At 70.9% G+C, this 57671-nt stretch carries 53 protein-coding genes and 1 tRNA gene (1 of these 54 cut by a window edge); 28 read left to right on the top strand and 26 right to left on the bottom strand.

Features of this window, described 5'->3' with window-relative positions; all coding sequences use genetic code 11:
- Together DQ384_RS31810 and DQ384_RS31805 are read left to right on the top strand one after the other, a co-directional pair.
- A protein-coding gene (locus DQ384_RS31810; RefSeq protein ID WP_114032574.1) for a PHP domain-containing protein crosses the window boundary here: on the top strand, positions 1–950 show its 3' portion. Its footprint begins 73 nt before the window's first position; the window shows 950 of its 1023 coding nt (coding positions 74–1023); its start codon lies off the left edge, out of view; it ends in the stop codon at positions 948–950.
- 76 nt (positions 951–1026) lie between these two features.
- The gene (locus DQ384_RS31805; protein WP_114032573.1) at positions 1027–1755 is read left to right on the top strand and encodes a helix-turn-helix transcriptional regulator; all 729 of its coding nucleotides are present in this window, start codon (positions 1027–1029) and stop codon (positions 1753–1755) included.
- Between the two features lie 80 nt (positions 1756–1835).
- Here DQ384_RS31805 and DQ384_RS31800 read toward each other — a convergent pair whose 3' ends face one another.
- The gene (locus DQ384_RS31800) at positions 1836–3551 is read right to left on the bottom strand and encodes a S1 family peptidase (RefSeq protein ID WP_245966918.1); all 1716 of its coding nucleotides are present in this window, start codon (positions 3549–3551) and stop codon (positions 1836–1838) included.
- Positions 3552–3675: 124 nt separating this feature from the next.
- Positions 3676–6432 (bottom strand): pyruvate dehydrogenase (acetyl-transferring), homodimeric type, encoded by a 2757-nt coding sequence (gene aceE, locus DQ384_RS31795; RefSeq protein WP_114032571.1) that lies wholly within the window; start codon positions 6430–6432, stop codon positions 3676–3678.
- Positions 6433–6803: 371 nt separating this feature from the next.
- Here aceE and DQ384_RS31790 point away from each other — a divergent pair, with 371 nt between their 5' ends.
- The 4 genes from DQ384_RS31790 to DQ384_RS31775 are packed head-to-tail and all read left to right on the top strand — an operon-like array spanning position 6804 to position 10357.
- Entirely contained in the window at positions 6804–7328 is a 525-nt protein-coding gene (locus tag DQ384_RS31790; protein WP_114032570.1) for a hypothetical protein, read from the top strand.
- 4 nt (positions 7329–7332) lie between these two features.
- A complete protein-coding gene (locus tag DQ384_RS31785; protein WP_181871538.1) occupies positions 7333–8370 on the top strand; it encodes a peptidoglycan-binding protein in 1038 nt (345 codons plus the stop codon).
- Positions 8367–9125 (top strand): ABC transporter ATP-binding protein, encoded by a 759-nt coding sequence (locus DQ384_RS31780; RefSeq protein ID WP_114032568.1) that lies wholly within the window; start codon positions 8367–8369, stop codon positions 9123–9125. Before DQ384_RS31785 ends, DQ384_RS31780 begins: the two co-directional genes overlap by 4 nt.
- Positions 9122–10357, top strand: a complete 1236-nt coding sequence (locus tag DQ384_RS31775) for an ABC transporter permease (RefSeq protein WP_114032567.1) — start codon at positions 9122–9124, stop codon at positions 10355–10357. Before DQ384_RS31780 ends, DQ384_RS31775 begins: the two co-directional genes overlap by 4 nt.
- Positions 10358–10404: 47 nt before the next feature.
- On the opposite strand, the gene DQ384_RS31770 is transcribed toward DQ384_RS31775, so the two are convergent.
- Positions 10405–11070: a response regulator gene (locus tag DQ384_RS31770; protein ID WP_114032566.1), complete on the bottom strand. Its 666-nt coding sequence runs from the start codon at positions 11068–11070 to the stop codon at positions 10405–10407.
- Positions 11067–12692: a HAMP domain-containing sensor histidine kinase gene (locus DQ384_RS31765; RefSeq protein ID WP_114032565.1), complete on the bottom strand. Its 1626-nt coding sequence runs from the start codon at positions 12690–12692 to the stop codon at positions 11067–11069. The genes DQ384_RS31770 and DQ384_RS31765 overlap by 4 nt, the downstream gene beginning before the upstream one ends.
- 121 nt (positions 12693–12813) lie before the next feature.
- Between DQ384_RS31765 and DQ384_RS31760 the strand changes: the two genes are divergently transcribed.
- From DQ384_RS31760 to DQ384_RS31725, 7 genes are all read left to right on the top strand, one after another.
- Entirely contained in the window at positions 12814–13008 is a 195-nt protein-coding gene (locus DQ384_RS31760; protein WP_114032564.1) for a DUF1918 domain-containing protein, read from the top strand.
- 10 nt (positions 13009–13018) lie between these two features.
- Positions 13019–13426 (top strand): secondary thiamine-phosphate synthase enzyme YjbQ, encoded by a 408-nt coding sequence (locus DQ384_RS31755; RefSeq protein WP_114032563.1) that lies wholly within the window; start codon positions 13019–13021, stop codon positions 13424–13426.
- Positions 13427–13562: 136 nt separating this feature from the next.
- A complete protein-coding gene (locus DQ384_RS31750) occupies positions 13563–13991 on the top strand; it encodes a DUF3052 domain-containing protein (RefSeq protein ID WP_114032562.1) in 429 nt (142 codons plus the stop codon).
- 98 nt (positions 13992–14089) lie between these two features.
- A complete protein-coding gene (locus DQ384_RS31745; protein WP_114032561.1) occupies positions 14090–14551 on the top strand; it encodes a peroxiredoxin in 462 nt (153 codons plus the stop codon).
- Between the two features lie 93 nt (positions 14552–14644).
- A complete protein-coding gene (locus tag DQ384_RS31740) occupies positions 14645–14929 on the top strand; it encodes a hypothetical protein (RefSeq protein ID WP_245966917.1) in 285 nt (94 codons plus the stop codon).
- Positions 14930–15331: 402 nt separating this feature from the next.
- Positions 15332–16660 (top strand): ROK family protein, encoded by a 1329-nt coding sequence (locus tag DQ384_RS43320; protein WP_245966916.1) that lies wholly within the window; start codon positions 15332–15334, stop codon positions 16658–16660.
- A 37-nt stretch (positions 16661–16697) separates the two neighbouring features.
- Positions 16698–16772 (top strand) — tRNA-Val (locus tag DQ384_RS31725).
- 93 nt (positions 16773–16865) lie between these two features.
- On the opposite strand, the gene DQ384_RS31720 is transcribed toward DQ384_RS31725, so the two are convergent.
- The 9 genes from DQ384_RS31720 to DQ384_RS31680 form a co-directional block, all read right to left on the bottom strand.
- Complete coding sequence (locus DQ384_RS31720) at positions 16866–17246, bottom strand: tyrosine-type recombinase/integrase (RefSeq protein ID WP_181871537.1); 381 nt, start codon at positions 17244–17246, stop codon at positions 16866–16868.
- Between the two features lie 556 nt (positions 17247–17802).
- Positions 17803–18315 carry a DUF6461 domain-containing protein gene (locus tag DQ384_RS31715; protein WP_114032559.1) on the bottom strand — a complete coding sequence of 171 codons (513 nt, stop codon included), beginning with the start codon at positions 18313–18315 and terminating at the stop codon, positions 17803–17805.
- Positions 18316–19073: 758 nt separating this feature from the next.
- Positions 19074–21140, bottom strand: a complete 2067-nt coding sequence (locus DQ384_RS31710) for a bifunctional aldolase/short-chain dehydrogenase (protein ID WP_114032558.1) — start codon at positions 21138–21140, stop codon at positions 19074–19076.
- Positions 21137–24706 (bottom strand): family 78 glycoside hydrolase catalytic domain, encoded by a 3570-nt coding sequence (locus DQ384_RS31705; protein ID WP_114032557.1) that lies wholly within the window; start codon positions 24704–24706, stop codon positions 21137–21139. The genes DQ384_RS31710 and DQ384_RS31705 overlap by 4 nt, the downstream gene beginning before the upstream one ends.
- A complete protein-coding gene (rhaI, locus tag DQ384_RS31700) occupies positions 24703–25848 on the bottom strand; it encodes an L-rhamnose isomerase (protein ID WP_114032556.1) in 1146 nt (381 codons plus the stop codon). The genes DQ384_RS31705 and rhaI overlap by 4 nt, the downstream gene beginning before the upstream one ends.
- A 105-nt stretch (positions 25849–25953) precedes the next feature.
- A complete protein-coding gene (gene rhaS, locus DQ384_RS31695) occupies positions 25954–27015 on the bottom strand; it encodes a rhamnose ABC transporter substrate-binding protein (protein WP_114032555.1) in 1062 nt (353 codons plus the stop codon).
- On the bottom strand, positions 27012–27956 hold the full coding sequence (locus DQ384_RS31690; RefSeq protein WP_114032554.1) for an ABC transporter permease: 945 nt from the start codon (positions 27954–27956) through the stop codon (positions 27012–27014). Before DQ384_RS31690 ends, rhaS begins: the two co-directional genes overlap by 4 nt.
- Positions 27946–28980 carry an ABC transporter permease gene (locus DQ384_RS31685; protein WP_114032553.1) on the bottom strand — a complete coding sequence of 345 codons (1035 nt, stop codon included), beginning with the start codon at positions 28978–28980 and terminating at the stop codon, positions 27946–27948. Before DQ384_RS31685 ends, DQ384_RS31690 begins: the two co-directional genes overlap by 11 nt.
- Complete coding sequence (locus DQ384_RS31680; RefSeq protein WP_245966915.1) at positions 28977–30467, bottom strand: sugar ABC transporter ATP-binding protein; 1491 nt, start codon at positions 30465–30467, stop codon at positions 28977–28979. The genes DQ384_RS31685 and DQ384_RS31680 overlap by 4 nt, the downstream gene beginning before the upstream one ends.
- Positions 30468–30585: 118 nt before the next feature.
- On the opposite strand from DQ384_RS31680, the gene DQ384_RS31675 reads away from it, so the two are divergent.
- Together DQ384_RS31675 and DQ384_RS31670 are read left to right on the top strand one after the other, a co-directional pair.
- Complete coding sequence (locus tag DQ384_RS31675) at positions 30586–31584, top strand: LacI family DNA-binding transcriptional regulator (protein ID WP_114032551.1); 999 nt, start codon at positions 30586–30588, stop codon at positions 31582–31584.
- On the top strand, positions 31581–32936 hold the full coding sequence (locus DQ384_RS31670) for a rhamnulokinase (RefSeq protein ID WP_114032550.1): 1356 nt from the start codon (positions 31581–31583) through the stop codon (positions 32934–32936). Before DQ384_RS31675 ends, DQ384_RS31670 begins: the two co-directional genes overlap by 4 nt.
- Positions 32937–33034: 98 nt before the next feature.
- Here the strand turns inward: DQ384_RS31670 and DQ384_RS31665 are convergent, their stop codons facing one another.
- Together DQ384_RS31665 and DQ384_RS31660 are read right to left on the bottom strand one after the other, a co-directional pair.
- Positions 33035–33715, bottom strand: a complete 681-nt coding sequence (locus DQ384_RS31665) for a response regulator (RefSeq protein WP_114032549.1) — start codon at positions 33713–33715, stop codon at positions 33035–33037.
- A gap of 13 nt (positions 33716–33728) precedes the next feature.
- The gene (locus DQ384_RS31660; protein ID WP_181871536.1) at positions 33729–34946 is read right to left on the bottom strand and encodes a sensor histidine kinase; all 1218 of its coding nucleotides are present in this window, start codon (positions 34944–34946) and stop codon (positions 33729–33731) included.
- A gap of 175 nt (positions 34947–35121) precedes the next feature.
- Between DQ384_RS31660 and DQ384_RS43815 the strand changes: the two genes are divergently transcribed.
- Both DQ384_RS43815 and DQ384_RS31650 read left to right on the top strand, forming a co-directional pair.
- Complete coding sequence (locus tag DQ384_RS43815; RefSeq protein WP_147268966.1) at positions 35122–36360, top strand: hypothetical protein; 1239 nt, start codon at positions 35122–35124, stop codon at positions 36358–36360.
- Positions 36353–36913 (top strand): dihydrofolate reductase family protein, encoded by a 561-nt coding sequence (locus tag DQ384_RS31650; protein ID WP_114032546.1) that lies wholly within the window; start codon positions 36353–36355, stop codon positions 36911–36913. Before DQ384_RS43815 ends, DQ384_RS31650 begins: the two co-directional genes overlap by 8 nt.
- A gap of 328 nt (positions 36914–37241) precedes the next feature.
- Here DQ384_RS31650 and DQ384_RS31645 read toward each other — a convergent pair whose 3' ends face one another.
- The 5 genes from DQ384_RS31645 to DQ384_RS44010 form a co-directional block, all read right to left on the bottom strand.
- Complete coding sequence (locus tag DQ384_RS31645) at positions 37242–37715, bottom strand: DUF6069 family protein (RefSeq protein ID WP_114032545.1); 474 nt, start codon at positions 37713–37715, stop codon at positions 37242–37244.
- A 346-nt stretch (positions 37716–38061) separates the two neighbouring features.
- Positions 38062–38634 (bottom strand): dihydrofolate reductase family protein, encoded by a 573-nt coding sequence (locus DQ384_RS31640; protein WP_114032544.1) that lies wholly within the window; start codon positions 38632–38634, stop codon positions 38062–38064.
- Between the two features lie 614 nt (positions 38635–39248).
- Positions 39249–39455, bottom strand: coding sequence for a hypothetical protein (locus DQ384_RS31635; protein WP_114032543.1), 207 nt, complete (start codon positions 39453–39455; stop codon positions 39249–39251).
- Complete coding sequence (locus DQ384_RS31630; protein ID WP_245966912.1) at positions 39455–40150, bottom strand: FAD-binding oxidoreductase; 696 nt, start codon at positions 40148–40150, stop codon at positions 39455–39457. Before DQ384_RS31630 ends, DQ384_RS31635 begins: the two co-directional genes overlap by 1 nt.
- A 209-nt stretch (positions 40151–40359) precedes the next feature.
- Positions 40360–40542 carry a DUF6766 family protein gene (locus DQ384_RS44010; protein WP_425451541.1) on the bottom strand — a complete coding sequence of 61 codons (183 nt, stop codon included), beginning with the start codon at positions 40540–40542 and terminating at the stop codon, positions 40360–40362.
- Between the two features lie 787 nt (positions 40543–41329).
- Here DQ384_RS44010 and DQ384_RS31610 point away from each other — a divergent pair.
- On the top strand, positions 41330–41959 hold the full coding sequence (locus DQ384_RS31610; protein ID WP_114032539.1) for a histidine phosphatase family protein: 630 nt from the start codon (positions 41330–41332) through the stop codon (positions 41957–41959).
- 376 nt (positions 41960–42335) lie between these two features.
- Positions 42336–43007, top strand: a complete 672-nt coding sequence (locus tag DQ384_RS31605) for a DUF2306 domain-containing protein (protein WP_181871535.1) — start codon at positions 42336–42338, stop codon at positions 43005–43007.
- Here the strand turns inward: DQ384_RS31605 and DQ384_RS31600 are convergent.
- Entirely contained in the window at positions 42997–43653 is a 657-nt protein-coding gene (locus DQ384_RS31600) for a response regulator (RefSeq protein WP_114032537.1), read from the bottom strand. The genes DQ384_RS31605 and DQ384_RS31600 overlap by 11 nt on opposite strands.
- Complete coding sequence (locus DQ384_RS31595) at positions 43650–44789, bottom strand: sensor histidine kinase (RefSeq protein WP_181871534.1); 1140 nt, start codon at positions 44787–44789, stop codon at positions 43650–43652. Before DQ384_RS31595 ends, DQ384_RS31600 begins: the two co-directional genes overlap by 4 nt.
- Before the next feature lie 219 nt (positions 44790–45008).
- On the opposite strand from DQ384_RS31595, the gene DQ384_RS31590 reads away from it, so the two are divergent.
- Positions 45009–45815 carry an inositol monophosphatase family protein gene (locus DQ384_RS31590; RefSeq protein WP_114032535.1) on the top strand — a complete coding sequence of 269 codons (807 nt, stop codon included), beginning with the start codon at positions 45009–45011 and terminating at the stop codon, positions 45813–45815.
- A gap of 395 nt (positions 45816–46210) precedes the next feature.
- Positions 46211–46513, top strand: coding sequence for a hypothetical protein (locus DQ384_RS31585; RefSeq protein ID WP_147268965.1), 303 nt, complete (start codon positions 46211–46213; stop codon positions 46511–46513).
- 70 nt (positions 46514–46583) lie between these two features.
- Here DQ384_RS31585 and DQ384_RS31580 read toward each other — a convergent pair whose 3' ends face one another.
- From DQ384_RS31580 to DQ384_RS31570, 3 genes are all read right to left on the bottom strand, one after another.
- The gene (locus tag DQ384_RS31580) at positions 46584–46973 is read right to left on the bottom strand and encodes a TraR/DksA family transcriptional regulator (protein WP_114032533.1); all 390 of its coding nucleotides are present in this window, start codon (positions 46971–46973) and stop codon (positions 46584–46586) included.
- Between the two features lie 115 nt (positions 46974–47088).
- Positions 47089–47298, bottom strand: a complete 210-nt coding sequence (locus tag DQ384_RS31575) for a threonine dehydratase (protein ID WP_245966911.1) — start codon at positions 47296–47298, stop codon at positions 47089–47091.
- 201 nt (positions 47299–47499) lie between these two features.
- A complete protein-coding gene (locus DQ384_RS31570; RefSeq protein ID WP_114032531.1) occupies positions 47500–48567 on the bottom strand; it encodes an NAD(P)/FAD-dependent oxidoreductase in 1068 nt (355 codons plus the stop codon).
- Positions 48568–48651: 84 nt separating this feature from the next.
- On the opposite strand from DQ384_RS31570, the gene DQ384_RS31565 reads away from it, so the two are divergent.
- The 7 genes from DQ384_RS31565 (at position 48652) to DQ384_RS31535 (ending at position 55376) form a co-directional block, all read left to right on the top strand.
- Complete coding sequence (locus tag DQ384_RS31565; protein ID WP_114032530.1) at positions 48652–49563, top strand: phosphotransferase family protein; 912 nt, start codon at positions 48652–48654, stop codon at positions 49561–49563.
- A gap of 183 nt (positions 49564–49746) precedes the next feature.
- On the top strand, positions 49747–50130 hold the full coding sequence (locus DQ384_RS31560; protein WP_114032529.1) for a VOC family protein: 384 nt from the start codon (positions 49747–49749) through the stop codon (positions 50128–50130).
- Between the two features lie 74 nt (positions 50131–50204).
- Positions 50205–50774, top strand: a complete 570-nt coding sequence (locus DQ384_RS31555; RefSeq protein ID WP_114032528.1) for a MaoC family dehydratase — start codon at positions 50205–50207, stop codon at positions 50772–50774.
- Positions 50761–52020: an acetyl-CoA hydrolase/transferase family protein gene (locus tag DQ384_RS31550; protein ID WP_114032527.1), complete on the top strand. Its 1260-nt coding sequence runs from the start codon at positions 50761–50763 to the stop codon at positions 52018–52020. The genes DQ384_RS31555 and DQ384_RS31550 overlap by 14 nt, the downstream gene beginning before the upstream one ends.
- A 584-nt stretch (positions 52021–52604) precedes the next feature.
- The gene (locus DQ384_RS31545) at positions 52605–53270 is read left to right on the top strand and encodes a GOLPH3/VPS74 family protein (RefSeq protein WP_147268964.1); all 666 of its coding nucleotides are present in this window, start codon (positions 52605–52607) and stop codon (positions 53268–53270) included.
- Between the two features lie 40 nt (positions 53271–53310).
- A complete protein-coding gene (locus DQ384_RS31540) occupies positions 53311–54783 on the top strand; it encodes an APC family permease (protein WP_220183246.1) in 1473 nt (490 codons plus the stop codon).
- Entirely contained in the window at positions 54780–55376 is a 597-nt protein-coding gene (locus tag DQ384_RS31535) for a GNAT family N-acetyltransferase (protein WP_114032525.1), read from the top strand. Before DQ384_RS31540 ends, DQ384_RS31535 begins: the two co-directional genes overlap by 4 nt.
- Positions 55377–55401: 25 nt before the next feature.
- Here DQ384_RS31535 and DQ384_RS31530 read toward each other — a convergent pair whose 3' ends face one another.
- Complete coding sequence (locus DQ384_RS31530; protein ID WP_114032587.1) at positions 55402–57534, bottom strand: family 10 glycosylhydrolase; 2133 nt, start codon at positions 57532–57534, stop codon at positions 55402–55404.
- Positions 57535–57671: the final 137 nt, after the last annotated feature.

Raw genomic sequence — 57671 nt, 5'->3', positions numbered from 1 at the left:
GCGCCTTCCGCGGCGCGGCGTCCACCATCGCCGACCTGCCCCGCGACGAGCTCGTGCGGCTCGCCCGCTCGGGCGGTCTCTCCGACCTCAAGGGCATCGGCAAGGTCACCTCCCTGGCCATCACCGAGGCCCTGGACGGCGAGACCCCCACCTACCTGCGCCGCCTGGAGGACACCGCGGGCCTCGACCTGGACGAGGCCACCGCCGCCCTGCGCGCCGCGCTCAGGGGCGACCTGCACAGCCACTCCGACTGGTCCGACGGCGGGTCGCCGATCAGGGAGATGGCGCTGGCCGCCCGCGACCTCGGCCACGAGTACCTGGCCCTGACCGACCACTCGCCGCGCCTCACCGTGGCGAACGGCCTTTCGCCCGACCGGCTGCGCGAGCAGCTCGACGTCGTGGCCGCGCTGAACGACGAGCTGGCGCCGTTTCGCGTTCTGACCGGCATCGAGGTGGACATCCTGCCGGACGGCTCGCTCGACCAGGAGCCGGAGCTGCTGGAACGGCTCGACGTGGTCGTCGCCAGCGTCCACTCCCAGCTCCGCATGAACGGCGACGACATGACCCGCCGCATGGTCACGGCCATCGCCAACCCGCACGTCGACGTCCTCGGCCACTGCACCGGGCGCATCGTGCGCGGCGGCGGCAGGCGTGGGGGCCTCAGGCCCGAGTCCGACTTCGACGCCGAGATCGTCTTCGAGGCGTGCCGTCGGTTCGGCGTCGCCGTGGAGATCAACTCCCGGCCCGACCGGCTCGACCCGCCCAAGCGCCTGCTGCGGCCGGCGTACGAGATGGGGTGCCTGTTCTCCATCGACTCCGACGCCCATGCCCCCGGCCAGCTCGAATGGCAGCACTACGGCTGCGAGCGCGCCGTGCGGTGCGGCGTCGAGGCGGACCGCGTGGTCGACACCTGGCCCCTGCCCGACCTCCTCGCCTGGACCACCGGCTAGGCCGGGGGTTCGCGGGCCGGATAGAACCGCGTTCGCGGGCCGCTCGAATGTCGGTGGCCGGACGTAAGTTCGGGATGTGAACCGTACCGATCGGCTCTACGCGCTCGTCGAAGAGCTGCGCGCGATCTCCCCCCGGTGCCGGTCCGCACGAGAGCTGGGCGACCGCCTCCGGGTCAGCGCCCGCACCATCGAGCGCGACATCGCGACCCTCCAGCGGGCGGGGGTGCCCATCCACGCCGAGCCGGGCAAGCGCGGCGGATACGCCCTCGGCAAGACGGCGTCGCCTCCCCCCATCGGCTTCAGCCCCGGCGAGGCCGTCGCCGTCGCGGTGGCGCTCAGCCGGCTGAGCGACCGTCCGTTCGCCGCCGACGCGCGCGGCGCGTTACGCAAGCTCGTCGCCGCCCTGCCGGCCCCGGGCGACGAGCACGCTTCTCTCCCGCATCCGCCCGGCGGCGAGCACGCCACCCGCGCACACCTTCCCGGCGGCGACGCCGAGGCGAGGCCGGCGGCCGGCCGCGTGATCGACGAGGCGCTCCAGCGCCGCCGGGTGCTCCACATCACCTACGAGGACCGCTCCGGCGCGCTCACCGAACGCGACGTCGAGCCGGGCGTCTTCATCGGCGGGCGCGGCGGGTTCTGGTACCTCGTCGCGTGGTGCCGCCTGCGGGAGGACGTGCGGGTCTTCCGCCTCGACCGCATCCGCACGGCGGCGCTGACCGGCGAGCCCGCGACGACCCGGCGGCAGCTCGACGAGTACGACCCGGACATCCCCGACCTGATCGCCCGCGACCCCGACCTCGACTGAACCCCTCCCCGCGGACGCCACTCCCGGGGGCCGGTGGTGAGGCCGGCCACACGTTCACGCGGCCGGCCTTCCACGGTGGCTCACTGGCCCGACGGCCGGCCCTGGAGCTGCCGGCGCAGCTCGGCGACCTCGCGCTCCAGGTCGGCGACGTGCCTGCCGCCCCCGCCGCCCTCGCGCACGCCGTACCCGTCGTGCCGATCGGGGACGATCGGGGCGTGCGGCCGCGCGTACGGCTGTCCGGGGTGCGGTCCCGCCCCGGGCACCGGGCCCGCTCCCGCTTCGGGATGCGGCGCCGGCGGCAGGCCGTACGGACGGGCGGGCGGCTGCCACTGTGGCGCGGCCCCGTACCGCGGCCCGGGGAGGGCGGGCACGGACGCCGTCCGGCGCCGCCTGCGGCCCAGCGCGACGACCAGCACCACGACGATGCCGAGTCCCACGACCGCCCCGCCGCCGGCCAGCACCCACGGCAGCGTCGAGGAGGGGGTCTCGTCCTTGCCCGACGAGATGGCCTGCTGCGTGTCGCTGATGTACTTGGTGATGTAGGGGTGGTTCGGGAAGAGCGCCTGCACCTCGCGGAACTTGGGCAGCGCCTGCGAGTAGTAGTGCTTGAAGTAGTCCTCCAGCGCCTCGTCGTACCGCGTGGAGGTCAGCGCCTGCGCCGGCTTGACGTTCTTCTCGTTCAGCTTCTCCTTGATGACGCTGACGGGCAGCACGAACGTCTGGCTCTCGGTGTTCTCGCCGCCGTCGGTGACCGACCCGGCGATCAGCATGCCGATGACCTTGCCCTGGCGGCTGAACACCGGCCCGCCGGAGTTGCCGTGGTAGGCCGGGGCCTGCGTCTGGATGTACGGCACGCCGGTCTGCGTGGTGCGCCTGGCGTTGTACGGGCCCTCGGTGAGCGCGGGGTCGAGCTTGGACTCCAGGCTGAAGAACGGGGTGTTGGTCACCAGGCCAGGGAAGCCGCTGATGTAAAGCGTGTCGCCGGTCTGCACGTCGCCGTCGTCGCCGAGGGGCACCGTGGGCAGGTTCTGCTGGCCGTTGACCTTGAGCAGGGCGAAGTCCTTGCCCGGGTAGCTCTCGCCGACCGACACGAGCTCGGCGGGGACGGGCTTGGCCGTCTTGTCCACGCCGCCGCCCGGCAGGCTCTGCAGCACCGCGAGGCTCTTCTCCAGACCCTGGATCTTGAGGTGGGTGCTGTTGAAGGTGACGAAGATCTGCGTCGCCAGCTTCACGATCTCCTCGTCGGTCTGGTAGTCGCCCAGCTCCTGGAGGACCACCGCGGCGTCCTCCTTGTTGAACTTGCTCAGCGCCTGCTGGGCGAACAGCTCGCCGAGCTCCTGCTCGCCGGTCTCGACGCAGTGCGCGCCGGTCACCATGTAGCCGTCGGGAGTGACCCACCAGCCGGTGCACAGCCCGCCGACCTCGGCGTCCACCGACCGGTTCGGCCCGGCCGCGCGCAGGTAGGCGTTGGGGTCGGCGGCCATCTTCTGGAAGACGTACTTGGCGATGCTGCGCTCGTCCTGGGCGATCTTGCCGGAGATCGCGGCGGAGGCGGCCTGCCGGGCCAGCGCCCGCAACGCCGACTGCTTGACCTCGGGCGTGGGGACGACCACCTCTCCGCTGTAGGTGAGGCTCGTCAGCTGCACCGCGGGGTGGGCCTTGGCGGCGAGCCGGGTGCCCACGGGGACGTCGTTCTCGCCGTCGGCCAGGACGGGCCCCGCGACGGCGACGGTGCTCAGCGCGATCGACGCCGCGGCGGCGACCAGCGTAAGACTTTTCCTGATGTATCCGTTCACATTGGCCATCGTGGGACGGCCGGCTTGTTCATGGCTTGTGACTGACTTGGCAGGCCCCGTCCAAGGGCCCGAGGACGGCGACGGGCCCCGCGCACGCTCGCGCGGGGCCCGTGACGACCGGGGATCAGACTCCCATGGACTGCGTCTCGTTGCTCTCCGGGGTCGGCTGCGCGACGACCTCGGTGACGCCGTTCTTCAGGTGGTAGCGCGAGATGGCCTCGCGCAGGACCTCCGGCTTGACCTCGCCGCGCTTGGCCAGCTCGGTCAGCACCGCCAGGGTGATCGACGCGGCGTCCACGTGGAAGTGGCGGCGCAGCGCCGAGCGGGTGTCCGACAGGCCGAAGCCGTCGGTGCCCAGGGAGGCCCAGTCGCCGGGCACCCACCGGGCGATCTGGTCGGGGACGGCCCGCATGTAGTCGCTGACGCCCACGAACGGCCCCGGCACGTCCTTCAGCAGGCGGCTCACGTACGGCACGCGCTGCTCGGAGTCGGGGTTGAGCAGGTTGTGCTCCTCGCAGTCGAGGGCCTCGCGGCGCAGCTCCGACCACGAGGGCGCCGACCACACCGTCGCCGCCACACCCCACTCTTCGGCCAGCAGCCGCTGCGCCTCCAGTGCCCAGCGACCGGCGACGCCGGAGGCGAGGATGTTCGCGCGCGGACCCTCGACCTCCGGGGCCTCGGCGAAGCGGTACAGGCCCTTGAGGACACCCTCGACGTCCAGGCCCTCGGGCTCGGCCGGCTGCGGGTAGGGCTCGTTGTAGACGGTGAGGTAGTAGAAGACGTCCTCGGGGTTCTCGCCGTACATGCGGCGCAGGCCGTCCTGCACGATGTGCGCGATCTCGAACGCCCAGGCCGGGTCGTACACGACCGCGGCGGGGTTGGTCGAGGCGATCAGCGGCGTGTGGCCGTCCTCGTGCTGGAGGCCCTCGCCGTTGAGCGTGGTGCGCCCGGCCGTCGCGCCCAGCAGGAACCCGCGTCCCATCTGGTCGCCCATGGCCCACATCTGGTCGGCGGTGCGCTGGAACCCGAACATCGAGTAGAAGATGTAGATCGGGATCATGTGCTCGCCGTGCGTGGCGTAGGCCGTGCCGACGGCGATCGCCGAGCCCATCGAGCCGGCCTCGCTGATGCCCTCGTGGAGGATCTGGCCCTCGGTCGACTCCTTGTACGACAGCAGCAGGTTGCGGTCGACGGCCTCGTACGTCTGGCCGTGCGGGGAGTAGATCTTGGCGGTGGGGAACATCGCGTCGAGGCCGAACGTGCGCGCCTCGTCGGGAATGATCGGGACGAACCTCGCGCCGATCTCCTTGTCCCGCATGAGGTCCTTCAGAAGGCGGACGAACGCCATCGTCGTCGCGACGTTCTGCTTGCCCGAGCCCTTCTTCAGGTCCGCGTAGACCTTGTCGCCGGGCAGCTTGAGCGCCTTGGCGCGCGTGACGCGTTTCGGCAGGTAACCGCCGAGCGCCGCGCGACGCTCCCGCATGTAGGCGATCTCCTCGTCGTTCTCGCCCGGGTGGAAGTACGGGGGCAGCTCGCCCTCGAGGTCCTTGTCGGGGATCGGGAGGTAGAGCCGGTCGCGGAACTCCTTGAGCTCGGCCTTGGTCATCTTCTTCATCTGGTGCGTGGCGTTGCGCGCCTCGAAGTCCTTGCCGAGCGTCCATCCCTTGATGGTCTGGGCGAGGATGACCGTGGGCTGGCCGACGTGCTCGCGGGCCGCCTTGAACGCCGCGTACACCTTGCGGTAGTCGTGGCCGCCGCGCGACAGCTTGCGGATGTCGTCGTCGCTGAGGTGCTCGACCATCTTGCGCAGGCGGGGATCGTCCCCGAAGAAGTTCTCGCGGATGTACTCGCCCGACTCGACGGAGTAGGTCTGGAACTGCCCGTCGGGGGTGGTGTTCATCTTGTTGACGAGCACGCCGTCGACGTCGGCGGCCAGCAACGGGTCCCAGTCACGGCCCCAGACGACCTTGATGACGTTCCATCCGGCCCCCCGGAAGAACGACTCCAGCTCCTGGATGATCTTGCCGTTCCCGCGTACCGGGCCGTCCAGCCGCTGCAGGTTGCAGTTGATCACGAACGTGAGGTTGTCGAGCTCCTCACGGGCGGCCAGGCCGATCGCGCCGAGCGACTCGGGCTCGTCCATCTCGCCGTCGCCGAGGAAGCACCAGACGTGGCTGCGGCTGGTGTCCTTCATCTTGCGGCTGAGCAGGTAGCGGTTGAACCGCGCCTGGTAGATCGCGCCGATCGCGCCGAGGCCCATGGAGACCGTGGGGAACTCCCAGAAGTCGGGCATCAGGCGCGGGTGCGGATAGGACGGCAGGCCCTTGAAGCCCTGGGACAGCTCCTGGCGGAAAGCGTCGAGCTGCGCCTCGTTCAGGCGGCCCTCCAGGAACGCCCGCGCGTAGATGCCCGGCGCGGCGTGGCCCTGGATGAAGACCTGGTCGCCGGACTCGCCGTGGTCCTTGCCGCGGAAGAAGTGGTTGAAGCCCACCTCGTACAACGAGGCCGCCGAGGCGTAGGTCGCGATGTGGCCGCCGACGTTGGTGCGGGCGTTGGCCCTGGTCACCATGACGGCGGCGTTCCACCGGATATAGGCGCGGATGCGACGCTCGACGTACTCGTCGCCCGGGAACCAGGGCTCGCGCTCCGGCGGAATGGTGTTGATGTAGTCGGTGCTCCGCAGTCCGGGCACCCCCACCTGATGCTCGCGCGCGCGCTCGAGCAGGCGCAGCATCAGATAGCGGGCTCGGCTACGACCCTCCGTCTTCACGACGGTGTCAAGCGACTCGAGCCACTCCTGAGTCTCGCTGGGGTCGACATCAGGCAGCTGGCTGGGTAGGCCGTCGCTGATGATCGAGAAACGCTGGCGTCCGGAAGCCACTGGGTCTCGCCTTCCGATTATGGACTGGTAAGCCTCTTCTACGTTGTCTAGGTCGTCTTCCATCCTGGCCGCTTGCTCCGGAAAGTGCATCTCTACCGCCCGGTAACCAAGATGTCCCTGCTGGCAGGGGCCGAATCGCGGCCTAGACCACCGATGGTAGGACGATTCTCTCCGTTGGCGGCAAATCATACAAAACCGGAGAGATACTCCGTTCTTACCAGGGGGTTCATCAGGGTACCCGCACCCCTCTGCCTCCCCCTCAAGAGGGACATTCAACCCCGCCTCGGCGCGATGCGCGGACGGCTCGGCGCCGGAAGCCTTGACATCACGGCTCCCGCGGGGCCCGTCCACCCACGAGGCTAGGAAAATCGATGATGCGCCGACTCACGGCTTCGTTATGCCTGGTCGCGGTGCTCGCCGGGTGCGCATCCACGCCGCCCGGCACCGCGACGCCCACACCGACCCCCACCGGCACCGCGCAGACGCTGGAGGTGTTCAAAGAGCTTGCCCGCTGCGTGCGATCGCACGGAATGCCGAACATCCCCGACCCGGTCGTCGAGCCGCGCACGGGCAAGGTCGGCTTCCCCGACGGCGTCGGCAAGCCCGGCCAGAGCGTGATGAAAGCCTGTCAGTCGATCGTGGACCGCCTTCCGCCTTCGGCCAAGGGCCGGACGGTCAGCGCGGCCGACCTCGCCAAACTCCGTCAGCTCTCGCGCTGCATGCGCGAGCACGGCCTGCGCGACTGGCCCGATCCGACCGCGGACGGGGAGATCCCGCTGCCCAAGCGGCTCATCGACCTGGGGAAGAGGGGCATCAGAACCCAGCTCGAGGCGTGCAGGCAGTACTTCCCCAAGGACGGCATCTCCGTCAAGGCCCCGGCGGGCACCAATGGGTAAGGTCGTGACCGCCACCTTCGCCGGAGTCGTCGTGCTCGCCGCCGCGGGAGGCGGCTGGGCCCTGTTCCACGACGAGCGCCCGCCCGCCGCCGCCCCGCCCGTCCCCACCGGCACGGCCCCGGTCACCCGCGCCGACATCGCCGAGCGGCAGCAGGTGAACGGCACGATCTCCTACGACGGGGCCTACACCGTCAACGGCGCCGGGGGGACCCTCACCCGGCTCCCCGCCATCGGGGCGACGATCACCCGGGGCCGTGCGCTGTACGAGGCCGACGGGCGCGGGGTCCCCCTGTTCTACGGCCCGCGCCCCGCCTGGCGCGCGTTCGCCCTGGGCATGACCCCCGGCCGGGACGTGGAACAGCTCGAACGCAACCTGCGGGCGCTCGGCTACAAGGGCCTCACCGTGGACCGCCACTACGGCCTCTCCACTTACTACGCCGTGCGGCGATGGCAGCACGACGCGGGCCTGCCCGTCACCGGCACCGTGTCCCTCGGGCAGGTCGTCTTCCTGCCGCGGCCGCTCCGCGTGACCGGCCACGACGCGCACGTGGGGGACTCGGCGGGCGGCCGGGTGCTGCACGGCACCAGCGCGGTGCCCATCGTCTCGGTGGCGCTCGACCCCGTCATGGCGCCGTCCGTGCGGCGCGGGGACGAGGTCATCGTGACCCTGCCCGACGGTGACACGCGCGACGGCTCCGTGGCGCGGGTGAGCACGGTGGCGCAGACGGCCGCCGGGCAGCAGGACGGAGGGCCGCCGCAGTCGACCATCCCGGTCACGATCCGGCTCGGCGGCAAGCCCGTCAGGACGCTGGACCAGGCGCTCGTGCAGGTGGAGATCGTCGCCCGGCGGCACGCCGGCGTCATCACCGTGCCGATCACGGCACTGCTCGCCCAGCCGGGCGGAAGGTTCGCGGTCGTGACCGTCGAGGGGAACCGGCACGAGAAGGTCCCGGTCGAGACGGATCTGTTCGACGAGACGGCCGGGCTGGTCGAGGTGACCGGCGTCACGGAGGGCGCCCAGGTCGAGGTGCCGAAGGAATGACCGTCCCCATCACCACCCCCACCGGGGGGACGAAGGGCGCCGCGCGGGCCTCCGCGGGCGGCGCCGTGCTGGAGCTGGACGACGTCCGGAAGGTCTACCCCGGGGAGCCTCCGGTCGAATCGGTCCGCGGCGTCTCGCTCACCGTGGAGGCGGGGGAGATGGTCGCCCTGCTCGGCCCCTCCGGCTCGGGGAAGTCCACCCTGCTCCACCTCATGGCAGCGCTCGACCGCCCGACCTCCGGCTCCGTACGCCTGGCCGGGCACGCCGTCGAGAGGTACGGGGACAGGCGGCTGGCCGGGCTGCGCGCCCACCACGTCGGCGTGGTCTTCCAGCGGTTCTTCCTGCTGGACAGCCTCACGGCGATCGAGAACGTCGCCACAGGGCTCCTCTACCGGGGCGTGCCCGCCGCCGAGCGCCGCCGCCTCGCCGTGGCCGCGCTCGGCAGGGTCGGCCTCGCGCACCGGACCGGGCACCGTTCGGCCAAGCTCTCCGGCGGCGAGCGCCAGCGGGTGGCCGTCGCCCGTGCGCTGGTCGGACGGCCGTCGATCGTCTTCGCCGACGAGCCCACCGGCAACCTCGACTCCGCCACAGGGGCCGAGCTCGTCGCACTGCTCCACGAACTCAACGAAGAGGGGACCACCTTGGTGATCGTCACCCACGATCCCGGCGTCGCCGCCGTCTGCCCGCGCAGGATAGAGATCCGCGACGGCCGCGTCGTCGCCGACTCCGGCACGCCCGAGGCGGCCCCCCGATGAGGACGAAGCCCGGCCGACAGGGCGGCGAGCCGGCCGGGGGTACGCCGCTCAGCAGGCTGCGGGCGGCGGACCTGCTCCCCGTCGGAACCCTGGGCCTGCGGGCCCGGCGGACGCGCGCCGTGCTGTCGGCCCTCGGCATCGCGATCGGCATCGCCGCCATCGTGGCCGTCCTCGGGGTGACCCGGTCCAGCCAAGCCGCGCTGCTCCAGCAGATCGACCTGCTCGGCACCAACCTGCTGACCGTCGCCAACGGCAGGGACCTCGGCGGCGCCGAGGCCACCCTGCCCGCCGACGCCACCCGGATGATCCGCCGCGTCGAGGGCGTGATGAGCGTCGCGCCGACCACCCAGCTGGTCGCCCGCAACGTGTACCGCACCGACCGCGTGCCCGTCGGCCAGACCGGGGGGCTGGCCGTGCGCGCGTGCGACGCGTCGCTGCCGGCCTCCCTCGACGGCAAGGTGCGTCAGGGACGCTTCCTCGACGCCGCCACCGCGGCCTACCCGGTGGTCGTCCTCGGCTACCAGGCGGCGCAGACGCTCGGCATCACCAGGATCGACGCGCAGACCAGGCTCTGGATCGGCGACCACTGGTTCACCGTGTCCGGCATCCTCGACCCCCTGCCGCTGGCGCCGGAGATCGACCGGTCGGCGCTGGTGGGCTTCCCGGTCGCCGCGGAGCTGCTCGGCTACGACGGCCACCCCAGCCGGCTGTACGTACGGGCCCGGCAGGACCGGGTGGAGGCCGTGTCGGGCGTCCTCGGCCCCACCACGAACCCGGCCCGGCCGGAGACGGTGGACGTGGTCCGCCCGTCGGACGCCCTCACCGCGCGGGTGGCGGTGGCGGAGTCGTCCGCCACCCTGTTCCTCGGCCTCGGCGCCGTCGCGCTGCTCGTGGGCGGGATCGGCATCGGCAACATCATGGTCATCTCGGTGCTGGAACGCCGGGGCGAGATCGGGCTGCGCCGCGCGCTCGGAGCCGCCCGCGCGCACGTCGCGGGGCAGTTCCTCACCGAATCTCTCGTGCTGGCCGCGTTCGGCGGGGGCGGGGGAGTGGGCATCGGCTGCGCGGTCACGCTCGCGCTGGCGCGCGCCCGTGGCTGGACGGTGCTGATCCCGGTGGAGGCACTGTGGGGCGGTTTCGCGGTCGCGCTGCTCGTGGGCGGGCTGGCCGGGCTGTATCCGGCCCTGCGCGCCGCCCGGCTGCCCCCGACCGACGCCCTGCGCACCGTGTGACCGGCGCGGAACCGCCCACCGGACGGCCCGGCGGTTCCGCGCTGTGTCTACTCCTGCGAGCCGTCGGCCTCCAGCAGGGCCTCGTCCAGAGGGACCAGGCCCTGCTGGAGGCCGACGATGGCGGCCTGCGTGCGATCCGCGACGCCCAGCTTGGCCAGAATGCTCGACACGTGCGTCTTCACCGTCTCCTTCCCCAGGGACAGCGACCGCGCGATCTCACCGTTGGAACGGCCCTTCGCCAGCGCGGTCAGCACCTCGCGCTCGCGTGGTGTCAGGGCGTCCAGCCGGCTCCGGCGCTCGCCGCGCCGTACCTGGCGCACCAGCAGCGCCGCGATCCCCGGCTCCAGGACGCTCCCGCCCCGCGCCGCCGCGCGCACCGCCTCCACCACCCGGTCGACGGCCGTGGTCTTGGGCAGATAGGACAGCGCGCCGAGGCGCACGGCGGCCACCACGCGCTCGTCCTCCTGGAAGGAGGTCAGCACGATGACCGCCGGCCGGTCGGGGCCGAGCCGCCGCAGCACCTCCAGGCCGTCCATCCCGGGCATCACCATGTCCAGCAGCATCACCGAGGGCCGCAGGGCCCGCACGGCTGCGAGCGCCCGACCGCCGTCCGGGCACTCCCCGACGACCTCGATGCCTTCTTCCTGGTCGAGGACGAAGCGCAGCCCCTGCCGCACCACCTCGTGGTCGTCGACGATGAGGACCTTGATCACGGCGTCTCCACGGCGTCACGGACCCCCTTCCGGGACGGGCGGCCGGTGTCCGGGGCCGCTGGGAGCGACGCGGTCACGACCGTGCCTTCGCCCGGCTCGCTGACCAGGGAGAACAGGCCTCCGAGCTCCTCCACGCGTTCACGCATCAGCCGCAGCCCCATCCCATGGCTCAGCGGCGGGCAGGAAGGGTCGAACCCGCGGCCGTCGTCCGCCACCCGGATGCCCACCTCCCGCCCGTCCTGCCACAATCGCACCTCGATGGCCTCCGGTTCCCCGTGCTTGACGGCGTTGCCCAGCGCCTCCTGGGTGAGGCGCAGCACCGCGTGCTCGGCCTGCGGCGTCAGCGACACCTCGGCCAGCGACGTGCGCACGCCGATCCCGAGCCGGGTCTCGTACGCCCGGCACAGTTCCTCCAGCGCCGGCACCAGCCCGGCGTCCTCCAGGGCCACCGGACGCAGCTCCAGCAGCAGCGCCTGCATGTCGCGCATCGTGCGCGCGGCCGTCTTCTCCATGGCCTCGGCCTCTCGGCGCAGCGCGTCGGGCGCGGCCCTGCGCATCCCGGCGGCGAGGAGGCTGAGCGAGAACAGGTCCTGGGAGATCGAGTCGTGCAGCTCGCGGGCGATCCGCGACCGCTCGGACTGGCGGGCGTCGGCCCGCGCCGAGAGCCGCTCGGCCTCGACGGCGGCGCCAAGCTGCCCGGTCATCAGGTTGAAGCCCTCCTCCAGGCGGCTCACCTCGTCCCGTCCCGAGACCTTCACCCTGTGCGCGAAGTCGCCCCTGGCCACGGCCGTCGTCATCTCGGCCAGCCGGGTGATCCGGCGGATCAGCGGACCCGTGCTGAGCATTCCGAACACGACGCCCACCGGCACCACCAGCGCCAGCACGAGCGCGCCCGGCGCCAGCAGGGGAAGCACGGAGTCTCCGAACGAGGTCTTCGCCTGCGTGTCCGACGCCTGCACGTATATGTATCCGATGATCTGAAGACCCTTGCCGATGCCCTTGCCCAGCCCCTTGGCCGCCGGGTCGCCGCCGGTGGGAACGCCCGGGGTCTTGGAGGGCTCCAGCGGGTCGACCGCCGGGGCGAGCCGGTTCCCCGGCGACGGGGGAGCGTAGGCCGTCGGGGCGAGGATCGGGCTGATCCACCAGGCGGCCATGCCCGTCGGCGTCTTCCCCTTCCCTCCTCTTCCCTCGGCCTCCGAAGGCGGCTCGCTCACCAGGAGGCGGTCCTCGTGGAACGACTCCGGCGCCGTGCTGGTGACGATCCGGCCCTGCGAGTCCGCCAGTACCTCCACCGAAGGGGCGGACCCCTTCTGCTCGGGGGACGACAACTGAAGGTCGTCGGCGGCCCCGGTCAGGCCCGTCAGGCCCCTCGACGCCTTCATCGCCAGGATCAGCAGGTCCCGCTGGCCGGTGTCCGGGAGGCGCGCGTAAATCTTGCTCGCGGTGGCGCTCAGCACCTTGGCGTCCTTGCCCGCCTGGTTCTGGAGCCTGGAGAAGAGGTCCGAGCCACTGGCCGAGGAGATCACGAAGCCGAGGAGGACGGCTTCCACGATCAGCACGGCCGCCGCGGTGACCAGTACATAAGACGCCGCCGTCCGCGTCCGGAGCCCGAAGCGCCACATCCCCGCAGAGTAACGTTTCGGTGTTTATTTCCCCTCCCTCCGCGGGGGGAGGGCCTCTCCCTCTTTTCGCGGGCCGACCTGGGTACCAGTCTGGAAGAGACCGTGAAGAAGGAGGATCGACGTGTACGCGACCGTAGGCGACCGGCTCCTCGTCCACGGGACGACCGTGGGTGACAGGGACAGGCCGGGCTTGATCATCGAGGTACGGGGGCCCGACGGCTGCCCGCCGTACGTCGTCCGCTTCGACGACGGGCACACCGGATTGGTGTTTCCGGGGCCGGATGCGATTGTCGTCGCAGTTCAGCGGGGATCATAAGATCCGTTAGGTGAAATCTCAGACGTTCGAGGTGAGCACGGGGACCAGGGAACGGGTGCACGACATCACCCGGCACTGCGAGGAGTTCGCGCGGTCGTGCGGGGGAGACGGGTTACTCCACGTGTTCGTCCCCCACGCGACGGCGGGGGTGGCGTTGCTGGAGCTCGGGTCCGGCAGCGACGAGGACCTCCTCAACCTGCTGGGCGATCTGCTGCCGGCCGACGACCGTTGGCGTCACGCCCACGGCTCGCGCGGTCATGGCAGGTCACACGTGATGCCGGCGCTCGTCCCGCCGTACGCGACGGTTCCGGTACTGGACGGACGGCTGGCGCTGGGGACGTGGCAATCCGTCGCCATCGTCGACCTTAACGTCGACAACCCGGAACGACGTGTTCGTTTGTCGTTTTTGTCGGACTAGCAGATAACGGTGCGGGTCACCGGTCGTGGCGACCGTTGACGACGATGGGTCACAGCGTGTGGACTGTGCCGAAGCGGCCTCTCAGGGGCCGGTTGAGCCGCCAGAGGGCGGGGCCATCCAAGCAGGAGGGATACACGTGAGCGCGACCGCGGGTCAGGCGCAGGGCGAGCGCGGCCTGGCCGAGCGACTCGGTCTGAAGCCGGGTCAGGTGGTGCAGGAGATCGGCTGGGACGAGGACTCAGACGAGGAGCTCCGCCAGTCGATCGAAGAGCTGACCGGCAACGAACTGGTCGATGAAGATTCCGAGGACGTCGTCGACGTCGTGCTGCTGTGGTGGCGCGATGGAGATGGGGACCTGTTCGACGCCTTGAGCGACGCCATGGCCGGGCTGGCCGACGGCGGCCAGATCTGGCTGCTGACTCCCAAGGTGGGCCGGGAAGGTCACGTCGAGCCGAGCGACATCGGGGAGGACGCCACTACTGCGGGCCTCGCCCAGACCAGCAGCGTGAGCGCGGCCCGAGACTGGTCGGGCACACGGCTCGTCGCTCCCAAGGGACGCCGCTAAGCTCTTCGCTTCCCCTGCCGTACGGCTCACACTGGCCGTACGGCAGGATGGGTGTGTCTCGCGGTCATTCGTCCGTCTTCTGCGGGGAAAGGAATGGCATGGCTGTCGAGGTGGGCGACAAGGCTCCGGACTTCGAACTTCAGGATCAGCACGGCGTCCCCCTGAGGTTGGCAGACCTGCGGGGCCGCCGAGTCGTGCTCGTGTTCTACCCGCTCGCCTTCAGCGGCGTCTGCCACGGCGAGCTCAGCGCCCTCCGCGACGATTTCGTCGGATCGGCCCCCAAGGACGTCCACGTGCTCACCGTGTCGGTCGACTCGGTGTTCGCACACCGGGCGTGGGCCGACCAGGAGGGCTTCTCGTTTCCGCTGCTCTCCGATTTCTGGCCGCACGGCGAGGTGGCCAGGGCGTACGGTGTCTTCGACGACGAGAGGGGCGTCGCGGTACGCGGCACCTTCGTCATCGACGGCGAGGGCGTGGTCCGGTGGAAGGCCGTGAACCCGATTCCCTCGGCGCGTGACATCACCGAGTACCACCGGGTGCTCGCGACAATCCCCCAGTGATGTGCGCCGGGCGACGACCTGGCGAAGACGAAGGCGGTGGCGACGATGCCCTGCTATCGATGCGGGGTCCGGCAGACGGACCCGGAGCGCGGCGTGAGCCCCTGGCGGCGCGGGGTGCACCGCGAGGCCCAGGTGCTCATCTGCCCGGCCTGTCAGCGTGAACACGATCCCGATCTGGACCACTGCGGGTCCTGCGGCTCGACCCAGCTCATCTGCAGGCTGGGGGAGGTCGAGTGCCGATCCTGCGGCTGGGTGCGGCCCGCGCGCTCGTCCGAGGCGGAAACGGGGTCGTCCCTGGTCCGCGCCGGCGCGCCCGGGCTCTCGGAGGAGGTCGAGGCGGCGCTCAGTCGCGTCCTCGGCCGTCACCCCGGCCGCTGACCGCTCCGGATCAGGCGGCTGTCCGATTTTTCTAGTTCCTCCGGTTTTGACTCATGCACTCATTTGAGCAAAACTGCGCGGGAATGTGCAGCGGTCTTCTGGTCCGGTGACGCGCGGGGATATGGACGACCCCGCGGCGCGCCGTCCCCGAAGCCGCACGCCAACCGGGGGCTAACGGCCCGCGCCGCGGCCGTGAAGACCGCAACAGAGGGGACGAACTCCGTGCACGAACCCACCCCAAGGAGTTCCCCCACCGACCTGCCCGCGCCCCCGGTGCCGCTGGAACGCCCCGCATCGGACCCGACTCCCCACGCCGACGCGGCCTCGCATTGGGGGTCTCCCTCCGCAGAGGCGGGCGTGGTCCCTGGTCTGTCTCGGGGGGCTCCCTCCGCAGAGGCGGGCGTGGACCCGGATCCGTCCCGCGGCGTGGCGGCCGCCCATGCCACGCGCGGCGGCTACGTCGTGGCCCTCGACGTCGGCGGCACCGCGATGAAGGGCGGCCTCGTCGGCGCGGGAGGCGAGATCCTCCTCACCGACCGCCGGCCGACGCCACGCGACGAGGGACCTCTGCGCGTCATCGAGGCCATCCGTGACTTCGTCGCCGACCTCGCCCGCGCCGGCCAGGGCACCCCCTCCGGCGTCGGCGTCGCCGTCCCCGGCCTGGTCACCGAGGACAGGGCCGTCTACTCGGCCAACATCGGCTGGAAGGACGTCCCCGCCGCCGGCTTCACCCCGCTGGACGTGCCCGTCCGCCTGGGCCACGACGTCCGCACCGGGGGCCTGGCCGAGAGCGTCCTCGGCGCCGGTCGCGGCGAGCGCGACTTCCTCTTCCTCCCCATCGGCACGGGGATCGCCGGCGCCGTCGTGATGAGCGGCACCCCGTACGGTGGCTCCTCCGGCTGGGGCGGCGAGATCGGGCACATCCCCGTCTTCCCCGGCGGCGAACGCTGCGCCTGCGGCCAGATCGGCTGCCTGGAAACCTACGCCTCCGCCGCCTCGGTGGCCCGCCGCTACGCCGAGAGACTCAGCCGAGCCGCCTCCACCCGCACCCCCGGCCTCCCGATCCGCACCGGAGACCTCTACGGAGGTCCTCCTGCGAGAAGAGACCTGCCGCACCCCGAAGGACCCCAGAACTTCCGCTCGCCCGCCCCCGGCCTCCGTACCCCCGGGTCCGTGGAAGAGCGTGCTCTCCCACCCGAGCCCGGTCCGCGTCCGTCCGGGTCCGTGGAAGGCGGCTCCGTCTCACCCGAGCCCGGTCTGCGTCCGTCCGGGTCCGTGGAGGGCCGCGCCGTCTCACCCAGGCCCTCTCAGGACGTCACGTCCCTGGGCAGTTCCCCCTACGTCGGCGAGCTCGCGCCCGCGCGTGGCCACGCCACCGCCGAGGACGTCGTGCGCCTCGCCATGCGCGGCGACCCGGCCGCCTCGGCCATCTGGGACGACGCCCTGGAAGCCCTCTCGTACGCCCTGGCCACCTACACCCTCCTGCTCGATCCCTCCATGATCGTGCTCGGCGGCGGCCTCGCCCAAGCCGGGCCCGCCCTGTTCGACCCGCTCGCCGAACGCCTCCAGTCCCGCCTGACCTTCCGCGCCGCCCCACCCCTGCGCCCCGCGGCCCTCGGCATGAACGCCGGCATGCTCGGAGCCGCCCTCCTCGGCTGGCAGGCCGCCGGCGTCCCCAACCCGGGCGCAACTTGGACGCTGGATGTGCTCAGGTCCCCTTCAGTACCGTAAGGTGTAGCCGGATCGGCCCCATGAGGGGCCGCAGCGGGGGCGCTTAGCTCAGCGGTAGAGCACTCGCCTTACAAGCGAGGGGTCACTGGTTCGAACCCAGTAGCGCCCACCAGCCAAAACACCCCCGCCAGAGATCTTCTGACGGGGGTCTCGTGCCATTAGCTTCGCGATCATGGCCGTGCGGACCGTGATCCCTTGGCTCTGTTCACCCGCCGGTCCCAACTTCTTGGATCATGCTGTTCATCGCGTCGGCGATCTTCCGGTCCGCTTGTGCCGTGCTGTGTTGGTAGATCATCGCGGCCCGTACGCTGTCGTGCCCCATGCGCTCCATGAGATCGCGAAGGCTCGCCCCGGACCCGGCCGCGAGCGTGTTTCCCGTGTGCCGGAGATCATGGAAGTGCAGCCCAGGGAAGCCGATCTTGCGCGTGGCGTCCGCCCAGTTGGCCGCCCTTCGGAAGCTGCTCCGCCGGAAGATGCCGCCGCGGGATCCCGTGAAGATCAGCGCGTCGTCTCCCGGGCCGGTGAACTTCGCAAGGTGATGCTCCAGTGCCGGGGTGATCCCCGAAGGGATCGATGGTGCGCACACCGGGCCGTGACTTCGGCGGACCGACGAGCAGCTCTCCGGTGTCCAACTCGACATGCTGTTGCCGAACGCTGACCGTCCCGGCCCGGAGGTTGAGATCCATCCGCCGCAGCGCGGCCACCTCGCCCCATCGAAGGCTCGCGAACGTGGCCAGCAGTACGAGCGCCCGAAGGCGTTCCGGCATCAGCTCGGCGAGCTGGAACACTTGGGCGACCGTGAGCACCGGCCGTTCCTCTGGCTTCTCTTCGCCGGCGCCTTTGATCCGGCAGGCCGGTCCCGGCGGCGAGCAGGACTCCGGGCCGTCACCGCACACGCGCCGCCCCGTACCCACACCATCCGCTGGCCTCTGGTCGCGCCGCCGCCCCCATGCAGCACGACGATCGCCACGGGGTGGCCGATGTTCCGCCATGGTCGGGGGCGATCGAAGATCCGGGGTTCGTTCCTCACCCCGGCTCACCGTGCAGTGCGGTTGGCAACCGTCGAAACCTCATGGAGGCGGTACCGGACGCGAACAGCCTTCAAGGCCGCACTGTCGAGCTGCGGAAACAGGCGGAAGCGCTCAGTACTCAAGAACGCCGTGGGCGGCCACGATGTCACTTGACGCGTTCGGCCGCACCTCGGTGATGCGCTCGGCCAGCAGCAGCGCAGCGGCAAGCCCGCCCTCCGACTCGTCACCAACCAGCCCCAGCTCCTCCCTGTCGGCCAGGAAGTCCTCCGGGATGCCGTCCTCGTCGCCGGGAAACAGCGGATCGAAGGACAGGATCCTACGGCCGTCGGCGTAATGGTCGAAGGACGCGACCCTGTTCACGTTGACGAAGACACTCGCCGCGACCGTCCCAGCCGACAAGGATCGCAGCACCTCGTCCAGCGTGCCGGCGAAGCCGTTCCACTCGCTCAGAATGGTCCCGCCCTCGGCCGACCGGGCACAGATGACACCCTCCTCGAAATCGCCTTCCTCATCATCGCCGTCGAACACGTCAATGCCAAAGCGGGCCAGCGCCTCGTGCGGGGTAAGGCCGCGGACGAAGGTCGCACAGAACGCCTCGTCATCGAGCCAGTCGTAGCCGCTCATGGGAATCCTGTTCTCTCGGGACAGATCATGGAGATCCTGGCACGCGAGTCCGACGGAAAGTCGGCACGACCTTGAAAGACGACACCGGGCTCATCCTCGTGCCAACGTCCTGAGCACGGCCCACATGGGCAGCCTGACCTGGTCGGCTCGGTGGCCTAGCCAGCAGTAATCGAGATCTCCAGCGTGCCACACACGTGCCAGATCGAGCGGTGATCAAGGGGGAATCAGGGGGAACCAAGGTCAACAACGAAGCAGGCCACCGACCGGCTTTTCTGCTGGTCAGGGGCCTCTTCGGCTTGTGTGGCAGGTGCAAGGTTCGAACTTGCGTAGGCTGAGCCGACGGTTTTACAGGTCGTTCATCCAATAGGCGCTCCACCTGGACCCGGTGGCTTTGGCCCGCTTCCCCTTCGGGCGGGTCGACGGTTATGTGCGCGTCGCGTAGGGCTACCACCCTTTACCCTCGCAGTCATTACACCACCGCTATTTTTGTAAAGCCGCTCCCGATGCTCTCCGGTACATCAACCGCTACATCAACCCGAGCTCACACCAGCCCATGCACCCACACTTCAGCAATCACCCGGAGTGCTGGTCAGGCCACGCGGCCGCCTTCGAGCGGCTTCTCGGCCTCCTCCAGCGGCCCGCCGACGCGCCGGCCGGATCGACGTCCTTCACCTGATCTCAGGCACGCATAGCGGAGGGCCGGACACCCGAGGGTTTCGTCGGGTGGCCGGCCCCGCTTCGGCGGTGTGGTCGCGTGGTCAGCGCAGGAAGGCGGCGGTCACTCCTGAGTCGACCGGAATGTGCGTGCCCGTGGTGTGGGTCAGACGGGTGAGTTCGAAGACCCCGTTGGCGACGTCCTCCGGGAGTACCTCCCGTTTCAGCAGGGTCCGCTGCGCGTAGAAGTCGCCGAGCCGGTCCTCCGGCACTCCGTAGACCGCCGCGCGGTTGGCGCCCCAGCCGGAGGCGAAGATGCCGGACCCGCGTACCACTCCGTCGGGGTTTATGCCGTTCACCCGGACGCCGTGCTCTCCCAGTTCGGCGGCGAGCAGGCGGACCTGGTGCGCCTGGTCGGCCTTGGCCGCGCCGTAGGCGACGTTGTTCGGCCCCGCGAAGACGGAGTTCTTGGATGAGATGTAGATGATGTCGCCGCCCATGCCCTGAGCCATCAGGATCCGGGCGGTCTCCCGGGAGATCAGGAACGAGCCGCGGGCCATGACGTCGTGCTGGAGGTCCCAGTCGGCCACCGACGTCTCCAGGAGTGACCGGGAAAGCGAAAGGCCCGCGTTGTTCACCACCAGGTCCACGCCTCCGAAGGCCAGCACCGCCTGCCGTACCGCCTCCTGGACCTGCTCCTCGGAGGTCACGTCGACCTGGACGGCGACCGCCGCGTCGTGCGGCTTCAGGGCCTTGACGGCGAGCTCCGCGGCGACCTTCTCGGCGGCGCCGAGGTCACGGTCGGCGATCACCACGCAGGCGCCCTCGGCGGCCAGGCGCCGCGCGGTGGCCGCGCCGATGCCCGAGCCCCCGCCGGTGACCAGCGCGACCCGGGCCGCCAGCGGCGCCGGTTTGGGCATCCTGCGGAGTTTGGCCTCTTCCAGCTCCCAGTACTCGATGCGGAACTTCTCCGCCTCGGGGATCGGCTCGTAGCGGGAGACGGCCTCGGCGCCCCTCATCACGTTGATCGCGTTGACGTAGAACTCCCCGGCCACCCGGGCGGTCTGCTTGTCCCTGCCGAAGCTGAACATGCCGACGCCGGGCACGAGCACGATCGCGGGGTCAGCGCCCCGCATCGGCGGTGAGTCCGGCCGGGCGTGCCGCTGGTAGTAGGCCGCGTAGTCCACGCGGTAGGCCGCGTGGAGCTCGCGCAGCCGTACCAGGACCTCCTCCAGAGGCGCGTCCGGCGCGCTGTCGAGCACCAGAGGGGCGATCTTGGTGCGCAGGAAGTGGTCCGGGCAGGAGGTGCCGAGTGCCGCCAGGCGGGGGTGCTCGGCGCGGGAGAGGAAGTCGAGCACCTCGGGCGTGTCGGTGTAGTGGCCGACCTGGCGGGTGTCCGTGGAGCACAGGCCGCGGATCATCGGGAACAGCTCGGCCGCCCGATCATGTCGGGATATTTCCGGCAATTGGCGGTGAATCACCGGACCGAACGGATCCTGCCGCCCATGAGCGGAGATGTACTGCTCGGCCGTGCGAATGATCTCCAGCGAGCGCGCCTGGCACTCCGCGCTGGTGGAGCCCCAGGCGGTGATGCCGTGCCCGCCGAGAACGCAGCCGATGGCCCGCGGGTTCGCCGCTCGCAGGGCGGCGATGTCCAGGCCGAGCTGGAAGCCGGGGCGTCGCCACGGCACCCAGACGACCCGGTCGCCGAAGATCCGCTCGGTCAGGGCCGGGCCGTCGGCGGCGGTCGCGATCGCGATGCCGGAGTCCGGGTGCAGATGGTCGACATGGGCGGCGTCGAGCAGCCCGTGCATGGCGGTGTCGATCGACGGGGCCGCGCCGCCCTTGCCGTGCAGGCAGTAGTCGAACGCGGCGACCATCTCGTCCTCGCGCTCGACACCCGGATAGACGCCCGCGAGCGCGCGCAGGCGGTCCAGACGAAGGACGGCCAGGCCGGCGGCGGTGAGTGTGCCCAGGTCGCCGCCGGAGCCCTTGACCCACATCAGCTCGACGTCGCCGCCGGTGACCGGATCGCGGCCGACGCCCTTGGCGGAGACGTTGCCGCCCGCGTAGTTGGTGTTGCGCGGGTCGGAGCCGAGCGCGTGGGCCCGTTCGAGCAGCTCGCCCTCGCCGGGCGCATGGCCCGGCGAGCCGGTCACGTGCTCGGTCATGAGGTCTTCCCTTCGAAGGTGTAGGTCCCGGAGCCGATCTCGTGCCGGACGCCGGAGGGCAGCTCGACGGTCGCGAGCGCGCCGACCGGCACCGTGACGTGGAGCGTGAACCTTCCGTTGTCGCGCTTCCATCTCACCGACACCCGGCCGTCCACCGTCTGTGTCGAGGCCTCGACGTACTTCAGATCGCCCAGGAACCGGGGCGCGACCCTGATCCGGTCGCGTGTCACGCGGAGCCCGGCGAGGTCCTGGAAGAACCACTCCCCGATGGCGCCGCCGAGGAACACGTGGTCGCGCGAGCGGGCGTCGAGGTCCCACCGCTCCCAGAGGGTGGTCGCGCCGTTGTCGGCCCAGTAGCCCCAGCTCGGATACGTCCGCTGGTTGGCCACCCTGTAGGCCAGCTCGCCGTGACCCCGCTCGGTCAGCTCGGTGAGCAGGTACTTCGTGCCGAGGGCGCCGGTGTTGAGGTGGTCGCCGCGTTCCTCGATGTCCCTGACGAGCCGGTCGGTGATCGCCTTCTCCTGGCCGGCCGGGGCCAGCCCGAGGGCCAGGCCGATGAGAGCCGACGTCTGCCGGTAGTCGGGGTCGCTGTTCGTGACGTACGCGTCGCCGCGCAGGAACTCCTTGTTGAAGGCGTCCTTCATCTTCGCCGCGGCTTCGCGGTAGCGTGCCGCGTCGGCGCCCTGCCCGAGGACCTCCGCCGCGTCGGCGACGGTCAGCGTGTTGGAGTAGGTGTACGCCGTCCCCGCGAGCCTCATGTCCTCCGGGCTGTTGCCGCCGTAGCCGGGAGCCAGGTAGTCGTTGAGCGTGCTGGAGTACAGGCCCGTGGTGGAGCGCTTGAGCCAGCCGTCCAGGTACCTCCGCATCGCCGGGTAGTTCTCGGCGAGCAGGTCACGGTCACCGTAGCGCTGGTACATCAGCCACGGGATCACCGTGAAGGAGGCCTGCCACGGCGGCGAGGGCCAGCCCGGGCCGAGCCCCCAGCCGTTGTCGGGGACGATCGCCGGGACGATGCCGTCGGGCCCCAGGCTGTCGCGGTGGTCGGTCATCCACTTGGTGAACAGGCGGCGCAGGTCGAACTCCGACGTCTCCATCGCCGCCATGAGCTGGGCGTCGCCCGTCCAGCCGTTCTTCTCGTACATCGGGGTGTCGGTGGGGATGCCGTGCCAGTTGTTGAGCACGGTCTGCCTCGTCATGGCGTTGATCCGGTTGAACAGCGGGTTGGAGCTGCGGAACGTGCCCACCGAGCGCAGGTCGGAGTGCACCTCGCGTCCGTCCAGGCCGTCGGCGGTGGGCGCGCCGCCCGGCCAGCCGGTCACCTCGACGTACTGGAATCCGTGGTAGGTGTAGCGGGGCTCCCAGGTCTCCGTCCGGTCCTCGCCGGCGAGGACGTACTCGTCGATCTGGAACCGGCCGGTGACGTGCTCGCTGCCGGCCGACACGGTGCCGTCCGCGTTGAGCCGCTCGCCGTACTTCAGCCTGATCGTGGTCCCCTTCGGGCCTCGCGTGCGGATCCGCGCCCATCCCGCGATGTTGCGCGGCAGCTTGAAGACGTAAGTCCCCGGCTTGGGCTCGGTGACGGACTCCGGCCGCACCGTGTCCGTGACCTTGATCGGCTCCTGCTCCTGCGGCACGAGCTCTCCCTTGGGAGCCGGGACGACCTTCGCCGCCGCCCACGCCGAGGCGTCGAACGACGGGGTGTCCCAGCCGCGCCGTTCCTCGCGGGCGTCGTAGGTCTCGCCGCCGTAGAGCGAGTCGTAGCGGACCGGGCCCTGCGCGTAGCGCCACTGGCCGTCGGTGGCGATCGACTCGGTGCCGCCGTCGGTGTAGGTGACCACGAGGTTGGCCTTCAGCCGGGGTTCGCCGTTCCAGGCCGTGCCGTCCCAGTCCCAGACGTTTCTCTGGGTCATGCCGTAGAAGCCGCGGCCGAGCCGGGCGCCGATCACGTTGCCGCCCTCGCGGAGCAGTTTCGTGACGTCGTAGGTGACGTACTGCAGGCGCGCGTCGTAGCGGGTGAAGCCGGGCTGCAGCACCTGGTCGCCGACGCGGCGGCCGTTGAGGCTCAGCTCGACGTAGCCGCCCGCCGCCGCGTGCAGCCTGGCCTGGGCGACGGTCCTGCCGACCCGGAAGGCACGGCGGAGCAGCGGCTCCGGCAGGGTTTCCCGCTCAGGGACGACCCTGCCCCAGGGGCCGCCGCCCCAGGCGGCCAGTTCTTTGGCCGCGGCCCATGAGGAGTCGTCGAACGTCGCCGCCGTCCAGCCGGCGGGCGGTTCGGCGTCGGTGGTGCGCCAGGAGGCGTCCGTGTCGAGGAGTCCTTCCAGCCTGCCCAGCAGACCCGCGGGTCCGGGCCTGCCGTTGATCGCCTTGACCGCGATCGTGTTCCCGCCCTGGCGCAGCTTGCCCGCCACGTCGACCACGATCGGCCGCCGCCAGCTGTCCTGCGTGGGGTCGGGGTTCGTGGCGCCGACCTCGACGCCGTTGATCCAGGCGGTGAAGCCGTCGTCCGCGGTCATCACCAACCGGGCCACTTCGGGGACCGCGGCCACGTCGAACGTGCGGCGGAAGTACCGGGTGGCGGCGGGCGCGTGCGCGGCGGGGTCGCCCTCCGGGTACCAGATCCAGTCGGTGCCGTTCAGATCCGGCGTGCCGGTGCCGCGTGCGGGCTCGGGCACGACCCTGCCCCACGGGTCGCCGCCCCAGGTGGTGAGTTCCTTGGCCGCGGCCCACGAGGAGTCGTCGAAGGTCGCCGACGTCCAGCCGGCGGGCGGTTCCGCGTCGGTGGTGCGCCAGGAGGCGTCCGTGTCGGCGATGCCCTCGAGCCTGCCCAGCACCCCGGCGGGGCTCTGGCCGCCGTTGATCGCCTTGACCGCGATCGAGTTCCGGCCCTGGCGCAGTTTGCCCGCCACGTCGACCACGATCGGCCGCCGCCAGCTCTCCAGCCGGGGATCGGCGTCCCTGGCGCCCACTTCGACGCCGTTGACCCAGGCGGTGAAGCCGTCGTCGACGGTCAGGATGAGCCTGGCGGTCGATGGCACCTCCGTCAGGTCAATGGATTTCCTGAAATATCGGGTGCCCGCGGGGGCGCTTCTGAGAGGGTCGCCCTCCGGATACCAGATCCACTTGGTTCCGGTCAGGTCGGGCGGGGCGTCCGGAGTGCCCGGCGCGCCGATCCAGGCCCCGCGCACGGTGGCGGGGGCGGTCTCGAACCAGGACTTCCCGCTCCAGTCCGACCAGGTCCCGTTCATGTCCGCGGCCTTGACGCGCCAGGTGTAACGGGTGGCGGGGCGCAGCGGCGGCCCGGCGTAGCGGATGTCGTAGTGGCTCTCGCTCGTGACGGCGCCCGAGTCCCAGACCCGGCGGCCGCCTTGGGTGATCTCGACCTGGTAGGCCGTCTGCTTCTGGCCCCTCCGCTCGGCGCGCAGCAGCCAGCCCAGCCGTGGGTTCGCCGCGGCGACCGCGATGGGGGCCGGGGCGTGCTCGGTCTCCAGGTCGGTGGCGCGAAGGTCGGTGTGATTCGGCACGATCATGGTGGTCAGGACCAGCGCCGCAGTCAGGACAAGCTTCATGCTCCCCATCCAGCTTGCGCGCCGCCCACTCGGTCGGCGCAGATTCTCGCGAAATATCCGGACCTGTCGTAGGCCGCCATCGGATCCGGGTCCACGCCCATCTCCGTGCGCAGCGAAGCGAGCAGGGGCCGGACATCAGTGGCGTAGGCGTCCATGAGCACGGCGTTCGCTCCCAGGACGTCGCCTTCGGCCTGGGCGGCGGCCAAGGCCTCACGGTCGACCAGCAGGGCCTTGGCGGTGGCCTCCTGGACGTTCATCACCGAACGGATCTGGCCCGCGATCTTGGGTTCGATGTTGTGGCTCTGGTCCAGCATGAACGCCACCTCGTCGGTGTAGCCGCCGCCCCTGACCACCTCGAACATGATCCTGAAGAGCTGGAACGGGTCGGCGGCTCCCGCCATGAGGTCGTCGTCGGCGTAGAAGCGCGAGTTGAAGTCGAACCCGCCCAGCTTCCCTTCGCGCAGCAGGAAGGCGACGATGAACTCGATGTTGGTGCCCGGTGCGTGGTGGCCCGTGTCGACGACGACCTGCGCCTTGGGGCCGAGCTTGACGCAGTGGGCGTAGGCGGTGCCCCAGTCGGGGACGTCGGTCATGTAGAAGGCGGGCTCGAACAGCTTGTACTCCAGCAGGAAGCGCTGCCCCTCGCCCAGCCGCTCGTAGACGACGCCCAGTGCCTCGGCCAGGCGGTCCTGACGCGCCCGGATGTCGTCCTGCCCGGGGTAGTTGGTGCCGTCGGAGAACCAGAGCTTCAACGTGTCAGAGCCGATGGCGTCCATGATGTCCACGCATTCGAGCAGGTGCTCCACGGCCTTGCGCCGCACCGCCGGGTCGGGGTTCGTGACACTGCCCAGCTTGTAGTCGTCGTCCTGGAAGACGTTGGCGTTGATGGTGCCGATGCCCACGCCCAGTTCGCGGGCGTGCCGGGCCAGGTCCGCGTAGTCGGGGACCCGATCCCATGGGATGTGCAGCGCCACGGTGGGCGCGATGCCCGTGAAGCGGTGCACCTGGGCGGCGTCGGCCAGCTTCTCGTAGGGATCACGCGGAACGCCGGGTTGCGCGAACACCTTGAACCGCGTCCCGGAGTTTCCGTAGGCCCAGGAAGGCGTCTCGATGCGTTGCTTCCTGAGGTCGTCTTCGATCATTGTGCGTCCCCGATCTCTGGCCCGCGGAGACCGGCCGGCGGCATGAGGTGACGCCGGCCGGCCCCGGGCCCGGTACGTCGTGGTGGAGGAACCCGGTTCGTGTTCCTAGAAGTCGAACTCGTCGACGTTGTCCTTGGTGAACACGGTGGGCTTGCCGAGGAGCACCTCGCCCTTGGCGCCGACCGTGTACTCGCCGAGCCTGCCCGCCTTGAACTTCTCGCCTTCGGCGCCGGTGATCTGGCCGGACGCCAGTGCCGCCGCCGCGTAGCCGGCCAGATAGCCGAGGTCACCCGGGCTCCACAGCTCGAAGCCGTCGATCGTGCCGTCCTTGACGAACTTGCGAAGCTGGTTCGGCGTGCCGAGGCCGGTCAGCTTGACCTTGCCCTTGTACGACGAGCTGGACAGGTAGCGCGCGGCGGCGGCGATGCCGACCGTGGTCGGCGAGATGATGCCCTTGAGGTCGGGGTAGGAGCGCAGCAGGCCCTGCGTCTCGGTGAAGGACTTCTGGTCGTCGTCGTTGCCGTAGGCGACCTTGACCAGCTCCATGTCCGGATATTTCTTGAGCTCGTCCTTCATGAAGTCGATCCACGTGTTCTGGTTGGTCGCGTTCGGCGTCGCCGACAAGATCGCGATCTTGCCCTTGCTCCCGATCTGCTGCGCCAGGAGCTGCACCTCGGTCCTGCCCAGGTCTTCGGCGCCGGCCTGGTTGATGAACAGGTGGCGGCCGTCCTGCCCGGAGTCGGAGTCGTAGGAGACCACCTTGATCCCGGCGTCCATGGCCTGCTTGAGCGCGGGCACGACCGCGTTCGGGTCGTTGGCCGAGATGACGATGGCGTCCTGCTTCTGCTGGACGAGCGTGTTGATGTAGGACACCTGCGAGGAGGCGTTGGCGTCCGAGGGCCCGACTTCCTTGACCTCGGCGCCGAACTCCTTGCCGGCGTCGGAGCCACCGCGGTCGGCGATGGTGAAGTAGGGGTTGTTGACCTGCTTCGGCAGGAACGCGATCTTCAGGCCCTGCTTGATAGGGGCGTTCGGATTCGCGGTCGATGACGAGGCGGCGGAAGGGGCCGACGACTGTTGCCGCGCGACGTCGCTCTTGGTCGTGCCGCCGCAGGCGGAGATGAGGAGAGCGGTGCCGACCAGACTTGCCACGGCTCGCGTGTTCATGAGACCTCCTGTTGTGAAGTGAAGCGCCGTCGCCAGAGCGCCCCGAGGTTGGGCGCGAGCACGGATGCGACGAGCAGCAGGCCCGTCACGAAATTGAGCACCTCGTTGGCGACGTCGGCCAGGATCAGCGCGTTGCGCACGACCCCGAGCAGCACCACCGCCATGAGGACCCCCGGCAGGCTGCCGCGTCCGCCGAAGATCGAGACTCCGCCCAGCAGGACGGCGGCCACCACGGCCAGTTCCAGCCCCACGCCGTTGTCGGCGCGGGCGCTCGCGTAGCGGAACGTGAAGACCAGGGAGGCCAGGGCGGCCATGGCGCCGCCGGCCACGAACAGCCAGAACTTGATCCGCTTGACGCGGATCCCGGAGAAGAACGCCGCCTCCTGGTTGGCGCCGATCGCGAAGACCGCCCTGCCGAGGCCGGTCGCGTGCAGGAGCACCGCGGCTCCCACCCCGAGCACGGCCACCAGTCCGAGCGGAACCAGAGGCCGGGTCGCCAGCGAGGTGTAGGCGGCCGGCAGGTCGGCCACCGCCTGGTCACCCAAGATCACGTAAGCCAGTCCGCGATAGAGCGCGAACGTGCCGATCGTCACGGCCAGCGACGGCAGCCCCAGGCGGGTGACGAGCAGCCCGTTGATCGCGCCGCACAGCGCTCCGACCAGCAGGCAGATCGGCATGATGAGCTCGATGCCGAGCCCCGCGTTCCACAGCCAGCCCAGCACCGCGCAGGACAGGCCCAGCGTGGAGGCGACCGACAGGTCGATCTCCGCTGCCACGATGACGAAGGTCATGGTCAGCGCCATGAGCGCGATCTCCGTCGTGTCGAGCAGGAGGAAGGAGACGTTCGAGGTGTTGGCGAAGCCGTCGACGCCGAGCGCCGCCCACACGCAGACGCCCACGAGGAGAACGAGGATCAGGCTTTCCCAGCGTCTAACGAGCATCGCGATACCTCCTGCGGCGAAGCGCGGCGGCCACCCTCAACGCGAGGACGCGGTCCAGGACGATGGCGGCGATCAGCAGCGCGCCGTTGATGGCGGTCTGGGCGAGGGCGTCCACCCGCAGGACGGCCAGCGCGCTGGTGATGCCGGTCAGGAGCAGTGCGCCGAGGGCGGCGCCGAACACCGTGCCACTGCCTCCGAAGATCGCCACGCCTCCGACCACGACGGCGGCGATCACGTCCAGCTCCTTGCCTGTCGCGACGGTGGCGTCGACGGTCCCGAAGCGGGCCGCCCACATCACCCCGGCCAGTCCGGCGAGCGCGCCGTTGGCCATGAAGGCGGTCATGATCCGGCGGCGCACCTGGATTCCGGCCAGGACGGCCGCGTCCGGGTTGGAGCCGATGGCGTACAGCTCCCGGCCCGCCCGCAGGTTGCGCAGCATCCAGCCGACGGCCAGCAGCACGATCAGCGCCACCAGGGCGAGCAGCGGCAGGCCGAGAACCGAGCGGGAACCGAGCGACAGAAAGGACTCGGGCATGTCGGCCGCGTTCACCTGCCGGCCGCCCGCCCACGCGTAGTCGATGCCGCGGAAGGCGTACAGGGTGCCGAGCGTGGCGACCAGGGCCGGCACCTTGGCCACACCCACGAGAAGCCCGTTGATCGCTCCGCACACCACGCCGAGCGCCACGCAGCCCGCGATGACCACCGCGATCGGCACGGCGGGGGAGTCGGCCAGCACCAGCGCCCCGCCGAATCCCGTCAGCCCCACGATGGAGCTGATCGAAAGATCGACGTTGCGGGTCACGATCACGAGCGTCTGGCCGACGGCCAGCATGGCGACGATCGCTGAGTTCAGCAGGATGTCGCGGATGCTGCCGAAGGACAGGAAGGTAGGGTTGACGGCCCCGGTGACCCCGAACAGGGCGGCGAGCGCCAGCACGATGCCGAGCTCGCGGACCCTCGTCACCCGGTCGAAGAGCCTTCTGCCGCCGTGGCCCGGCGGCGTCGCCTCGCTGAGCGCCGTCATGCCGCGGTCCTTCCGGTCGCGGCCGACATCACGCTTTCCTCGGTCGCCGAGGCCCGCGGCAGCTCGGCCACCAGGCGGCCCTCGTGCATGACCAGCACGCGGTCGGCCATCCCCAGCACCTCGGGCAGCTCGGAGGAGACCATGAGGACGGCCATACCGCCCACCGCCAGCTCCGAAAGCAGGCGATGCACCTCGGCCTTGGTGCCCACGTCGATGCCACGGGTGGGCTCGTCGACGATCAGCACCGACGGCTTCCTGGCCAGCCACTTGGCCAGCACCACCTTCTGCTGGTTGCCGCCCGACAGCACCCCGACCGGATCCGACAGCCGGGCGAACTTCAGGCGCAGCCGTACCGCCCAGTCCTGGGCGCGGGCGTGCTCGGCGGCCCGCGAGATCAGCGGCCCCCGGCGCACCTCGGCCAGCCCGGCGAGCGCGATGTTGCGATCGATGGACAGGTCCATCACCAGGCCCTGCTGGCGGCGGTCCTCCGGCACCAGGGCCAGACCCGCGGCCATGGCGGCCGTCGGGCTGGCCGGGCGCAGACGCCTGCCGCCGACCTCGACCCATCCGGCGTCCTGCCGGTCGATGCCGAAGATGGCGCGCACCACCTCCGTGCGCCCGGCTCCGACCAGCCCGGCCAGCGCGACGATCTCGCCGCGCCGCACCCGGAAGGAGACATCGGTGAAGACGCCCTCGCGGGTCAGCCGGTGGACCTCCAGCGCGACCTCGCCGGGCACGCCGTCCTGCTTGGGATAGAGGGCGTCGAGGTCCCTGCCGACCATCCGCCGGACCAGGTCGTCGGGCGTGATGTCGGCGATGAGGTCCTCGGCGACCGGCGTCCCGTCCCTGAGCGTGGTGACCCGCTGGCAGAGCTCGAAGATCTCGTCGAGGCGGTGCGAGATGAACAGGACCGCGCACCCCTGTTCGCGCAACGCCTTGACCACGCCGAACAGCCGCGCCACCTCGTTGCCCGACAGGGCCGCGGTCGGCTCGTCCATGATGAGCACCTTGGCGTCGCGCGACAGCGCCTTGGCTATCTCGACCAGTTGCTGGTCGGCGATCGACAGCCCGCGGGCGGCCTGCTCGGGGTCCAGTTCGACGCCGAGCCCGGCGAACAGCCGCCCGGTCTGCTCGGCCATGGCCGCCCGGTCGATCCGCCCGAACCGCGTCCGAGGCTGACGGCCCATGAAGATGTTCTCGACGATCGACAGGTCGGGGAACAGGGTCGGCTCCTGGTAGATGACCGCGACGCCGGCGTGCCGCGCGTCGGCGGGCCCACCGAAGGTGACAGGGGATCCGTTCAGCAGGATCTGGCCGGTGTCCGGCCGGTGCACCCCCGAGAGGATCTTCACCAGCGTCGACTTGCCCGCTCCGTTCTCACCGGCCAGGGCATGGGCCTCTCCCGCCTCCAGCTTCAGCGACACTCCGCGCAGGGCTCGGACGGCGCCGAAGGACTTGCTGACGTCAGACAACGCCAAAACCGCCATCCGCATCGCCTCACACATCAAATCGTTTTTTGTGATTGGGGAGGACCGTACGACCGGCTACGCACAACGTCAATGGTGCGCTTGCCGATATTTGGTTGTTACGTTTTAATCAAGCCTCATGACCGTGGTGAGCATCAAGGAGGTCGCACAGCACGCGGGGGTCTCGCCGGGCACGGTGTCGAACGTGCTGAACCGGCCGGAGAAGGTGGCCGCCGCCACCAGAGACCGCGTGCAGGCGTCGATCAGGGAGCTGGGCTTCGTCAGGCACGGCTCCGCCTCGAGCCTGCGCGCCGGGCACAGCAGGACGATCGGCCTGTCGGTCATCGACATCGGCAACCCGTTCTTCACCGACGTGGCCTCCGGCGTGGAGGACGTGGCCAGCGAGCGCGGCTACGCGGTGATCCTCAGCAACTCCGCGGGCGACCCGGGCAAAGAGAGCCGCAACCTGCTCACCCTGGCCGAGCACCGCGTCCGCGGCGTGCTCATCACCCCGGCGGCCGAGGACACGAGCCGGCTCGACCGGCTGCGGGACCGCGGCATCCGCGTGGTCATGGTCGATCATCCGTCCGATCGCTCCGACCGCTGCTCGGTCGCGGTCAACGACGTCGCCGGAGGCGCTCTGGCCGTCTCCCACCTGCTGACCGGCGGCTGCGACCGGGTCGCGTACGTCTCCGGCCCGCTCACGATCCGGCAGTGCCTCGACCGCAAGCTCGGCGCGCACCGAGCCCTGATCCGGGCCGGTCGCGATCCGGAGATGGTGGAGGTGGTGACGCCGGCCATGACCGCCAGGGCGGGCCAGCAGGCGGCCGAGGAGCTTCTCGCGGCAGGACTGCCCGACGCGATCTTCTGCGCCAACGACCTGCTGGCCCTGGGCATGCTGCGCGCCCTGCTCCAGGCGGGCGTCCGGGTGCCCGACGACGTGTCGCTGATCGGCTACGACGGCATCGACCTGGCCTTCGCCTCCCCGGTGTCCCTGTCCACGATCAAGCAGCCCATGCAGCAGCTCGGCCGTACCGCCGCCGAACTGCTGCTCGACGAGTGCGACAACCCCGGCTCGCACGACCACCAGCAGATCATGTTCCAGCCCGAGCTGACCGTCAGAGAGTCCACTCGATGAGCGCCTTCGCCGCGGTCGACCTCGGCGCGTCGAGCGGCCGGGTGATCGTCTCGGACGAGAGCCTGCGGCTGTCGGAGGTGCATCGCTTCGCGAACAGGCCCGTGCGGGTGTCGGGCACGCTCTACTGGGACATCCTCGGCCTCTATCGTGAGATCGAGTACGGCCTGGGCCTCGCGGGCCCGGTCCGCTCCGTGGGGATCGACTCATGGGCCGTCGACTACGGCCTGCTCGACTCCGCCGGGAAGCTGCTGGGCAATCCCGTGCACTATCGCGACGGCCGCACCCGCGCGGCGGAGCCGTCGGACGAGCTCTACGCGGCTTCCGGCATCCAGTTCCTGGCGTTCAACACCGTCTACCAGTTGCTGGCCGACCGGCTCGACCGGGCCGAGACGATGCTGCTCATCCCCGACCTGATCGCCTACTGGCTCACCGGCGAGATCGGCGCCGAGGTCACCAACGCGTCCACGACCAGCCTGCTGGACGTGCACGACCGGACATGGGCGCGTGGCCTGATCGACCGGCTCGGCCTGCCCTCCCGGATCTTCCCCCCGCTGCGCCGCCCCGGCGACCCCATCGGGGCCGTGCCGATCGGCGACCGGTCCGCCGAGCTCGTCACCGTCGCCTCCCACGACACCGCCTCGGCCGTGGTCGCCGTCCCGGCCACATCGGAGCGCTTCGCCTACATCTCGTGCGGCACCTGGTCGCTGGTCGGCGTCGAGCTGACCGCACCCGTGCTGACATCGCGTTCCTTCACCAACGAGGCGGGAATCGACGGGACCATCCGCTACCTGCGCAACGTCATGGGCCTGTGGCTCCTGCAGGAGTGCCTGCGCGCGTGGGGCGAGCCCGAGCTGGAACCGTTGCTGGCCGCCGCCGCCGGCTCGCGTCCCTTCGCCGCCGTGGTGGACGCCGACGCGTCCGTCTTCCTGCCGCCGGGCGACATGCCCGCCAGGATCGCCGCCGAATGCCGTCGCACCGGCCAGGACCCGCCCGCCGATCTCCCCGCGTTCGTCCGCTGCGTCATGGAGAGCCTGGCCCTGGCGCATCGCGCCACCCTGCGCCAGGCCATCCGGCTGACGGGCCGCGAGGTCGAGGTGATCCACCTGGTCGGCGGAGGCGCCAGGAACGCGCTGCTGTGCCAGCTCACTGCCGACGCCTGCGGCCTGCCGGTCGTCGCGGGGCCCGCGGAGGCCACCGCCGTCGGCAACATCCTCGTCCAGGCCCGCCCGGCCGGTGTGGTCACCAGCCTCGCCGAGATGCGCGCCTTGGTGGCCGGCACGCAGCGGCTCACCCGCTACGAGCCCAAAGGTGACGAAGCCCGCTGGGACGAGGTGGCCGCAGTTCTCCGGTAGATGATTTCGCTCATGCCCGGCAGTGCCGGTGGCTCAGGGCTGGACTGCCGGCGCGCTCAGCAGGGCCAGAGCACCGCCACCGCTGACGCTCCGGGCCTCTACCCTGGCCCGGCGTCGTGGACGATGAGGGCCAGCTGAACCCGGTTGTCCAGGCCGGCCTTGGCGAGAATACGGGAGATGTACCCCTTCACGGTGCCCACGCTCATGTGCAGCTCACCGGCGATCACCGCGTTCGGCTTCCCCTGGCCGACCGCCAGCGCCACCTCGCGCTCCCGCTCAGTCAGCCGCGCCAGCACCTGACGGGCGTCGGTACGTCGTCGGCTCTCCTCCTCGGGCACCAGGTGGGCGATCAGCTTGCGCGTGACGCTCGGCGACAGGATCGGCTCCCCGGCCACGACCTTCCGCACGGCGTCCACGATGCCCTCCGGCGGGGTGTCCTTGAGCAGGAACCCGCTCGCCCCCGACCGCAAAGCCCTGAACACCAGCTCGTCGGCGTCGAACGTGGTGAGCACCACCACCTCGGGCGCCCCCGCCCGCGCCCGCAGCCGCCGGGTCGCTTCGATGCCGTCGAGGCCGTTCATCCGGATGTCCATGAGCACCACGTCGGGCCCGTGCTCGGCCACGGCGCTCTCGACCTCGCCGCCGTCGGCCACCGTGCCGACGATGTGCAGGTCCGGGGTGCCTTTGAGCATCAACGTCAGACCGGCGCGTACGAGGGCGTCGTCGTCCACGATCAGCACCCGGATCGGCGCGCTCTCGTCGGCTCTCACCTGGGCCATGCTAGCCGCGCCCTCACCGCGGCCACGGCAGCCGGGCCGCCAGCCGGAACCCGCCGTCCGCGGTCTCCCCGCACTCCAACCGGCCACCGGCCAGCGATGCCCGCTCCGCCAGCCCGGCCAGCCCCGCCCTCGCCCCGGTCCCCGCGAGGGCGGCCGGTCCGCTGTGAAGCGGGTTGCGCACCTCGACCACCAACTCGGCCCCCCTCATGCCCGACACGAGCACTGTCACGGGCTGACCGGGTGCGTGCTTGCGCGCGTTCGTGAGCCCCTCCTGCACGATCCTGTACGCGGCGCGGCCCACCGCATCCGGCACCTCGGACAGGCGCACCCCGTGATCGCGCAGCTCGACCCGCATCCCGGCCCGCCGCGACTCCTCAACGAGCGCCCCGACATCCACCCCACCGCCCGACGGCGACCCGGTGTCCGATGGCGGTCCGGTGTCCGATGGCGGTCCGGTGTCCGATGGTGGCGGTGGTGCTGGATCGCGGAGGACCGAGATGACGGTCCGTAGCTCCTCCAGCGCCAGGCGGGCGCTCAGCCGGATCACCCCGGCCGCCTCCGCGACCTCGCCCGGCGTCGCGTCCGCGTTGAACTCCAGCGCCCCCGCGTGCACCGCCAGCAGCGACAACCGGTGAGCGAGCACGTCATGCATCTCCCGGGCGATCCCGAGCCGTTCGGCGCGGCGGGCCTCCTCGGCGCGCAGCCGCTGGTCGGCCTCCGCCCGGCGAGCCCGCTCGGCCAGCGACAGCACCAGCTCCCGGCGGGTGCGCGCCAGCATCCCCCACACGGTCACCGCCACCCCGAACAGCACCCCGACCAGAGCCCACACCGGATACGGCGCAAGCTCGGGCGGCCGCACCGCGAACCTGACCAGCGTCGCCCCCACCCCTGCCGCCCCCACCGCGATCGCCACGCGCGGCCGCCGATACAGGGCCGCGATCAGCGCGGCGATCCCCGCCGCCACCGACGCCGAAGCGGCGGGCACCGACAGCGCGATCACCGCCAGCCCCGCGGACACGGGCCACCTCCGGCACAGCCACACCCCCGCGCAGGCCGGCGCACCACACACCAGGTCGGCGACCAGGTACCAGCCCGGACCGCCCGCCAGATCCCCCCAGACCACCGCCACCGCTCCGGCGAGCGCGGGCACGAACCCGCCGAGGCCCACGACCCAGCCGCCCCGCGACCACATCGAGCCGATCCGCACCTCGTCCGCGCTGGTCAGGAACACAACCGCCGATCGTAGCCCGCCCCTGAGCCCCGCGTTGGCAACCGAGGTCACCCGTGGACCACAACCAAAGTCGCCAAGAGAGGTGTCCGGAGGTTCTGGCGGAAACGACCTGGGCTGCCACGTTCCGGCCGTCCGCCGGCAGAGGCAGGCCCCCACCGCCCGGCACGCTGGCCCCATGAAGGCAGCCGACACACCAAAGGGCGGCCGACGCGCCGCGTTGCTGCTCGCGGTGATCACTCCGGTCATCGCCGAACTCACGCTGGGCAACCCGCCGCTCAGCCGGATCTGGCTGATGCTCCTGTGGATCCCGATCTACGGCGCCGGCACGGTGCTGATCCGGGAGCTGGTACGACGGCGCCGCGGGGGCTGGCCGTCGATCCTGCTCCTCGGACTGGCGTACGGCATCGTCGAGGAGGGACTGGTGTTACAGGCGCTCAGCAGCCCCACCATGTACGGGGTGGCCGGGTGGGCACCGAGGTTCCTCGGGCTGAACACCGCCTATGCCGAGCTCAACCTGCCCTACCACGCCGTGTTCAGCGTGGCGCTGCCGATCCTCCTGGCCGACCTGGCGTTCCCGTCCCTGCGCGACCGGCCGTATCTGAAGCGGACGGGGGTCGTGGTGGCCGGAGTGGTGTTCGTGCTGGGCGGGCTGCTGCTGCGGATCACCGTGGCGACCTCCATCGACCCCGGCTACCAGGCGCCGGTCGCGGTAATGGCGGGGTGCGTGGCCGCCGTGGCACTGCTGGCAGTGGTGGCCCTGCGCGTACTCCCGCCCACCGCCTCCGATGCGCCCACCGCACCCGCAACGCCCGGTGCGCGCGAGGCGTCCCCCGCACCCGACGCGCCCCCTGTGCCCGCGACGTCCGCCACACCCGCAGCGCCGACTGCGCGCGGAGCGTCCGCTGCCTCCGAATCGACGGTGGACGGGACGCGGGTCGGGGCGGTTCCCGGATCCTGGGTGGTGGGGGTCTTCGGGGTGTTGGCGGGGTTCGGGTATCTGGCGCTGCTGTTCCCGTTCGGCGGGGCCGGTCAGCCCGCCTTCACTCACGGCGGCTGGGTGGCGGCGCCGATGCTGGGCGCGGCGGTGGTCGCGCTGTCGGCCGGGTGGCTGGTACGCCGGTGGACGAGGAGCGGCGGGTGGACGGACCGGCACGGTCTCTGCCTGGCCGGTGGGGCGTTGGCGGGGCACACCGCGTTCGGGGTGGTGGCCAACGCCGCCACCCTCGCCGACAAGCTGGAGCTGTCCACTCTGGGGCTGGTCATGGTCGGTCTGCTGGCGCTGCTCGTCCGCCGACGCCCGGCCTCGATGCCGATGAAATCACCCGAAAAAGATTCTTCCGTCAGATGTAGAGAACGTCGCCACGGCTCCGACTCACCTGCGAAAGCAAAGAGAACAGGAGCCGGACATGCGTAAGATCATCTTCTGGGTGCACACCTCGATCGACGGCCACATCGACGGCCCGAACGGCGAGTTCGACTGGCCCGTGATGGGCGAGGAACTGTCGGCGTACTCCGAGGCGCTGGCCGACCGCTCCGACACCTTCCTGTACGGGCGCGGCGTCTGGGAAGGCATGGTGGCCTTCTGGCCGAATGCCGAGTCGATGTCGGACCACCCGCACGTCCTGAAGTTCGCCCCTCGCTGGCGCGAAACGCCGAAGATCGTCTTCTCGAGGACATTGAAGGAGACCGACTGGGCCACCCGGATCATCGGCGACGACCTCGCCGAGCAGGCCGCCGAGCTCAAGCGACAGGACGGCAAGGACCTGCTGCTCACCGGCGGCTCCAGCCTGGCCGCCGCGCTCACCGAGCACGGCCTCATCGACGAGTACCACATCGCGGTGCACCCGGTCGTGCTGGGCGGTGGCCGGCCGCTGTTCGTCCCGCGTGACGAGCGGCTGGGCCTGCGGCTGGCCGAGTCGCGTACCTGCGATTCCCAGGTGGTGGTGATGCGGTACGACCGCGTCTAGCGGAGTGTGGCAGGGAGCGCTGGGCGAGAAGAAGGGACAGCACTCCTCACCCGCCACCGTCCTGCGCATGCTCCGCGAACACGACCGTCATCTGCGCCGTGCTGAACTGCGGAGTCGAGGAACTCCTGATCCCCGGGCCGGAGAAGGTCCGCAAGGCCGACGACCAGCAGACAACCGCAGCAGCCGCGGCGGCTTCGAACAGCCCGGCGGTGACGCCACGCGGACTCCGCGCGGCGGGTCTTCCGCCGGCTCGCCCTGGTGCCCGGCCGGGGCTTCGACGCCGCCCTCGCCAACGAGGGGGTTGCCTGTCGGCACGTCGTTCGGTCCGCTATCGGGTGGGGGAGAGGCGGCGGCTGACCAGGGGCACGATGATGGCGGCCGCGATCAAGTGAGCGGCGACGAGCGTCACCTTGGTCCCCGTGGAGGTCTCCGCGGCGGTCAGCGGGGGGACGAGGGACAGGAGCACGAGCACGCTCGTCACGATGCGGTAGGTGCGGGCCGGCCGGGATGCTCGCCGGTTGATCAACGCGGCGATGCCGATGCCGACGACCATGACCATCGCGAGGGCGATCGCGCAGGCGCCGAGGGTGACCGGGACGACGTCGGAGGCGCTGCCGCCGGGATTGCCGACCGCCAGCGGTACGCCCGAGGCCCGGACGAGAGCGGCGAATGTTTCGGTCGCCGCCGCGGCGAGGACCGTGGCGACCAGGTTCGTCCGCAGCAACGCGCGGAACGGAACCCGGACAGCGATGTCGGCGGGGGCGTCACCGGACAGGTCGGTGGCGGGTGTTCGGGCAGTCATCACAGGCTCCTGGGCGTGAGTTGAGCACCGGCCATTGGCCGGCGGTCATGGTGATGGTGGTGAGTGGCCGGCCACGGGCGCGGCGTGGGGATGAGCCGGGGGTGGTGCGCGGTCACCGAGAACGGAGGAGGCTGGGGCCGGCCCCGCGTCTGGATGCCGGGGCTGTTGGTCAACCCGGAGACATGCTGGTCGGAGGGCTCTCAACGTTGTCGCCGCCGGCCGAGCTCGGCCGGCGGCGACAACGGCGCCGGAATTTCTGGGACAGATCAGCCGGAAGCGAGCGTCGCTTCGGGGGAAGGCGTCCCGGGCCGCGGCTCCATGTCAGGAGCGGAGGGTTCGGCCGGGGTCAGCGGACGACGTCGAGGACGTTCTTCTGGATGCCGTTGGCGTATGCCTCGTACTCGACGAGCTTGAGCTTCTGGGTGTCCTTGTCGGTGGTGCTGAACAGGCGCTTGCCGGCGCCGAGCAGCAGCGGGAAGACGAGCAGGTGGTAGCGGTCGATCAGGCCCGCATCCGAGAGGGCGTGGTTGAGCGAGGCGCTGCCGTGCACGATGATCGGGCCGCCGTCGGTCTGCTTGAGTGCGGCGACGTCGTCGAGCGAGCGCAGGATCGTGGTGTCGCCCCAGTTGGAGACGAGCTTGTCGTCGGTGAGGCTGGTGGAGACCACGTACTTCGGCATCGTCTTGTAGCGGGCGAACTCCGCCATGTCTGGCCAGACGGGGCTGAAGACCTCGTAGCTGACCCGGCCCATCAGGATGGCGGTGGACTCCTGCTGCTCGCGCTCCTTGATCCCGTAGGCCTCGGGGACGAACTCGACGTCCTTGAAGGTCCAGCCGGAGTTGCGGTAGCCGGGTTCTCCGCCCGGCCCCTCCACGACGCCGTCGAGGGAGATGAAGGCGGTGCTGATAAGAGTGCGCATTGAAGGTTCCTTGTGTCGTGTGTCTGTGTCGTGTTTGTTGATTGCGCGCCCGCGCCGTCGGAACGGAGGCGCTCCGGTGACGTTGTGGGTCGCCGATGACCACGCGCGGCAGACGGTCGGGCCGCGCGGGGTGGTGGTCAGCTGAGGAGTCCGGCCGGCCACTGCTGCCGGGCGTCTTCGGTTGCGCCGGTGTCGGCTCCGAACACGTGGTGGAACATCAGCACGATGCCGGGGCCGTGGTGTGGATGGCGTCGGCGGTGCGGATCTCGCACGCTCGTCGTCGGCCCAGACCCCCTCGCCGTCCAGCGGAGGCAGGCGGGCTCGGCGAGGCGGCGAGGGCCGAGACCCGGGCCGGGTCGAGAGCCGCCTCGGCCGCGGCGGGTTCTTCGATCACAGCGACGTCCAGCACCCGTTCAATATCGTGGCGAAGAACAGATTTGTCAATACAGTTTAAATTGTCGGTTCGGCCTGGGCCCCCGTAGACCGGCACCCCGGTCCCAGTTCTGCCCGGGAGCGACCGCAGGGCGGAGCGGATGGCCGTCAGCGCGGCGTCGAGGTGGTACTCGCCCTAGCCTTCTTCGCGTCGGCTCGCCCGCGGGTGCGGCGGCGGCGCGTCACGCCACGCGGAACCGTTCGGCTGCGGGTTCGTCGAAGGTCAGGCCGTTGCCTGGAGCGTCGAGGTCGCGTCGGGCCGCACCGCCGCAGGCCGTGGAGACCCCTGTGGCGCGTACGGCGTCTCGGACGATGCCCAGTCCCTGGAGGTCGTCGGAGGAGACCGGCTCTTCGAACCAGCGCACGTCGAGGTCTTCGGCCTGGTGCATCAGGCGGATCGCGCCCCGCCGGGCGGAAGCTTGGCGACGGCGTCCGGGTTGAGCTGCTTCATGCGTTCGAAGTGGATGAGCTTGTCGTCGATGCCCTCCAGCGCGATCGGCCGGTGAGGCAGGATCCGGGGGACGTCGTCGGCGGCGGAGGCGATGTCGGGGTAGGCGATGTAGACCAGCGTCTTGGCCTTGACCACCGGCAGCAGCTTGAGCCGGGCCCGCAGCACGACGACCAGCGTGCCCTCGGATCCGACGAGCGCCTGCGCGACGTGGAAGTTCTTCTCCGGGAGCAGGCTGTCCAGGTTGTATCCCGAGACCCGCCGGGGGGTCTTCGGGTACCGGGTGCGCAGCGGCTCCAAATAGGCGTCGCGCAGCCCGCGGAGCTGCCGGTAGACCTCGGCCTCGCGGCCTCCCTGCCGCTGGATCCGCGCGTACTGCTCCTCGCTGGTCTGGCCCACCCACATCCGGGTGCCGTCGTACAGCAGCACCTCCATCTCGACGATGTTGTCGACGACCTTGCCGGCGCGCTGGGCGGTGGCCCCGCAGGAGTTGTTGCCGATCATGCCGCCCAGGGTGCAGTGGTCGTGCGTGGCGGGCCTCGGGCCGTACTCCAGCCCGGTGTCGCGCAACCGCTCGTTCAGGACGTCCAGCACGATGCCGGGCTCGACCAGGCAGGTGCTCCGCTCGGGATCCACCCCCGATATGGTCAAAAGTTCACGCGTGGGGTTTGGCGGTGGCCAGCCTCCATCCGAGGCCGTCACACTCTGGCGGAAGCGTCGGGAACCGATGGCCTGCCGCTTCGGTGGACCACAGATGCCCGCAGCGGCCGTCGCATTCGTAGATACCGCTCCGCGGTGCCCTCATGCCGGGATGCCAGCTCTCCCGCTCTCCAGCCATAATCCCGTCATACCCAGACACACCTACAGAAATCGCCTAGTCGGCGGCGCCGGGCGAGTTCAGTTCTCCTCGCTGGTGACGCCGTGCGCGGCCCCACAGGCTTGGAATCCGGTGAACCGCGCTGCCGCAGATAGATGGACAGCACCCCCATCGACAGCACGGCCAGGAACTCGGACTGCCAGTTCTGCAGCGTGCGGTGCCAGAAGTCCGCCGACGTAAGGTATCCGAGGGCGGTGACGGGGTCCTGAAGTCGCTAAAGCCGTTCGGCGTTGTAACCAGCCGTTCCCGCGACCCACTGGGCCAGCCACGAGAAGACGACTGAGGTGAACCGGTTACAGTGACCACATGGTCCCCCGTCATGGGTCGAAAGGAATCCCCTCGAGGGAGCGCTTACGGGCGAACGTTCTTGGCCTGGTCGTCCTTCTCCTCGTTGCAGTCCTGAAGATCACTGACATCATGGACGACAAAGGCTCCTGGGGGGACTATCTAGTCGTCGGCTGGATGCTGATCGTTTGTTTCTACTGGACTTGGCGGAGTGGCCGTTTCATCCGTAGTCACATCAAGACGCCCCCATCCACGTGTTCTAAACTCTGACCTGACGGCAGCGTTGACGGCGGCCTCTCCGAAGTTCTCCGGTCCTGAGCACGGATTGAAGATCGCAACGAGCACCTACTACGCGCCGCGACTTCACCGTCGGCGGGCCCGACAAGGTGCGGGTGGCCGGCTTCACTTGTGTCGCTGCCCCTCGCGGGGTGGTGTACGTCTCATTCGTAGTGAGTATGTTGTCCCGGGCCATCGTCGGCAGGGGGGCCTTGCTCGGTAAGCGGACCATGCTGGTGCTCGATGCGCCGGACATGGCGTTGTGGCGGCGCCGGCGCGCCGGCCACCAGGTCGGACCGGGGCTGGTTCAGTCGCTGTCGGTGGAGAGCACTCGGCTTGAGGGCAGCATGCTCGGGTCTCTGGCATGATCCGCGGGCATGCGGACTCGACTTTTCTTCGTGCGCCACGGGGACTCCCTCCATACAAGAGAAGGCGTGATAGGTGGTCCGAAAGGCTGCCGCGGACTGACCGAGGTGGGGCGTGCGCAGGCCGCGTCGCTCGGACAACGGATCGCCGCTGAGATCGGGAACGGCAGGGCATCGATCTACTCGTCACCCCTGCCGCGAGCCGTGGAGACGGCCGCTGCGATCTCGGTCGCCGGCGGCCTGCCCTCCTCACAGGACTGCGGGCTGTGCACATGGCACGTGCCGCCGCAGGCGGACGGGCTCACCCGAGCGGAGTTCTCCCGGCGCCTCGACATCGAGGGGGGCGGCGTCTACCGGCCCTTCCAGGAAGGCAACGAGACCTGGGCCGAGATGGTGACACGCACCAGTCGCACCATCGTAGACCTCGCCGATCGTCACCGTGGTGAGACCCTGATCCTCGTCGGGCACGCCGAGACGGTCGAGATCTCCTTCAACGCTCTCGGCCTGCTGCCGGTCTATCGGTCCTTCGATCTGAAGGTGTCCCCCGCCTCGATGACCGAGTGGATCACTGACCAGGACCCCGCACAGTGGCCACCACCCAGATGGACACTCACGCGTTTCAACGAGACCCCGCAGCCCTGAGGAGAGCGCCGCGGCGGGGCGGAGTGCTGGGAAGGCCACCTCCAGGCAGTCGGACCGCTCCTGTAGTACGGGCCGAGGTGAGGCCTGGTCATTGCGTCGGGTTCAGCCGAAAGTACGCCTGATTGCTCGACTATCGGGCGGCTCGGAACGGGCTGTTGTATGGATGAGAGGCGACGGGGTCGGTCGTCACGATGGGGATATGACCGACGAGAGCAGGACGAGTTTCCCCCCGTCGCCGCAGTCGCCTCGGAACGAGGCTCTAGCCGCTGTGGCCCCACCCCGTTCGTCCGGACCGTCCTCTTCTGGTCGGCTGACGCGGAATCGGCCTGGAGCAGGGACTCTCCCGGCGGCCTCCCCGGCGAGGGCGGGGTGGCGTGTGCCCGTGGCGCTGGTCGTGCTGGGCGTCATTCCGGCGATCGCCGGGGTCGTCCGGGTGGGCGAGCTGAGTGGCGGTGCGGCGGTCACGGCGGAGAACGCGCGGTTCTTCGCGGAGCCGTTGCCGGTGCTGGTGCACATTCCGAGCGCCCTGCTGTTCAGCCTTCTGGGGGCCTTCCAGTTCGCGGCCGGGTTTCGCCGCCGGAGGCCCGGCTGGCATCGCGCCGCGGGGCGGCTGCTGGTCCTGTGCGGGCTCGCCGTGGCGGTTTCGGGTCTGTGGATGACGCTGTTCTACCCCCGGCCCGTGGGGGACGGTGATCTTCTTGCCGGTTTCCGGCTCCTGTTCGGCGTGGGCATGATCATGTGCATCGTCCTCGGCTTCGCCGCGGTGCGGCGGCGGGATTTCGCCCGGCACCGTGCCTGGATGATGCGCGGGTACGCGATCGGCATGGGTGCGGGCACCCAGGCGCTGACCCAGTTGCCGTGGATCCTGCTCGTCGGCATGCCGGGCGAGTTCCCCAGGGCGCTGCTCACGGGCGCCGGGTGGGTGATCAACCTCGCCGTGGCCGAATGGGTCATCCGCAGGCGGCCGCGCGGGCGAACCCGCACCTCCACGGTCGCGCGAACCCGGACCTCCGCCCCGGCGGCCGGCGAGGGAAGGATCAGTGCTTGACGCGGCCGGTCTCGTAGGCCCACATGGCGATCTCGACGCGGTTGCGGGCGCCGAGCTTGGCCATCAGGCTCGCGATGTGGGACTTGACCGTGCTGAGAGAGATGTGAAGCTCGCCGGCGATCTCGCCGTTGGTCCGCCCGCGTGCCACGGTGGCCAGGATCTGTTCCTCCCGGTACGTGAGCGCCTCGATGGGTTGTACCGGCGGCGAGGCGGGCCGGGTGCGGGCGAAGGCCCCGAGCAGGCGCGCGGTGATGCTCGGGGCGATGAGCGCGTCGCCGCCGGCGGCGGCGTGGACGGCCTGGGAGAGCAGGTCGGCGCCGGCGTTCTTGAGCAGGAATCCGCGGGCGCCGGCCCTGAGGGCGGCGTAGACGTACTCGTCGAGGTCGAACGTGGTGATGACGACGACGGGGAGGGGGTCGTCGACGCCCGGTCCGGCGAGGAGACGGGTGGCTTCGATGCCGTCGATGCCGGGCATGCGGATGTCGAACAGGCACACGTCCGGGCGCAGGCGCCGCGCGAGCTCGACGGCTCGCCGCCCGTCGCCGGCCTCGCCGATGACCTCGATGCCGGGCTGGGCGTTGAGGATCATCGTGAGCCCGGTGCGGACGATCTCCTGGTCGTCGGCGACGATCACCCGGATGCTCATGTCGCCGACCCGGTCCGGGGCAGCACGGCCGTGACGGTCCAGCCCCGATCGGGATCCGGGCCGGCCACGCAGGTGCCGCCGAGCAGGTCGGCGCGTTCGATCATGCCGATGAGCCCGTATCCGGGCCGTGTGGACGGGTGCGCGAGGCCGCCGTCTCCGTCGTCGCTGACGCGCAGGCGCACCGACGTGTCGTCGGCCGCGACGCGGACCTCGATGCGGGTGGCGTGCCGCGCGTGCCGCCGGGCGTTGGTGACCGACTCCTGGGCGAGGCGGTAGATCGCGGCCCCCACCGGCGGGGGGATGTCGTCGAGGTCGCCCGAGATCTCGACGTCCACGGACGGACCGGAGCGGCCTCGGCTCGCGAGCTGCCGGAGATCGGTGATGCGCCGGCCGGGCTGCCGATCCGCCGGCTGGTTCTGGCGCAGGACGTCGACCATGGCGCGCATCTCGGCGAGGGCGCGCGACGCCTCGGACTCGATCACGCGCAGCGCGTCGGTCGCGGCGTCCGGGTGCGACCCGGACGTGGCCAGGCCCGCCTGCGCGCGGATCGCCATCGCCGAGACGTGATGGGCGACGGTGTCGTGCAGGTCGCGGGCGAGTTGTACGCGTTCGAGCAGCTTCACCTTGTCCAGCTCGCGCGCCCTCGCCCCGGCCCGGTACCTGAGCGCCAGGCCCGCGGCGATGGACGCGGATACGACGGCCCATCCGCCGATCACGTCGGGGAGGCCGGGGGAGTCGGAGATCATCGAGTGGGTGACCTTGAGCAGGATGATCACGAGCCCGATCACGACCTCGCGTCCGGACCCCCACCGGCACAACGCGTACGACAACAGGAGGAGGAACACCAATGTGTACGTCTGCAGGGAGGCGCCGTTCATCACCAGCGGGGACAGGGCGCAGGTGCCGAAGGCGACGGCGACCATCGGCAGCGGCCTGCTCCGGCGCCACAACAACGTGAGCACCAGCCCGGCGGTGATGGCCACGGAGACGGCCCGCCAGGGAAGATCCTGCCGCAGGACCCCTTCGAGCACAGCGACCGCCATGAGCACCGCCACGAGCGCCCAGTCCCGCCACCCCCGCCTGGGGGGGTTGGGGGGACCGGGCTCGTTCCACACAGAGCGAAGAAGGGCGAGCACGTCAAATATCGTACGCAGCTTGCGTCCATCCGGATCAGCCCAAAGTACGACAAGCACCTGCCTTCGGCGTCGACGGAACGCTCTCCTCGGCGTCCTTCCCTCCGATGGGCCGGATGGAGCTCAGGGGCCGGGGGATCGCGGAACAGCGATGGGCCGGGGTAGCTTGTTGCCCGTCCTCGGCCAGGTCTTCATCGGACTGTGGGAGCGAAGCGAACCGGTATGACCAACGACGCGCGAGCCCTGTTGCCCATCGCCCTGGAAGCCGTGGCCATCGCCAACGAATTGATCACCACCCGCCCGCCCGGTGTGATCACCGCCAAAGGCGACCGCGACATGGCCACCGAGGTGGACTACGCCGTCGAACGAGCGGTGCGCGACCACCTCGGCCTGCGCACCCCCGCGGTGCGGTTCCTGGGCGAGGAGGGCGGCGAGGACGGGCACACCGGCGAGGGCCTGCAATGGGTCCTCGACCCGGTGGACGGCACCGTCAACTTCATGCACGGCCTGCCGCTGTGCGGTGTCTCCCTCGCCCTCGTCCGTGGTGACACGGCCATCCTCGGCGTCATCGACCTGCCGTTCCTCGGCTCCCTGTACGCGGCCGCCGAGGGCGACGGGGCCACCCTCAACGGCCGGCCCATCAAGGCGGGCGGCGCCGCCACCCTGGAGACCGCCCTCGTGTCCGTCGGCGACTACGCGGTCGGCGACGGAGCCGAGGAACGCAACCGCGCCCGCCACGCGATCACCTGGCGGTTGGCGGCCCGGGTACAGCGCATCCGCATGTTCGGCTCGGCGGCCATCGACCTCGTATGGGTCGCCGAGGGCAAGACCGACGCCTGCGTCATGCTCGCGAACAAACCCTGGGACACCGCCGCGGGCGTCGTCATCGCCAAGGAAGCCGGAGCCCACGTCACCGACCTCGACGGCACGCCGCACACGACCCGCTCCACCGCCACCATCGCGGCCGCCCCGGGCATCCTCCCCCAGATCATCGAGCTGGCCGGCGGGGCTCGGTCCTCCACGGCGTAGCGAGGACGGCCCGCCTGCGGTCAGGCCGATGCGAGAGATCGGGCCGCGTCCCGGCCGCGCGTAAAAGATCTTGGGTGCGGGCTTCCCGATCGTGGTCGTCGTGGCCTCTCTTAAGGGACCGAGTACTGCGGGCGAGGAGAGAGGAATCGGCGTGACGGACCCTGCTACGGGGGCGATCGTGGTCGCCGTCATAGGTGTCGTGACGACGGTCGTCCGGGGGTGGCGGCGCGGTTGGACCCGGCGGCTTCGGACCGGGCGCGTCTATCGGCTTCCGCCGAGGAGCCGGATCCACCATCTCGGCCGTCGCTGGGTGGCGGTCGAGGCCGAGAGCTGGACGGCCGGGCGTGCCGGTCCACCCGGCGCCGAGGGGGGCAGGCGAAGCGACGCCGGACGCGGTGGGCGGGACAGCGGGCGGGACAGCGGGCGGGACAGCGGGCGGGACGGCGGCCTGCGTGGTGGGCGGGCCGGGGCCGGGCGAGGTGACGGGCGACCTGATCGGCGATCTCATCGCCGACCTCGTCCAGGACCTGGAGACGATCGACGTGGACGCCTCCGGGCTGGACCTGCGCCATCTCGACCTCCAGGAGGTGGACGCGCTCGCCGGAGTGCTGTGGACGACGGACACGGTGTGGCCGCCCGGCATCGCCGGGCGGGTCCGTGCCCGGTCGCGGGAGATCATGCCGGGTACGAACCGGTGACCGGGCCGGGGACGGAACACGAGATGGAGGACCACTCCGCGCCGGCGCGGTGACCCCTTCGCGGGGCGTTTCAGTGCCGGACGGCGGACGCGCAGGTGATGCAGGTCCTCGCGGCCGGGCGGGCCTTCAGGCGTTCGACGGCGATGGCGCGCCCGCAGCCCTCGCACACCCCGTACGTCCCGTCGTCGAGTCGTTCCAGCGCCGTGTCGAGGTCGGCGAGGTGCTTCTCCGCCTGGTGGAGCAGGGATTGTATGTGAGCGCGTTCGAAGGCGGTCGACGACCCCTCCGGGTCGTGCTCGTCGTCGGCGCCCACCAGCGCGGACGACTCGACGATGTCGTCCCAGTCTTGCGTCAGCGAAGCGACCCGCGCCATGGTCCGCTCACGGTCCGCGCCCAGGAGATCTCGCATCGTCGCCCGCTCCGAAGGGGAGAGCGCGACCCCCGGAGATCGCTCTGCCATCACGGTGCCTCACCTCCGCTTCCAGCTTATTCGGCGGCCGCTTCACCAGGGCCGACGCGCTGTGCGGGGATGCTCCGGGCGAGCCCTGGGCCGGCCGGGGCACACTCCCGGGGCGTCAGTGCTCGTCCCAGTGGCCCTCGTGGCCGGCGTGGCGGTGTCCGTCGTGGACGTAATCGGTGTGATCGCCGTGCGGCACCGCCACGTGCCCGCACCCGGGCTGATGCCGATGGGGATGATCTTGATGGGCGACGTGCCCGGCCTGCTCGCACTCGTCCACGTGGTCCTCGTGAACGCGGTGCAGGCAGCCGTCGTGGACATAGTCCACGTGATCACCATGGGGCACGGCGACATGCCCGCACCCGGGCTCGTGGACATGGGCATGATCGGCGTGCTGACGGTGCTCGGTAGAGGTCGTCATGGTTTCCCCCGTAATCCGGCCGCGGGTGCGACTCCTACCGCCTACCCGTCCGGAACCGGTCTCCCCTCATCCGCGGGGTTCATGGTTCGGCAAACACGAGGCGAGGGGTCAGAGGCCGTGGCCACGGTCGCCCCGCACACGCTCGCCCGCCTGGTGTTCCATCTCCGGGGAGAACGGGGTGGCGGCGCGGCGGGCGGTGACGGCGAGGCGGGTGTCCTCGGCGATCAGGTCGGCGTTGATGGCACCGGCGGCACGGGTGCCCCCGGCGGCGGAGCCGATGACCTGCTCGAACAGCCCGGCGATGTTGCCGGCCACCCAGACTCCCGGTACCGCGGTCTTCCCCGTGGGGTCGGCGGCGATGTACGTGCCGACCACCGTTCCGCCCATCTCCTGCTCGACCGGTTCCAGGCCGAGGGCGCCCAGCAGGCCGCTGCGGGCGGTGAAGCGCGGCGTCACGACCATGGCCTGGCGTGGGACCACCGTGCCGTCGGTCAGGCGCACGCCGGCCAGCCGGCCGCCGCTCCGTTCCAGCGCGCTCACTTCCCCGTCCACCACGGTGACGCCGCGCGCTTCGAGCTGCTCGAACTCCTCGTCGCCCGGCTTGGGGGCGGTGTGCAGGAAGAGCGTGACGTCCTCGCTCCACTGCCGCCACATCAGGGCCTGGTGCGCCGCCAGGGGGCCGGTACCCAGGATCCCGATCGCCTGGTCGCGTACCTCCCATCCGTGGCAGTACGGGCAGTGCAGCACGTCCTCGCCCCACAGCTCGGCCACGCCGGGCACGTCGGGCAGCTCGTCGACCAGCCCCGTGGTCACCAGCAGTCGTCTGCCATGGACCTCGCCTCCGTCGTCGAGGCGCGCGGTGAAGCCCGCCGCGTCCCGCTCGACGGCCGCGACGGTGCCCTCCCTGATCACCCCGCCGTAGGCGCGCACCTCGTCGCGTCCGGCGGCCAGCAGCTCGGCGGGCGCGACGCCCTCGCGGCCCAGGTAGGCGTGGACCCCGTCGGCCGGGGCGTTTCGCGGCCGGCCGCCGTCGACGACGATCACCGACCGACGTGCCCGTCCCAGCGTGAGTGCCCCGCCCAGGCCCGCGGCGCCGCCCCCGATCACCACCACGTCATAACGCCGATCGCCGTCGGCCCGCAGGCCGTTCACGTGTCCCGTTGATCGCTTGCTCATGTGCGTTACCTCCGTTCCACGGCAGATGATGCGGCGACCCTTGTCGGCTTGACAAACATCTTTGCCAGGATGGCAAATGGGAGCATGGATGACGACACAGCGGGGATCCGCGAAGCCGGGCGGGCGGGGGACGTCCGTGACGTCGTGGCGGCGCGCCTTCCGGGGTACCGGATCACCTCCGTGGCGCTGCTCGGCGAGGGCGAGGACAACGTCGCCTACGAGGTGAACGGCGAGCTGATCGTCCGCTTCGCCAAGGATCCGGACCCGGCGGTCAGGGCCGCGCGGACCGAGGGCGAGGCCCGGCTGCTCGCCGCGGTCGCGGGCCTCTCGCCGCTGCCGGTTCCCGAGCCGCGGTTCACCGACGCGGAGCGGGGCTGCCTGGCGTACCACAAGCTTCCCGGCGTGCCGCTGACCGGCGTTCCCCTGCCGCGGTGGCCCGAGTACGCCGCCACGGTCGGCGCCGCCGCCGGCGAGCTGCTCGCCGCGCTGCACGGCGCTCCGGCCGATCGCCTGGCCCCTCTGGTCGAGACCGACCACCGGCCGGCCCGGGAGTGGCTGGACGAGGCCGCGCAGACCTACGCGACGGTCGCGGCGCGCGTGCCCGCGGCGCACCGCCCGGTCGTCGAGGACTTCCTGGGGGCGCCGCCGCCGCCCGACCCCGATGACCTGGTGTTCTCCCACAACGACCTGGGCGTCGAGCACGTCCTGGTCGACCCGGCCACGGGGACGGTGACCGGCGTCATCGACTGGAGCGATGCGGCGATCTGCGATCCGGCCTACGACTTCGGGCTTCTCTACCGCGATCTCGGCCCCGCCGCGCTCGACCGCGCCCTGAGCGGCCACCCGGACGACGGCCGCCGTGAGGCGCTGGCCGCGCGCGCCGCCTTCTACGCCAGGTGCGCGCTCCTGGAGGACCTGGCGTACGGGCTGGAGCCGGGGCGGGACGTCTACCTGGACAAGAGCCTCGCGGCGCTGGAGCGGCTGTACCCGGCCTAGCCGCGCCCGCCGTCGTCAGGGCTCCCTCGGTGACGCCGACGAGGTAGGCGACGCCTGGCGCACCGCGACGCGCAGCGCGGCGCCGAGGTCCGCGTCGATGCCCATGCACCACACGTGGGTGTCGTGCTCCGCGCGCCCGAAAACGGGTGGATCATCGGACGGGGGCGGATGCATCATGGCGCCATGGCCCGGATCAAGGACGTCGTGGTCGACTGCCGTCATCCCGCGCCGGTCGCCCGGTTCTGGGCGGCGGCTCTGGACGGGTACGAGGTCGCCCCGTACGACGAGGCCGAGCTGGAACGGCTGCGGGGCATGGGCGTCGAGGACCCCGAGGACGATCCCACCGTGCTGGTCGAGGCGCCCGGCCGCGGCCCGCGGTTCTTCTTCGTGCTGGTCCCCGAGCCCAAGACCGTCAAGAACCGCCTGCACCTGGACCTGACCTGCGACGACGTCGAGGCCGAAGCCGCGCGCCTCGTGGCGCTCGGTGGGCGTGTGATCGCCGTCCGCGAGGGCTGGACCACGCTCGCCGACCCCGAGGGCAACGAGTTCTGCCTGTTCTCCTCCTGAGCCCCGAGGGCCCGACCTCGCGTGGGTAGGAAACGCCTGATGCGCGTTTCCACCACATCCCGGGGGAGATCACCATGGACGAACGATCGGCGCGGGACGGCTCGGGGCAGGTGTCGTGGCACGGCCGCTACTTCGAGGACTTCAAGGTCGGTGACGTCTACCGGCATCCGCTCGGCCGCACCGTCACCTCCGCCGACAACGTGTGGCTGACCCTGCTGACCCAGAACACCATGCCCGTGCACTTCGACTCCCACTACGCCGCGCAGACCGAGTTCGGGCGGCGGCTGGTCGACTCGACGTTCACGCTCGCCCTGGTCACCGGCCAGAGCGTCACCGACGTCTCCCAGCACGCCATGGCGAACCTCGGCTGGGACAGGGTGCGGATGCCCAACCCCGTGTTCGAGGGCGACACCATCTACTCCGAGTCCGAGGTGCTCGCCGCCCGGGGCTCCACCTCGCGGCCGGGGGTCGGCATCGTCACCGTCCGCACCGTCGGCTTCAACCAGGACGGCGTGATCGTCATCGTCTTCGAGCGCACCGTCATGGTCTACCGGCGCGGGCACGGCCCGGACGTCACCGCCGTCACCCCGGTCTGGGACGCCCGCGCCGAGCGCGCCCTGGGGGACCGCGATGAACGACCCTGAGGACGTGCTCGGTCACGTCCCGCCGGGCGCTGACCTGATCGTCCCGCTCGGCGCCGGGGAGCCCGTCCGGCTGCTCGACACGCTGGAGGCGCACGCCGACCGGCTCCAGGACGTGCGCGTCCACCGCATGGACCCGCAGCGCGAGCGCGCCTACATCCGCGGCGAGTTCGGCGACCGGCTCCGGCACGTCGACTACTTCCTCGGCCCGGGCTCGCGCGCGGCGTACTGGGCGGGACACTGCGACCTGGTGCCCGTCCACTTCAGCGAGGCGGCCATGCTGATGCGGGCGACCACCAAGTGCACGCTCGCGCTGGCCGCGGTCAGCCCGCCCGACCGGCAGGGGTACGTCAGCCTGGGCACCAACGCGGACTACACCGCCTCGTTCATCGGGGACATCCCATTCTTCGTCGAGGTGAACCCGCACATGCCGTACACGTCGGGCGAGAACCTCATCCACCTCGGCGACGTCGCCGGCTGGTGCGACTCCGACACGCCGCTGCCGGAACCGCGGCGGATCCAGCCGGACCAGCGGGACCGGGCCATCGCCGGCTACATCGCCGAGCGCGTGCCCGACGGGGCCTGCCTGCAGATCGGCATCGGGCACGTCCCGAGCGCGCTGCCGGACGCGCTGGCCGGGCACCGCGACCTCGGCGTGCACACCGAGGTGCTGTCGGACGGCATCATGGACCTGGTCGAGAAGGGCGCGGTCACCGGCGCACGCAAGCGGCACTTCAGGAACAAGCACGTCGCCACGTTCTGCCTCGGCAGCCGGCGGCTGTACGACTGGCTGGACCACAACGGCGCCGTCTCGATGATGCCGGCGGCCTGGGTGAACAGTCCCCGCACCGTCGCGCGCGAGCCCGGCATGGTGTCGGTCAACGCCACCAGCGAGGTCGACCTGCTCGGCCAGGTCGCCAGCGAGACCATCGCCGGGCGCTACTGGTCCGGCTCGGGCGGGCAGAGCGATTTCGCGCACGGCGCGATGTACTCCGAGGGCGGCCAGGGCTTCCTGGTGCTGCACGCGACCACCCGCGACGGCACCAGCCGGATCAACCTGCGGCTGACGCCGGGCAGTGTGGTGACCACGCTCAAGAACACGGTGGACAACGTCGTCACGGAGTACGGCGTCGCGGAACTGCGCGGCCGTACGGTCGCCGAGCGGGCCGCGTCCCTCGTCCGCATCGCCCACCCGGCCCACCGCGAACGCCTTCACCACGAGGCCCACCACGCGGGTCTTCTGCGCTGACGCCGGCCTCGACCAGGCAGAAGAACAGCTGACGCAGGCGCCGGCCTGAGCGCTCGGCGGCGATGGCGTCTTCTACGGAGTAGACGAGGCTGAGGGTCTCGGACACCTTCATACAGTGACATGTCCGGACGGCCGCCTGCCATCGCATATCGCGACGCCGTGGTCACACAGAGGGGTGTGGGGCGTTCACCGGGGGCTCGGAGAATCGTGGGCTGCTATGTGCAGGCGGTGAGGAGGCGCGGATTTCGGCGGCCTTGCATAGCGTCGAGTCACAGCGCCATAGTCAAGGATTTACCAGGTCACCTGGAAATGGTCGGGCCGGTTTGTTTCGGCCGGGCATCCGTAACCGGTCAGGGGGGTCCGACCATGTGCGAGGGCGGGCGTGGGACGGTCACCGGCTCAGGTGTGAGCCGGATTCGGTGGTCTCGAGGGCGAGGACGCGTCGGCCGAACGGGTGTTACGGGATTTGAGAGAGAAAGAACATCACGATTTCGTAAGCGCGAGGCCACTGTCGGTCTGACTAGATCATCTAGTTCGGTGTTAGTAATGACAAATTTGACAAAACGCATATAAGATCGCGCATCGTGACTGGAGTCGCTCTGCCGGATCTTCGGCTGGCCGATGATCTGTTCTTCGCCATGCACTACGACATCACCGGCCGAACGCGACTGCACGCCCCGCTGACCGGCATCGGGCTGGCGGCCGCCCTCTTGGGGGAGTTGATGCTCGCCGATCGGATCACCATGCGAGCGGCCCCGGGAGGGACACGGCTGGAGCCGGTCCAGGAACCGTCTTCGGAGGAGTCCGAGGGGGCCGGGACGTCCGGCCGGGACCCTCTGGCCCGGGTCGTTCTCGCCCACATCGTCGCCGAACCGTCCCACACCGTCCGCACCTGGCTCCGCTTCCTCGCCCGCACCGCGCGCGCCGACGTCGCGTCCCGGATGACCGCGGACGGGCTGCTGCGCCCGCACCGCGGGCTTCTGGGGTCCAGGCACCTGCCGGTGGACACGAACCAGGCGGCGTGGCCGGTCGGACGGCTCAACATCGCCGTCCGGCGCCGCGAGCCGCTCGGCGCCCGGGACCGCGTCCTGCTCGGCCTGCTGAACGCGACCGGCGTCGCCAGGCTCGTCCTGTGGGAGCGGAACACCACCTACCTGGCCGGCGCGGTGGAGGGCCTTGCGCCCCGGCTCCAGGAACTGCTCGCCCAGACGGAGGCGGCCGTCGGGGACGCCGTCATCAGCCGCCGGTGACCTGCCCCCCGCCCCTCCCTTCCCCTGAAGGAGCCCCCGGTTGTCCCTGACAGAACAGAGAACCGGCGCCGTCACGGCGGCGCTGGCCGAAGACCGCCTCGGCGTGCCGTCCGTGGTCTTCTTCGTCATCTCGGCGGCGGCGCCGCTGACCGTCGTCGCGGGCGTGGTGAGCACCGCCTACGCCGTGACCGGCGTCGTCGGCGTGCCCTTGGCGTTCGTGCTGCTCGGAGCCATCCTGGCCGTCTTCGCGGTCGGCTACGTGACGATGGCGCGCCACGTCGTCAACGCCGGCGCGTTCTACGCCTACACGGCCAGAGGGCTGGGACGCCCGGCGGGCGTGGCGACCGCGTGGGTGGCGCTGCTGGCGTACAACGCGGTGCAGGTCGGCCTGTACGGGGTCATCGCCTCGGCGGCCACCCCGCTGCTCACCGACTGGTTCGGCGTCACCCCGGACTGGTGGGCCGTCGCGCTGGCCGCCTGGCTGCTGACCGGCGCCCTCGGGCTCATGCGGGTCGACGTGAACGGCAAGGTCCTGGCCGTGCTGCTGCTGGCGGAGATCGCCGTCGTCGTCGTGTTCGACCTCGCCGGCCTCGCGCATCCCGCCGCCTCCGGCTACAGCCCCGAGGCCTTCGCCCCTTCGAGCCTGCTCGTTCCCGGCATGGGGGCGGTGATCGCGGTCTGCGTCGCGGCCTTCGCCGGGTTCGAGTCCTCTGTGGTCTTCTCCGAGGAGACCAAGGACCCCCGGCGCACGGTGCCGATCGCCACGTACATCGCGCTCGCCGTCATCTCCGGGCTCTACGCGATCTCGTCCTGGACGGTCACCGTCGCGGTGGGCTCGGACAAGGTGGTCGAGGCGTCCCGCGCGCAGGGGCCGGGCCTGATCTTCGAGCTGGCCGGGCGGCACCTCGGGACGACCGCCGCCACCGTGGGCTCGGTGCTGTTCGTGACGAGCATCCTCGCGGCGATGATCGCCTTCCACAACACCATCTCCCGCTACATCTTCGCCCTCGGCAGGGAGCGCGTGCTGCCCTCGATCTTCGGCCGCACGTCCCCGCCGACCGGCGCCCCCGTCAGCGGTTCGGTGGCGCAGAGCGTCACCGGGCTGGTCGTGATCGTGATCTACGCGGTCTCCGGCCTGGACCCGCTCGTGCACCTGTTCTTCACGGTCGGATCGTTCGGCGGGTTCGGGGTATTGCTGCTGCTGGCGGGCACCTCGGTCGCGGTGCTGTTCTTCTTCACCCGCGAACCCGGCCTGGAGAACGCCTGGCGCACCCGGATCGCGCCCGGCCTCGCGTCGGTCCTGCTGCTCATCGTGCTGGGGCTCGCCCTCGTCAACTTCGACACCGTGCTCGGCGTCGAGCCCGGCTCACCGCTCCGCTGGATCCTTCCCGCCGTCTACCTCGCCGCCATCGTCTTCGGGGTGGCGTGGGGGCTGACGCTGCGGGCGACCCGGCCTCGCGTTTACGCCAACATCGGCCTGGGCGCCCAGGCGGCGATCGGAGGAGACAAATGACCGAGATCATCCGCGTTCACGATGCACCTGGGGCCGCCGAGATGGTCGGTGGCGTCATCGGCACCGCGTTCCACGACCTGGAGGTGTCGGCCTGGATCGTCCCGCCGGAGGACGACCGCCGCCAGATCCTGCCGGGCTTCTTCTCCCGGCACGCCGGGCACGCCTTCGCCTGCGGCGAGATCCACGCGACGGCCGACGGGGCGGCGGTGGCCGTCTGGTTCCACAACGACGGGTCTCCCCTGCCCCCGGCGCCCGGCCTGGACGAATGGGTGATGACGCTCAAGGACGTCTACGCCGACCGCTTCGCGACGCTCGCCGAGCAGATGGACGAGCACCACCTGCACCTGCCACACCACTACCTGGCCTACCTCGCCGTGCTGCCCGAGCACCAGGGCCGGGGCATCGGAAGCGACCTGCTGCGCGAACATCACCGCGCGCTCGACGCGGCGGGCGTCCCCGCCTACCTGGAGGCCAGCAACGCCCGCAGTCGTGAGCTCTACCTGCGGCACGGCTACCGCGACGTGGGCGACCCGATGGTGCTGCCGGACGGGCCGCCCATGTACCCGATGATGCGCATGCCGAAGCGCGCCTAGCCGCCGGCGCGGTCGCCGGTGCGCGTCACAGCCGGGTGACGCGCACGGCGTCCGCGATGACGTAGCCGGTGGCCGAGGTCCATCGGCTCACGCCGACCACGTTGTGGGCGCCGGCCGCGAGCGTGAACGTGCCGAGGTCGCGCCACTGGCCGCCGCCCGTGCGCTGGTCCACGATGACGGTCTGGTTGCCCGTGGTCGTGGCGACGAGGTACGGCGTGGAGGAGTTGTAGCCGGGGTCGGACGGGTACCGGACCTCGACCCGGTAGGAGCCGGCCTCGGGCACGGCGACCGCGAACCACGCGGGGTCGCTCGCCGCGACGGGGCTCGCGAACCGATAGTCGGCGCCGTACCGCTGGGACGAGTACGCGGACGTGCCCCAGGCCGTGCTCGCGGAGAAGCTGGCCTCGGCGTTGTCCACGACGACGCTGAACCCGCCGCCGGTGCCGGGCACCGCCTTGCCCGCGCTCGGCGCGCTCTCGTGGTGCGTGCGCTCGGACGCCGTCACGTAGTAGGTGTACGCGCCGGAGGGCGATGCGGTCGCGTCGGTGAACGACGTCGCGCGGGTCGTGGTGAGCAGGTTGCGCGCGTCGGCGAACTGGCACGGGTCGGCGCTCGGGGATCCGTCGACCCGGTAGACGGCGTAGGACACCGGCGCGCCCGAGCCGCCGCGCCACGCCAGGGCGACGCCGCCCGCGCCGCGCGTCGCCGACGTGATCGACGGCGCCTGGGGCGCGGCCGCCGAGCCGTACGCCGGGACCAGCGCGGGCCTGGAGTAGTGGTCGGTCATCACCCGGGTGAACGCGCCGATGCGGTCGGCGCGGACGTCCTTGGCGCTGAAGTAGATGTCGCCCGCGACCTCCGGATGCCCCCGGTTGTCGAACAGGTGGCTGGACAGCTCGCCCGGCTGCTGCCATGCCGGGTCCTGGCCGGACGCGCCCGCGCGGTAGGCGGCCTGGCCGACGAAGAGCTGGACGGCCGTACCCCGTACCGTGTCCGACCACCACGAGGTGAGGGCGGCGTAGTCGGCGGCGGCGAAGCCGATGTGCCAGTAGATCTGCGGGGCGATGTAGTCGATCCAGCCCTGCTTCACCCACAGCCGCGTGTCGGCGTAGATGGCGTCGTAGGACTGCAGGCCGGAGGTGCGCGAGCCGAGCGGGTCGGTCGAGGCGTTGCGCCAGATGCCGAACGGGCTCACGCCGAACCGCACCCACGGCTTGGCCTGGTGGACGCGCCGGCCCGTCTCCTTGATCATCAGGTTGACGTTGTCGCGCCGCCAGTCGGCGATGTTCGCGAAGCCGCCGCCGTACTGCGCGTAGGTGTCGGCGTCCGGGATCGTCTGGCCGCTGACCGGATACGGGTAGAAGTAGTCGTCCAGGTGCACGCCGTCGACGTCGTAGCGGGTGACGGCGTCCATGATGGCGTCCTCGATGAACGTCCGCACGGCGGGGATGCCCGGGTTGTAGTACATCTTGCCGCCGTAGGCGAACCGCCAGGACGGGTTCCTGCGCGCGGGGTGGGTCGCCACCAGCCGGTTCGGGTCCTCGTGGTTGGCGACGCGGTACGGGTTGAACCACGCGTGGAACTCCAGGTCACGGGCGTGCGCCTCGGCGACCATGAAGGCGAGCGGGTCGTAGCCGGGGTTGGTCCCCTGGGTGCCGGTGAGCCATTCCGACCACGGCTCGTACGGCGAGGGCCAGAACGCGTCGGCCGTCGGCCTGACCTGCACGACGACGGCGTTCATCTTGTTCCGGACCGCGAGGTCGAGCCACGCGCGGAACTCGGACTGCTGCGCCTGCGCGGTGAGGCCGGTACGGCTCGGCCAGTCGATGTTGGCGACGCTCGCGATCCACATGGCGCGCAGCTGGCGCTTGGGGGTCGCCGGGTCGGTGACGCAGGCGGCGGAGGTCATCGGGGGGCCGGAGACGGCCGGCACCGTCGCGGGGACGGGGGAGGCGCTCGCGGACGCCGTGGACGGGACGAGCGCGCCGAGCAGCAGGAGGGGGATGCCCAGGGCGGCGGCGCGGACCAGGGAGGCGAGTCGTCTCCGAGGCGTGGTGACGGCGCGGGGTGTGACGCTGCGAGGGGTGGCGCTGCGGGGGGTGTTGACCGGGGGTGCGGCGGTGAGCCGGCACGTGCGGCCCGCTCCGGGTGTGGTCATGTAAAGAATCTTCAGTGTCAGGCCGACGGAACGCAATAGTCTTCACGCGATCAGTCAGATCGATCTTGACCTGCGGTCGAGGCGGACAGAAATCTTCGGTCAAATGGAAAGTAATGTCAATTATCGACATTTGTCAC

This window comes from Sphaerisporangium album (assembly GCF_003323745.1).
Lineage (GTDB): Bacteria > Actinomycetota > Actinomycetes > Streptosporangiales > Streptosporangiaceae > Sphaerisporangium > Sphaerisporangium album.
The sequence above is the reverse complement of the archived record's forward strand: the minus strand, read 5'-3'. Positions and strand labels throughout refer to the sequence as shown.

Bases quoted from the DNA above. Each gene is read 5' to 3' on its own strand.
- DQ384_RS31790 (WP_114032570.1), top strand. From the start codon at position 6,804: ATGATGCGCCGACTCACGGCTTCGTTATGCCTGGTCGCGGTGCTCGCC.
- DQ384_RS31780 (WP_114032568.1), top strand. From the start codon at position 8,367: ATGACCGTCCCCATCACCACCCCCACCGGGGGGACGAAGGGCGCCGCG.
- DQ384_RS31775 (WP_114032567.1), top strand. From the start codon at position 9,122: ATGAGGACGAAGCCCGGCCGACAGGGCGGCGAGCCGGCCGGGGGTACG.
- DQ384_RS31765 (WP_114032565.1), bottom strand. From the start codon at position 12,692: ATGTGGCGCTTCGGGCTCCGGACGCGGACGGCGGCGTCTTATGTACTG.
- DQ384_RS31745 (WP_114032561.1), top strand. From the start codon at position 14,090: ATGGCTGTCGAGGTGGGCGACAAGGCTCCGGACTTCGAACTTCAGGAT.
- DQ384_RS31715 (WP_114032559.1), bottom strand. From the start codon at position 18,315: ATGAGCGGCTACGACTGGCTCGATGACGAGGCGTTCTGTGCGACCTTC.
- DQ384_RS31710 (WP_114032558.1), bottom strand. From the start codon at position 21,140: ATGACCGAGCACGTGACCGGCTCGCCGGGCCATGCGCCCGGCGAGGGC.
- DQ384_RS31705 (WP_114032557.1), bottom strand. From the start codon at position 24,706: ATGAAGCTTGTCCTGACTGCGGCGCTGGTCCTGACCACCATGATCGTG.
- rhaI (WP_114032556.1), bottom strand. From the start codon at position 25,848: ATGATCGAAGACGACCTCAGGAAGCAACGCATCGAGACGCCTTCCTGG.
- rhaS (WP_114032555.1), bottom strand. From the start codon at position 27,015: ATGAACACGCGAGCCGTGGCAAGTCTGGTCGGCACCGCTCTCCTCATC.
- DQ384_RS31690 (WP_114032554.1), bottom strand. From the start codon at position 27,956: ATGCTCGTTAGACGCTGGGAAAGCCTGATCCTCGTTCTCCTCGTGGGC.
- DQ384_RS31685 (WP_114032553.1), bottom strand. From the start codon at position 28,980: ATGACGGCGCTCAGCGAGGCGACGCCGCCGGGCCACGGCGGCAGAAGG.
- DQ384_RS31680 (WP_245966915.1), bottom strand. From the start codon at position 30,467: ATGGCGGTTTTGGCGTTGTCTGACGTCAGCAAGTCCTTCGGCGCCGTC.
- DQ384_RS31675 (WP_114032551.1), top strand. From the start codon at position 30,586: ATGACCGTGGTGAGCATCAAGGAGGTCGCACAGCACGCGGGGGTCTCG.
- DQ384_RS31670 (WP_114032550.1), top strand. From the start codon at position 31,581: ATGAGCGCCTTCGCCGCGGTCGACCTCGGCGCGTCGAGCGGCCGGGTG.
- DQ384_RS31665 (WP_114032549.1), bottom strand. From the start codon at position 33,715: ATGGCCCAGGTGAGAGCCGACGAGAGCGCGCCGATCCGGGTGCTGATC.
- DQ384_RS43815 (WP_147268966.1), top strand. From the start codon at position 35,122: ATGAAGGCAGCCGACACACCAAAGGGCGGCCGACGCGCCGCGTTGCTG.
- DQ384_RS31650 (WP_114032546.1), top strand. From the start codon at position 36,353: ATGCGTAAGATCATCTTCTGGGTGCACACCTCGATCGACGGCCACATC.
- DQ384_RS31645 (WP_114032545.1), bottom strand. From the start codon at position 37,715: ATGACTGCCCGAACACCCGCCACCGACCTGTCCGGTGACGCCCCCGCC.
- DQ384_RS31640 (WP_114032544.1), bottom strand. From the start codon at position 38,634: ATGCGCACTCTTATCAGCACCGCCTTCATCTCCCTCGACGGCGTCGTG.
- DQ384_RS31635 (WP_114032543.1), bottom strand. From the start codon at position 39,455: ATGCACCAGGCCGAAGACCTCGACGTGCGCTGGTTCGAAGAGCCGGTC.
- DQ384_RS31610 (WP_114032539.1), top strand. From the start codon at position 41,330: ATGCGGACTCGACTTTTCTTCGTGCGCCACGGGGACTCCCTCCATACA.
- DQ384_RS31600 (WP_114032537.1), bottom strand. From the start codon at position 43,653: ATGAGCATCCGGGTGATCGTCGCCGACGACCAGGAGATCGTCCGCACC.
- DQ384_RS31590 (WP_114032535.1), top strand. From the start codon at position 45,009: ATGACCAACGACGCGCGAGCCCTGTTGCCCATCGCCCTGGAAGCCGTG.
- DQ384_RS31580 (WP_114032533.1), bottom strand. From the start codon at position 46,973: ATGGCAGAGCGATCTCCGGGGGTCGCGCTCTCCCCTTCGGAGCGGGCG.
- DQ384_RS31570 (WP_114032531.1), bottom strand. From the start codon at position 48,567: ATGAGCAAGCGATCAACGGGACACGTGAACGGCCTGCGGGCCGACGGC.
- DQ384_RS31565 (WP_114032530.1), top strand. From the start codon at position 48,652: ATGGATGACGACACAGCGGGGATCCGCGAAGCCGGGCGGGCGGGGGAC.
- DQ384_RS31560 (WP_114032529.1), top strand. From the start codon at position 49,747: ATGGCCCGGATCAAGGACGTCGTGGTCGACTGCCGTCATCCCGCGCCG.
- DQ384_RS31555 (WP_114032528.1), top strand. From the start codon at position 50,205: ATGGACGAACGATCGGCGCGGGACGGCTCGGGGCAGGTGTCGTGGCAC.
- DQ384_RS31550 (WP_114032527.1), top strand. From the start codon at position 50,761: ATGAACGACCCTGAGGACGTGCTCGGTCACGTCCCGCCGGGCGCTGAC.
- DQ384_RS31535 (WP_114032525.1), top strand. From the start codon at position 54,780: ATGACCGAGATCATCCGCGTTCACGATGCACCTGGGGCCGCCGAGATG.
- DQ384_RS31530 (WP_114032587.1), bottom strand. From the start codon at position 57,534: ATGACCACACCCGGAGCGGGCCGCACGTGCCGGCTCACCGCCGCACCC.